The sequence below is a fragment of the Acetobacter musti genome (assembly GCF_011516835.1).
GTDB lineage: Bacteria > Pseudomonadota > Alphaproteobacteria > Acetobacterales > Acetobacteraceae > Acetobacter > Acetobacter musti.
On the sequence record NZ_WOTB01000017.1, the window covers coordinates 1 to 57,671 of the forward strand.

38 protein-coding genes and 1 pseudogene (1 of these 39 running past the window's edge) are annotated in these 57,671 nt (G+C 56.9%); 21 read left to right on the top strand and 18 right to left on the bottom strand.

Translation table 11 applies throughout. The annotated features are described in order from the left end of the window. Positions 1-467: 467 nt before the first annotated feature. The 8 genes from lpdA to GOB93_RS12835 all read right to left on the bottom strand — a co-directional run bounded on the left by lpdA (position 468) and on the right by GOB93_RS12835 (position 9,005). Complete coding sequence (lpdA, locus tag GOB93_RS12800) at positions 468-1,877, bottom strand: dihydrolipoyl dehydrogenase (RefSeq protein WP_173583900.1); 1,410 nt, start codon at positions 1,875-1,877, stop codon at positions 468-470. A gap of 44 nt (positions 1,878-1,921) precedes the next feature. Next, complete coding sequence (locus GOB93_RS12805) at positions 1,922-3,187, bottom strand: pyruvate dehydrogenase complex dihydrolipoamide acetyltransferase (RefSeq protein WP_173583901.1); 1,266 nt, start codon at positions 3,185-3,187, stop codon at positions 1,922-1,924. A 10-nt stretch (positions 3,188-3,197) separates the two neighbouring features. Further along, the gene (locus GOB93_RS12810; protein WP_173583902.1) at positions 3,198-4,553 is read right to left on the bottom strand and encodes a pyruvate dehydrogenase complex E1 component subunit beta; all 1,356 of its coding nucleotides are present in this window, start codon (positions 4,551-4,553) and stop codon (positions 3,198-3,200) included. Between the two features lie 2 nt (positions 4,554-4,555). Next, on the bottom strand, positions 4,556-5,575 hold the full coding sequence (gene pdhA, locus GOB93_RS12815; RefSeq protein ID WP_173583903.1) for a pyruvate dehydrogenase (acetyl-transferring) E1 component subunit alpha: 1,020 nt from the start codon (positions 5,573-5,575) through the stop codon (positions 4,556-4,558). An 83-nt stretch (positions 5,576-5,658) separates the two neighbouring features. After that, positions 5,659-6,210, bottom strand: a complete 552-nt coding sequence (gene moaC / locus GOB93_RS12820) for a cyclic pyranopterin monophosphate synthase MoaC (RefSeq protein WP_173583904.1) — start codon at positions 6,208-6,210, stop codon at positions 5,659-5,661. A gap of 13 nt (positions 6,211-6,223) precedes the next feature. Continuing rightward, entirely contained in the window at positions 6,224-7,078 is an 855-nt protein-coding gene (trpC, locus tag GOB93_RS12825; protein ID WP_173583964.1) for an indole-3-glycerol phosphate synthase TrpC, read from the bottom strand. Positions 7,079-7,217: 139 nt separating this feature from the next. After that, positions 7,218-8,333 (bottom strand): anthranilate phosphoribosyltransferase, encoded by a 1,116-nt coding sequence (trpD, locus tag GOB93_RS12830; RefSeq protein ID WP_242010761.1) that lies wholly within the window; start codon positions 8,331-8,333, stop codon positions 7,218-7,220. A gap of 75 nt (positions 8,334-8,408) precedes the next feature. Continuing rightward, positions 8,409-9,005 carry an anthranilate synthase component II gene (locus GOB93_RS12835; protein ID WP_173583906.1) on the bottom strand — a complete coding sequence of 199 codons (597 nt, stop codon included), beginning with the start codon at positions 9,003-9,005 and terminating at the stop codon, positions 8,409-8,411. A gap of 146 nt (positions 9,006-9,151) precedes the next feature. On the opposite strand from GOB93_RS12835, the gene GOB93_RS12840 reads away from it, so the two are divergent. Beyond that, entirely contained in the window at positions 9,152-9,781 is a 630-nt protein-coding gene (locus tag GOB93_RS12840) for a nucleoside 2-deoxyribosyltransferase (protein WP_338422375.1), read from the top strand. On the opposite strand, the gene GOB93_RS12845 is transcribed toward GOB93_RS12840, so the two are convergent. Continuing rightward, positions 9,744-11,087: an RsmB/NOP family class I SAM-dependent RNA methyltransferase gene (locus GOB93_RS12845; protein ID WP_173583908.1), complete on the bottom strand. Its 1,344-nt coding sequence runs from the start codon at positions 11,085-11,087 to the stop codon at positions 9,744-9,746. The two genes, GOB93_RS12840 and GOB93_RS12845, sit on opposite strands and share 38 nt — an antisense overlap. 72 nt (positions 11,088-11,159) lie before the next feature. Further along, entirely contained in the window at positions 11,160-12,644 is a 1,485-nt protein-coding gene (gene guaB / locus GOB93_RS12850) for an IMP dehydrogenase (protein WP_173583909.1), read from the bottom strand. A 431-nt stretch (positions 12,645-13,075) separates the two neighbouring features. Between guaB and GOB93_RS12855 the strand changes: the two genes are divergently transcribed. From GOB93_RS12855 to GOB93_RS12880, 6 genes are all read left to right on the top strand, one after another. Further along, positions 13,076-13,606, top strand: coding sequence for a UPF0262 family protein (locus GOB93_RS12855; RefSeq protein WP_173583910.1), 531 nt, complete (start codon positions 13,076-13,078; stop codon positions 13,604-13,606). Positions 13,607-13,658: 52 nt separating this feature from the next. Continuing rightward, on the top strand, positions 13,659-15,110 hold the full coding sequence (gene cysG, locus GOB93_RS12860; RefSeq protein ID WP_173583911.1) for a siroheme synthase CysG: 1,452 nt from the start codon (positions 13,659-13,661) through the stop codon (positions 15,108-15,110). A 204-nt stretch (positions 15,111-15,314) separates the two neighbouring features. Continuing rightward, entirely contained in the window at positions 15,315-15,905 is a 591-nt protein-coding gene (locus GOB93_RS12865) for a YjbE family putative metal transport protein (protein WP_173583912.1), read from the top strand. Then, positions 15,902-17,884: a lytic transglycosylase domain-containing protein gene (locus GOB93_RS12870; protein WP_173583913.1), complete on the top strand. Its 1,983-nt coding sequence runs from the start codon at positions 15,902-15,904 to the stop codon at positions 17,882-17,884. The genes GOB93_RS12865 and GOB93_RS12870 overlap by 4 nt, the downstream gene beginning before the upstream one ends. Before the next feature lie 180 nt (positions 17,885-18,064). Further along, complete coding sequence (gene mutS / locus GOB93_RS12875; protein WP_173583965.1) at positions 18,065-20,707, top strand: DNA mismatch repair protein MutS; 2,643 nt, start codon at positions 18,065-18,067, stop codon at positions 20,705-20,707. A 40-nt stretch (positions 20,708-20,747) separates the two neighbouring features. Next, complete coding sequence (locus GOB93_RS12880; RefSeq protein ID WP_173583914.1) at positions 20,748-23,678, top strand: [protein-PII] uridylyltransferase; 2,931 nt, start codon at positions 20,748-20,750, stop codon at positions 23,676-23,678. Positions 23,679-23,722: 44 nt separating this feature from the next. Here GOB93_RS12880 and GOB93_RS12885 read toward each other — a convergent pair whose 3' ends face one another. Together GOB93_RS12885 and lipA are read right to left on the bottom strand one after the other, a co-directional pair. Then, a complete protein-coding gene (locus tag GOB93_RS12885; RefSeq protein WP_173583915.1) occupies positions 23,723-24,205 on the bottom strand; it encodes a type II toxin-antitoxin system RatA family toxin in 483 nt (160 codons plus the stop codon). Continuing rightward, positions 24,205-25,209, bottom strand: coding sequence for a lipoyl synthase (gene lipA / locus GOB93_RS12890; protein WP_173583916.1), 1,005 nt, complete (start codon positions 25,207-25,209; stop codon positions 24,205-24,207). Before lipA ends, GOB93_RS12885 begins: the two co-directional genes overlap by 1 nt. Positions 25,210-25,463: 254 nt before the next feature. On the opposite strand from lipA, the gene GOB93_RS12895 reads away from it, so the two are divergent. The 3 genes from GOB93_RS12895 (at position 25,464) to GOB93_RS12905 (ending at position 29,266) form a co-directional block, all read left to right on the top strand. Further along, a complete protein-coding gene (locus tag GOB93_RS12895; protein ID WP_173583917.1) occupies positions 25,464-27,689 on the top strand; it encodes a UvrD-helicase domain-containing protein in 2,226 nt (741 codons plus the stop codon). Between the two features lie 135 nt (positions 27,690-27,824). Further along, positions 27,825-28,724, top strand: coding sequence for a 50S ribosomal protein L11 methyltransferase (locus GOB93_RS12900; RefSeq protein WP_173583918.1), 900 nt, complete (start codon positions 27,825-27,827; stop codon positions 28,722-28,724). Between the two features lie 44 nt (positions 28,725-28,768). Next, positions 28,769-29,266: a GNAT family N-acetyltransferase gene (locus GOB93_RS12905; RefSeq protein ID WP_173583919.1), complete on the top strand. Its 498-nt coding sequence runs from the start codon at positions 28,769-28,771 to the stop codon at positions 29,264-29,266. Between the two features lie 452 nt (positions 29,267-29,718). On the opposite strand, the gene GOB93_RS12910 is transcribed toward GOB93_RS12905, so the two are convergent. The 3 genes from GOB93_RS12910 to GOB93_RS12920 form a co-directional block, all read right to left on the bottom strand. After that, on the bottom strand, positions 29,719-31,509 hold the full coding sequence (locus GOB93_RS12910) for an ABC transporter ATP-binding protein (protein WP_173583920.1): 1,791 nt from the start codon (positions 31,507-31,509) through the stop codon (positions 29,719-29,721). A 181-nt stretch (positions 31,510-31,690) separates the two neighbouring features. Beyond that, entirely contained in the window at positions 31,691-32,950 is a 1,260-nt protein-coding gene (locus GOB93_RS12915; RefSeq protein WP_173583921.1) for a CCA tRNA nucleotidyltransferase, read from the bottom strand. After that, the gene (locus GOB93_RS12920) at positions 32,947-33,543 is read right to left on the bottom strand and encodes a DUF1285 domain-containing protein (protein WP_173583922.1); all 597 of its coding nucleotides are present in this window, start codon (positions 33,541-33,543) and stop codon (positions 32,947-32,949) included. Before GOB93_RS12920 ends, GOB93_RS12915 begins: the two co-directional genes overlap by 4 nt. Positions 33,544-33,676: 133 nt before the next feature. Here GOB93_RS12920 and GOB93_RS12925 point away from each other — a divergent pair, with 133 nt between their 5' ends. Genes GOB93_RS12925 through GOB93_RS12940 form a run of 4 tightly spaced genes read left to right on the top strand, consistent with a single transcriptional unit; the run spans position 33,677 to position 40,953 of the window. Continuing rightward, complete coding sequence (locus GOB93_RS12925) at positions 33,677-34,735, top strand: AAA family ATPase (RefSeq protein WP_173583923.1); 1,059 nt, start codon at positions 33,677-33,679, stop codon at positions 34,733-34,735. Positions 34,736-34,737: 2 nt separating this feature from the next. Beyond that, positions 34,738-35,769, top strand: coding sequence for a DUF58 domain-containing protein (locus GOB93_RS12930; RefSeq protein WP_173583924.1), 1,032 nt, complete (start codon positions 34,738-34,740; stop codon positions 35,767-35,769). A gap of 8 nt (positions 35,770-35,777) precedes the next feature. Next, the gene (locus tag GOB93_RS12935; protein ID WP_173583925.1) at positions 35,778-38,744 is read left to right on the top strand and encodes a DUF4159 domain-containing protein; all 2,967 of its coding nucleotides are present in this window, start codon (positions 35,778-35,780) and stop codon (positions 38,742-38,744) included. A gap of 7 nt (positions 38,745-38,751) precedes the next feature. Then, positions 38,752-40,953 carry a VWA domain-containing protein gene (locus tag GOB93_RS12940; protein ID WP_173583926.1) on the top strand — a complete coding sequence of 734 codons (2,202 nt, stop codon included), beginning with the start codon at positions 38,752-38,754 and terminating at the stop codon, positions 40,951-40,953. 49 nt (positions 40,954-41,002) lie between these two features. Here GOB93_RS12940 and GOB93_RS12945 read toward each other — a convergent pair. After that, positions 41,003-42,432, bottom strand: a pseudogene (locus GOB93_RS12945) (MFS transporter). Positions 42,433-42,710: 278 nt separating this feature from the next. Here GOB93_RS12945 and GOB93_RS12950 point away from each other — a divergent pair. The 3 genes from GOB93_RS12950 (at position 42,711) to GOB93_RS12960 (ending at position 45,099) form a co-directional block, all read left to right on the top strand. Continuing rightward, the gene (locus GOB93_RS12950) at positions 42,711-43,016 is read left to right on the top strand and encodes a CsbD family protein (RefSeq protein WP_173583927.1); all 306 of its coding nucleotides are present in this window, start codon (positions 42,711-42,713) and stop codon (positions 43,014-43,016) included. 314 nt (positions 43,017-43,330) lie between these two features. Further along, positions 43,331-43,963: a ribonuclease HII gene (locus tag GOB93_RS12955; RefSeq protein ID WP_173583928.1), complete on the top strand. Its 633-nt coding sequence runs from the start codon at positions 43,331-43,333 to the stop codon at positions 43,961-43,963. Next, entirely contained in the window at positions 43,960-45,099 is a 1,140-nt protein-coding gene (locus GOB93_RS12960) for a site-specific DNA-methyltransferase (RefSeq protein ID WP_277877270.1), read from the top strand. Before GOB93_RS12955 ends, GOB93_RS12960 begins: the two co-directional genes overlap by 4 nt. Positions 45,100-45,261: 162 nt before the next feature. Here the strand turns inward: GOB93_RS12960 and GOB93_RS12965 are convergent, their stop codons facing one another. Continuing rightward, a complete protein-coding gene (locus tag GOB93_RS12965; RefSeq protein ID WP_242010763.1) occupies positions 45,262-45,894 on the bottom strand; it encodes an ankyrin repeat domain-containing protein in 633 nt (210 codons plus the stop codon). Between the two features lie 534 nt (positions 45,895-46,428). Here GOB93_RS12965 and GOB93_RS12970 point away from each other — a divergent pair. From GOB93_RS12970 to GOB93_RS12985, 4 genes are read left to right on the top strand one after another with little or no spacing between them, the layout of a single operon-like run. Further along, positions 46,429-47,685, top strand: a complete 1,257-nt coding sequence (locus GOB93_RS12970) for an MdtA/MuxA family multidrug efflux RND transporter periplasmic adaptor subunit (protein WP_173583929.1) — start codon at positions 46,429-46,431, stop codon at positions 47,683-47,685. 9 nt (positions 47,686-47,694) lie between these two features. Continuing rightward, positions 47,695-50,877 (top strand): efflux RND transporter permease subunit, encoded by a 3,183-nt coding sequence (locus GOB93_RS12975; RefSeq protein WP_173583930.1) that lies wholly within the window; start codon positions 47,695-47,697, stop codon positions 50,875-50,877. A gap of 39 nt (positions 50,878-50,916) precedes the next feature. After that, a complete protein-coding gene (locus tag GOB93_RS12980) occupies positions 50,917-54,234 on the top strand; it encodes an efflux RND transporter permease subunit (protein ID WP_173583931.1) in 3,318 nt (1,105 codons plus the stop codon). 8 nt (positions 54,235-54,242) lie between these two features. Then, complete coding sequence (locus GOB93_RS12985) at positions 54,243-55,799, top strand: efflux transporter outer membrane subunit (RefSeq protein WP_242010767.1); 1,557 nt, start codon at positions 54,243-54,245, stop codon at positions 55,797-55,799. Between the two features lie 723 nt (positions 55,800-56,522). Here GOB93_RS12985 and GOB93_RS12990 read toward each other — a convergent pair. Continuing rightward, positions 56,523-57,671, bottom strand: partial view of a GntT/GntP/DsdX family permease gene (locus tag GOB93_RS12990; RefSeq protein WP_173583933.1) — the 3' portion only. It continues 195 nt past the right edge of the window; only the last 1,149 of its 1,344 coding nucleotides appear in the window; the start codon falls outside the window, past its right edge; the stop codon is at positions 56,523-56,525.

Genomic DNA, 57,671 nt, shown 5'->3' on the forward strand with positions numbered 1-57,671 from the left:
CAAGGCATTGGGGTTCAATCAGCGCCCATTGGGCGTCCGTCAGCACAAAGCGTTCCATCAGAAGCTTGAATCATAACCCAAGCCTCATGTGAATCCCCACACGCCGTAGTCTGACAGAGTTGGCGGCACTGTACTCCGATGGGTTCAGGCAAAGATATATTTGCCTTCTTAGTTGACTACTTTCCGGGCATGGAAATCGCCTTTCGGGACCTGTCCCAGGTCCGTTAAGAAATTGATGCTAATTCGTTAAACAAAATGAGGATACGGGCAGATTACTGGGAACTTTCCCGATGGATCGGAGGCCGAAACCATCGGGTATCGCATCGTCCAAGATGAACAGTGACGATTCCGCCAAGACGAGGAACAACATGTCACAATCGGTTTTACGAGTAGAATACCTCTTTTTAAGTAATGAGGCCGGTTGCGTGAATACTGCATGACTGTTGTGAAAATCTGTCCTGCCATCCTCAGAAGTGCAGAGCGCCATCATAGGCGGCGAGGACCGCTTCGTGCATGGACTCCGAAATTGTTGGATGCGGAAAGATCGTCTCTTTCAGTTCAGCTTCGGTAAGCTCACCCGTTCTGGCGATAACGTAGCCTTGGATCATTTCCGTGACTTCAGCGCCGATCATATGGGCCCCGAGGAGTTCACCTGTTCTGGCATCGAAGACAGTTTTCACCAGACCTTCGGGTTCACCCATAGCGATGGCCTTGCCATTGCCAATGAAAGGAAAGCGTCCGACCCGAACCTGGTACCCTGCTGCTTTTGCTTTCGCTTCAGTATAGCCGACCGAAGCGACCTGTGGACGGCAGTAGGTGCAGCCAGGAATTTTTGTGATGTCGATCGGGTGAACAGGAAGGCCGGCAATGGCTTCCACGCACATGACAGCCTCGTGGCTGGCTTTGTGGGCGAGCCAGGGAGCACCGGCGACATCGCCTATTGCGTAGACGCCGGGTTCGCCGGTTTTGCACAGATGGTCAGTTTTGATATGAGTACGGTCCACCTTGATCTTTGTATTATCCAGACCGAGTTTTTCGACATTGCCGACGATGCCGACGGCAGAAATGACACGATCGAAAGTCAGCTTTTCTGTCCCTCTGGCGGTTGTGACCTCGACAGTCACGTCTTCTTTGCCTTTTGAAAGCGGACCGAGCTTTGCGCTGGTAAGGATCTTCATCCCCTGTTTCTCAAAAGCGGTATGTGCCAGCTTGCTGATTTCTTCATCCTCGACCGGCAGAATGCGGTCGGCCACTTCGATAAGTGTGACTTCAGATCCCATGTTTCGGTAGAAAGAAGCAAATTCGGTTCCGATGGCGCCGGAGCCGATTACGAGCAGACGACGGGGCAGAATATCGGGGACAAGTGCTTCGCGATAGGACCAGACGAATTTACCGTCCGGTTCCAGACCCGGCAGCACACGGGCGCGTGCACCGGTCGCCAGGATAACATGCGCCGCTTTCAGTTCAGTGGTGCCGCCATCGTTCAGAGTGACAGCAATCTTTCGCTTTTTACCATCATTGCCGCTGAGTTTTCCAAATCCATTGAAAACCGGAACTCTGGCTTTTTTCAGCAGGTGAGCAACGCCACCAGACAGTTGCCCAGAGACAGCACGTGATCGGGCAACGACTTTTTCGAAATCGAAGCGTGGGTTGTCTACAGCGAAACCGAACTGTTCGAGGTCATGGAGGAGATGATTGATCTCAGAGGCCCGAAGAAGTGCCTTTGTGGGGATGCAGCCCCAGTTCAGGCAGATACCACCGAGGTGATTACCTTCGACAACAGCAACGGAAAGTTTGAGCTGGGCTGCGCGCAGGGCGGCGACGTAACCGCCGGGGCCGCCGCCGATGACAACCAGATCGAAGTCGGTTGTGCTCATATGTATGCTCCTGAAGTCATCTCTGGCCTGACGGCGATTATGTCTCAGACCACCAGACTGATGGGGCTTTCGACGACAGAACGGAAGACCGACATCCACTGGGCAGCCAAAGCACCGTCAATGACGCGGTGATCTACAGAGATAGTCGCGGTCATCACGGTACCTATGGCGAGGCTGTCACCCTTGACGACCGGACGCTTTTCTCCAGCCGCGACAGCGAGAATGCCAGCCTGTGGCGGATTGATGATCGCCGAGAAGGCGCTGATTCCGTACATGCCCAGATTGGAGATCGAGAACGATCCGCCCTGGAATTCTTCTGGTTTCAGCTTGCCGACGCGGGCACGGGCGACGAGGTCTTTCATCTCGTTGCTGATTTCGCGGAGGCTTTTCTTATCGACGTTGCGGATGATTGGAGTGATCAGGCCGTCCGGAATTGACACGGCAATGGAAATGTCGACGGACGGATAATGAACGACGGCATCCGGTGCGTAAGATACGTTCAGGCCGGGGACGCGCCGCAGAGTGATGGCAGCGGCTTTGATGAGCATATCGTTGACGGACAGCTTAAACGCGTCGTCACCTTCGGCCGGCGAGGCCGTATTAAGCTGGTGGCGAAGGCTGAGCAAAGCATCGAGCTGCACGTCGACGGAGACATAGAAGTGCGGAATGGTGGTCTTCGCTTCCGTCAGACGGCGAGCGATGACTTTCCGCATCGAGGACATCGGGACGATTTCGGCTTCGGCCGGAACGGTGGTGGTGGCTGTCGCAGTGACCGGTTTCGCAGGGCCTCTGGTTTTTGCGGCCTCGACATCACGTTTGACAATGCGGCCATTCGGGCCGGAACCTTTCAGGTCAGTAAGATCAATACTGGCTTCTTTCGCGATACGCTTTGCAAGCGGAGAAGCGATGATCCGACCTGTTGGTGTTCCGGCGGACTGTGCTGCGGGTACCGGAGCTGCCTTCTGAGAAGACGGCGCGGCGGCAGCTTTCGGAGCAGCGGGCGCTGCTTCCGCCGGTTTCTGAGGAGTAGTTGCTTTAGGGGTCGCGGCCTGATCGGGAACGGCTTCACCCTCTTCGATCAGAACAGCGATTGGGGTATTGACGGCAACACCCTCGGTACCCTCAGGAACAAAGATTTTACCGAGGATGCCTTCATCGACGGCCTCGACTTCCATCGTGGCCTTATCGGTCTCGATTTCTGCAATGACCTGACCAGCGCTGATGGTATCGCCTTCTTTCTTCAGCCAGCGGAGCAGTTTGCCTTCCGTCATAGTCGGCGAGAGCGCCGGCATCAGGATATCAAAAGCCATGACGTTCTCCTCAGACCAGCTTGCGGACAGCGTCCACGACCCAGTCGGGCTGTGGCAAGGCAAGTTTTTCAAGGTTGGCGGCGAACGGCATCGGTACGTCCACGCCGGCAACACGGACAGGCGGGGCATCCAGCCAGTCGAAGGCGTGTTCGATGACCTGCATGACAATTTCCGCGCCGATGCCGGCGAAAGGCCAGCCTTCCTCAACCGTGACCAGACGGCTGGTCTTTTTCACGCTTTCAACGATCGTTTCCGTATCGAACGGACGCAGAGACCGGAGATTAATGACTTCGGCGTCAATACCCTGTTCAGCCAGAAGATCGGCTGCGACGAGCGCTGTGCCAACACTGATCGAGAAACCGACCAGAGTGACATCCTTACCGGCGCGTTCGACCTTCGCTTTTCCGATCGGAAGAATGAAATCTTCATCAACAGGACAAGGGAATTTTTGTCCGTAGAGAATTTCGTTCTCAAGGAAGACGACCGGATTGGGGTCGCGGATGGCGGCTCGGAGCAATCCCTTAGCGTCAGCAGCCGACCAGGGCGCAACAACCTTCAGACCAGGAACATGGGCGTACCAGCTCCCGTAGCACTGCGAATGCTGGGCGCCAACACGGGCAGCGGCGCCATTGGGGCCACGGAAGACGATGGGACAGCCCATCTGACCACCGGACATATAGAGAGTCTTGGCGGCGGAATTGATGATGTGGTCGATAGCCTGCATCGAAAAATTCATGGTCATGAATTCAACGATGGGTTTCAGACCGGTCAGAGCCGCACCAACGGCCATACCGGTGAAGCCATGTTCGGTGATCGGCATGTCGAGCACGCGATTCTCGCCGAATTCATCCAGCAGGCCCTGCGAGACTTTATAGGCCCCCTGATACTGAGCGACCTCCTCTCCAAGCAGGAAAACATCAGGATCATGCCGCATTTCGAGTGCCATTGCGTCGCGCAGGGCTTCACGGACGGTGATTTCCTTTGTCTCACCCCAGTCTTTTTCGGGTTCAGGTGCAGATTTCACCGGAGCGGCGGGAGCATTTGCGGACGTGCTGCCGGTGGATTCCGTGGTCGGCGTGGTTTTCGGGGCAGCACTGGTCGTCGCCTGATCGGGGACAGTCTCGCCTTCTTCGATCAGGACAGCGATCGGGGTGTTGACAGCAACGCCTTCGGTACCTTCGGGAACAAAGATTTTGCCGAGAATACCTTCATCAACGGCCTCGACCTCCATTGTGGCCTTATCGGTTTCGATTTCCGCGATGACCTGCCCGGCGCTGATGGTATCGCCTTCTTTTTTCAGCCAGCGGGCGAGTTTGCCTTCCGTCATGGTGGGCGAAAGGGCCGGCATAAGAATCTGGACAGCCATCGTTATTTAGCCTCTACGAGCACGTCTGTGTACAGTTCGGACGGATCGGGTTCAGGACTCGTTTCGGCGAACTCTGTCGCCTCAGCAACGATGGCCTTCACATCCGTTTCTATCTTCTTCAGTTTTTCTTCTTCAACCCCGGCCGCCAGCAATTCATTACGGACATGATCGATCGGATCATGCTTCTGACGGATTTCGTCGACTTCACTGCGGGCACGGTATTTCGCCGGATCGGACATGGAGTGGCCGCGATAACGGTAGGTAGACATCTCCAGCAGATACGGACCTTTGCCGGCGCGACAATGAGCAACGGCTTCCTGAGTGGCGGCGTTGACGGCATTAACATCCATGCCATCGACCTGTTTACCCGGGATGCCCCACGGCTCACCGTTGCGCCACAGTTCCTTCGACGCCGAGGCACGTTCGACGCTGGTGCCCATGCCGTAGCGGTTGTTTTCAATAACGAAGATACAGGGCAGTTTATGGAGCGCGGCGAGATTGAAGCTTTCGTAAACCTGTCCCTGATTAGAGGCACCTTCACCGAAATAGGCGACAGAGACTTCATCCGTGCCACGATATTTGTTGGCGAAGGCAAGTCCGATGCCCAGGGCGACCTGTGCGCCAACGATGCCATGCCCGCCGTAGAAATTCTTTTCCCGCGAGAACATGTGCATCGAGCCACCCTTGCCATGCGAGTAGCCGGTGGCGCGGCCGGTCAGTTCGGCCATGACTCCTTTTGGGTCCATGCCGGCGGCGAGCATCTGGCCATGATCGCGATAGGAAGTGATGATCTTGTCGCCGTCTTTCAGAGCGAGCTGGACACCGACAACGACGGCTTCCTGGCCGATGTAAAGGTGACAGAAGCCGCCGATGAGACCCATACCGTAAAGCTGGCCGGCTTTCTCTTCGAAGCGCCTGATCAGCAGCATTTCATAGAAAGCCTGCTGCAGCTGGTCTGTTGAAAGGGCCGGATCGTTCCGACCATTACCGGTCGCACTGGCCACACTGGCACCGTCGTTCATAAACCGCGCTCCATTTAATCACCACATGAGAGATCGTCAGACACACCTTTACCGGGCGTGTTCTGTCTGGTCTCCGTCAGAAATCAGCCCGACTCGCCGGGCGCCACGAAAGATCCGGATCGACCTCCGGATTTTTGCACAACACGTATATCTCCGATACGCATTGTTCGATCCAAAGCCTTGCACATGTCGTAAACAGTTAGTGCGCAGACACTCACCGCTGTCAGCGCTTCCATCTCAACGCCTGTCGGGCCGGTGGTTTTCGCAATGGCCTCAATTTCGATTCCGCTCCCCTCCGGTCTGAGAGAAACCCTGAGCGAAGAGAGAAAAATTGGGTGACACAGCGGGATGAGATCGGACGTTTTCTTACCGGCCATCAGGCCGGCTACGCGGGCGACAGCCAGCACATCGCCTTTCGGCGTGTCGCCATTCACAATCATGTCAAGAACGTCAGGACGCATGTCGATACGCCCGCGGGCCGTGGCAACGCGCTCTGTATCCGGTTTTGCAGAGACATCGACCATGACCGCGTTTCCGGCGGCATCAAGATGCGTCAGTCTGCTTCTTGTCTCGCCCGGAATTTTTCTGGTGGAAATATCTTCTTCGCTGTCTGATACAGGTATGTGTTCAGTCATGCCCCGGCCGACCTCAGCCGTTACCCAGTAGCGCGCGGAGCCCTTCTCCTGGATCCGCGTTGCGCAGGAGGGCTTCACCGACAAGGAAGCCACTCGCACCGACGGCGCTCAGGCGCTTGATATCATCATGAGTTTTGATGCCACTTTCCGAGACAATGATTTTGTCCGGCGGGACCAGAGGCGCAAGATCGATAGTGGTCTGCAGATCAGTCGTCAGGGTTTTGAGGTTACGATTGTTGATACCAACGAGCGAAGTATCGAGGACGAGCGCGCGGTTGAGTTCGTCTTCCGAGTGGACTTCGACGAGGACATCCATATCGAGCCCTTTAGCGTGATCGACGAGTTCGGCAGCTTCCTCATCGGTCAGAATGGCCATGATGAGCAGGATGCAGTCGGCGCCAATGAGGCGGCTTTCGTAGATCTGCCAGGGATCAATCACGAAATCCTTCCGTAGCACCGGGAGCTGGCAGGCGGCACGAACGGCCACGAGGTCTTCATTGGAACCGTGGAAACATGAGTTTTCTGTCAGTACCGAGAGGCAGGCGGCCCCCGCACCCGCATAGGATTTCGCGATGGCGACGGGATCGTACGGGTCGCGTAGCAGACCGGCCGAGGGCGAGGCTTTTTTGATCTCGGCAATCAGACCGGGGGTAAGATCGGCAGTTTTTTCTTTGAGAGCCCGCCCAAAACCGCGCGGGTGGAAATCGACCTCACGCGCTTTTGCGGAAATGTCTTTCAAACTCGTCAGGGTGGAACGATGGGCGATTTCAATCCGTGTGCGTGCCACGATGCGATCGAGAACGGCCGGAGCGGTATCGGCAATTTCCTCAAGGGACTTCGCCGAAGCTGAATCTGGGGTCTCGTTCATCATGTTTCTATCTCGCAACTGGACGTGAATAACAATGCGCGACGTCTGGTGCGCAGTCTGAAGCAAAAAAATGTCTCGTGGCCATGTATATGGAACACAGTTTCAGGAAACGGGCCGGACCCGGTTCCGGACGACTGCATTACGACGCCCGGCCTTCAAGTGCCGCCTTACCTGCTGCATGACGAGCGCGGCTCGCATTCAGGACAGCAAGAGCGGCGCCATTATCGAGTACATGGGCCGCTAAAGAAACGAGCCGGACCAGTGCGGCAGGGTCCGGTTGTTGGTCTTTCAGCAGAACCCCTTGTCCTGCCACATGCAAGGCACAGGCGGCGTTCAGCAGGACGGTATCACGGTAAGGACCTTTACTGCCGTGCAGCAGAGCTTCGAGTGCAACGGCGTTCTCAACCGGACCTCCACCGGCAATAGCGGAAACAGGAGCCGTCTGAAAGCCCGCCATATCCGGAGTGAGGCTGAAACTGAGGCGCTTACCGTTCTCGAGCGCTTCAACGCGCGTGGGGCCGGCAAGTGTCACTTCATCGATATAAGCGCCGATACCATCAGGATGATCACCGGGAATCTCGCCGCAGACGCACCAGATGCGCTCCGACCCGAGTTTTTCAAGGGTATCGACAATCGGTTTCATCCATTGCTTGGCAGATACACCAATAAGCTGACGTTTCACCTGTGCGGGATTGGCGAGCGGGCCAACAAAGTTGAGAAGGGTCCGGACACCCAGCGCCTTCCGAGCACCGGCGGCATGACGCATGGCCGGATGGTGGTTCGGCGCGGAGAGGAATGCGAGACGACGCGTATGCAGGTCGGCACCGAGAACGGCGGGATCGGTATCCAGCGACACGCCAAGAGCTTCAAGCACGTCGGAAGCTCCGGCGCGGGAAGACAGGGCACGATTGCCGTGTTTGGCGACGGGAACGCCGAGAGCGGCCATCACGAAGGAGACGGCGGTGGAGACGTTAAGAGTACCGTGGCCGTCGCCACCAGTTCCGCAGACGTCGATGGTGTCGGAGGGCACATGGTCGACCACTGTCATTCTCACCCGCAGAGCGCGGACTGCACCGAGCAGTTCGGAGGGCTGCTCGCCGCGTACGCGCATGGCCATAAGAAAGGCGGCAATCTGAGATTCGGTCGCGGCACCGTCCATGATGAGGCCGAAGATGGTTTCCGCCTCTTCTTCAGAAAAAATTTTCCCGGTTGAGGCAGCGACGAGAAACGCGCGGAAGCACTCATCTGGCGCCATGACTGGCATCCGCACGGACGTCGGGGCTGAGGTTCCGGACATTATGCGCTGACCTGTGAAAGACTCATCATCGTTTCAGGCCGCCCGTGAAACATTATGCCACTGACGGACGATGGACAGGAAATTACGCAGCAAATCGTGCCCATATTCCGAGGCGATGCTTTCCGGATGAAACTGCACGCCGTGAAGTGGGAGATGCCTGTGCTTCAGACCCATAATGATACCGTCTTCTGTCCAGGCAGTGCGCTCCAGCACATCCGGGCAGGTTTCGGGGTCGATGACGAGACTGTGGTAGCGGGTGGCCATGAAAGGATTCGGCAGACCGGCAAACACGCTGGTATCTTCATGAAACACGGGACTCAGTTTGCCGTGAACGGGCTTCGGGGCGCGGACGACGTGGCCACCATAGACCTGACCGATAGCCTGATGACCGAGGCAGACACCCAGGATCGGGATATGCGGTCCGGCAGCCCGAATGAGATCGCAGCAGATACCAGCCTCGGCAGGGGTGCAGGGGCCTGGGGAGATGACGATGGCTTCCGGCCGGAGAACAACGGCCTCCTCAACAGTCAGGGCATCGTTGCGGCGTACATCACATTCAGCCCCGAGTTCACCGAAATAGTGAACGAGATTGAAGGTGAAGCTGTCATAATTGTCGATCAGCAGGATCATGACATTATGATGGCCTTCACACCGCCCGCGGTCAAATCCTCCTCATGTCGCGCAGTGGTGTTCAACCTGATCATGATGAGTATCCCTGTATGCCCAGTGCTGAAAATCAACGTCCGCTTTCCATCCAGAACATTAACGAAACAGATATTTCTGGTGATGTTCATTTTCGGGAACAGTCTCGCGCGGGTCGTCCGCGAGTCTATCTTGCCGGGGACCTCGTATTCCGGCCGGATGCAGAGATGATCTTTGCGGATCTTAAACGTCTCTGTGCCGAAGCCGGTCTTGAAGGAGTGGCGCCGCTTGACGGGCAGATGGATCTAGCGGGACTGGCGCCGGGTTATGAGACGACGCTGGCCATCATTTCGGCGGACAGGGATCTGATGGACGGGTGCGACGCGGGGCTGTTCTGTCTTGATCCGTTTCGACGGGCAGCGGATATGGACCCCGGCACGGCAGTGGAGATCGGGTATATGATGGCACAAGGCAAGCCGCTCTGTGGTTATACAGCAGACGGGCGGTTTTACCCCGAAAAGGTCCGGGATTACTGGCGCAAGGCCTGGGGCTCAGAACTACGTCCGCGGACGGAGACCGGCGGCAGCGGCGGTCTGGAGGATACGGACGGAATCATCGTTCATTCCGAGGGAATGCTGCAGAATGGAATGACAGAAGGGTTTATCCGGCTGTCCGGCGGTAATGTGGGAGTCGGTACGACTCTGCAGGAGGCCGCTCTTCCTGCAATCAGAGTGCTGGCGGATCGTCTGCTTCAGGCTGCCTGACGGCAGGTTCCATGACGAGCGCGGCTTTTCGTTCAAGAACGGCAGCGAAGAATCCATCGGTCTCATCCCGGGCCGGGGTGAGCGAGAGCATCGGGGAATTACGGAACCGTTTGGGCACGTCATCTGAATCGGGGTTTACCGGCAAAAACTCGCTGTTGCGGGCCAGGAAGGCGTCAATCTGGTTACGGTTCTCGGCATCGAGGATCGAGCAGGTGGCATACACCATCCGGCCGCCCGGGCGGACCAGGGCAGCAGCGCGGTCAAGGATTTCGGCCTGTTTGACGATGAGTTCTTTCAGATCCTGTTCTTCGAGGCGGACGCGTGCATCGGGGTTACGGCGCCAGGTGCCGGTTCCGGTGCAGGGGGCATCTACGAGAACGCGGTCAAAGGATTTCGCACGGCGCTTGGCCCATTTGTCGCCGGAAATCAGCAGGTGGCGTTCGACATTGTGGGCGCCAGCGCGACGGAGACGGCGGACGGCGCCATCCAGACGCGGCACGGAGACATCGCACGCGATGATATGGCCGCGATTCTGCATAGTCATGGCAATGGCGAGTGTCTTGCCCCCTGCCCCGGCGCAGTAGTCGAGGACGCGCATTTCGGGCGTGGCACCAAGCATGGCGACGACGAGCTGGCTACCTTCGTCCTGGATTTCGACGAGACCGTCTTTGAAAGCGGTGCTGGAAGTAACGGGCACGCGCCCCGAAAGGCGAAGGCCCCAGGGTGAAAGCGTGGTGAGCTGAGCGTTCAGTCCGTCGCGCATCAGTTTTTTGCAGGCAGTCGCACGATCGCCTCGCAGAGTATTCACACGGAGGTCGAGCGTGGCCTCCTGGCCGAGGGCTTCCAGTTCTTTTTCCAGATCGGCACCAAATCGCGCCTGGAGATGGGGGAACAGCCAATCTGGGATCTCGAGCCGAACGGCGTCAGGCAATTGCTCTGACAAGTCAGCTTTCGCGATACAGTCGAGCGTATAGCGTTCGTTCTGGGTGAACGCCCCGGGCGCGAAACGGCCTTCGACGAAGGCCTGCGAGAGGGCTCCCAGGGTAGAGCCAGTCTGAATTCGTCTTGCGGCAATGCGCAGGCGTGGCGTGGCTTCGCCACCCGTTCGTTCGATGACCCATGCGGTCCGGCGCCAGTGGCGCAGCGCATCCCAGACCAGGGCAGAAATGGCGCGACGGTCGCCGCCGCCGATGAAGCGACGCTCGCGAAAAAAACTATTGGCGACGGCATCGGCGGGACGACGAGGCGCGGCGTCCATCTCTGCCAGCAGGTCAATGGCGGCAGCGAGCCGGGCGGAGGGAGTCATACTGCGTCCTGATATCCGGGAGAGATGAGCGGTTGCCGGACAGTGCCATGACGGATCGTCCGGGGTTTGTGGTCAGTCGCGCCGGTAGTTCGGTGCTTCACGAGTGATGGACACGTCATGGACGTGACTTTCGCGAAGGCCGGCGTTGGTGATGCGGCGGAAGCGGGTTTTCGTCTGAAGCTCGGCAACTGTGTTGCAGCCGGTATAACCCATGCCTGCCTTCAGGCCACCGACAAGCTGATGAACGACCGGCCCCATGGCGCCTTTATAAGGCACCTGACCTTCGATACCCTCCGGCACCATTTTGCGGGTGTCTTTGACTTCGTCCTGGAAATAGCGGTCGGCAGAGCCGCGCGCCATGGCGCCAAGACTGCCCATGCCGCGATAGGATTTGTAGGAGCGGCCTTCGTACAGAAAGACTTCACCGGGAGATTCATCGGTCCCAGCGAGCAGGGAACCGACCATGACAGCGTCGGCGCCGGCACCCACAGCCTTGACCAGATCTCCGGAGGTGCGGACACCACCATCCGCAATAGCCGGGACGCCGAGTTCATGGCAGGCCGCGGCTGTTTCCAGAACGGCGGAGAACTGCGGCACACCGACGCCTGCGACGACACGGGTCGTGCAGATAGATCCCGGGCCGATGCCGATTTTCACGCCGTCGGCACCGACTTCGATGAGCGCGCGGGCGGCTTCCGGTGTCGCGACGTTGCCAGCGACGACCTGAACTTCGCTGCTGGTACTTTTGATGCGCTCGACGGCACGGAGAACGCCCGAGGAGTGACCATGGGCCGTATCAACCACGAGAACATCGACCCCGGCTTCGATCAAGAGTGTGGCACGTTTGAAGCCATCTTCACCGACGCCGGTCGCAGCGGCGCAGCGGAGACGACCAAGACCATCTTTCACAGCGAGCGGATGAGTGACCGCTTTGTCCATGTCCTTGACGGTAATGATACCGATGCAGCGGTGGGCGTCGTCCACCACGAGCAGTTTTTCGATCCGGTGCTTATGCAGAAGCTGGCGGGCAGTATTAGCGTCGGCGCCATTGCGGACGGTGACGAGATTTTCGCGGGTCATCAGTTCGCTGACGCGCTGGTCAGGGTCATTCGCGAAACGGACGTCGCGGTTGGTAAGCACGCCTACGAGTTTCTGAGAGGATGGCTCGATGACTGGCAGGCCACTGATGCCGTGATGGCTCATAATGGCGCGGACCTCGGCCAGAGTCTGGTCGGGTCCGACAGTAACGGGGTTAACCACCATGCCGGATTCGAAGCGTTTGACGCGGCGGACCTGTTCGGCCTGCTCGGCGGGTTCGAGGTTTTTATGGATGACGCCAAGACCGCCCTGCTGGGCCATGGCGATGGCCATGGCGTCTTCGGTGACGGTATCCATGGCAGCGGAGACAAGCGGGATATTGAGGTCGATGGTACGTGTCAGACGCGTGCGTGTGTCAGCGTGGGCCGGAAGGACATCGGAGGCCGCGGGGACAACGAGGACGTCATCGAAAGCGAGAGCCTCGGTAATACGATCGTAAAGTGAACCTTTAGAAGCCATGGCGCGGGGACCCCTGATTGCGTGATGCGGGTGTCCCGATTCGCCTTCAGGACACTGCCCTGTGCCGGCATTGCCTTGTCTCATCAATGACCCGTGACAGATGATTCCTGACAAGGAAATCTCTGCGACGACAGTATGACGCAGATTTGCGTCTCAGACAGCCATAATGAAAAAACGAGCCTCGGGCTCCCGACCGTTGGCGCTTCCTCATAAGAGCAAGAAACATTGCTGACAAGAAAAACACGCGACCTGAAGCATATTTATTTCTGTTTTTCTGCAGGTCCGGAAAAGCAGACCATAGCGGGAGCGCTTTCAGTTTCCAGAAGATTTAGCAATCGGTCTGTGGCAAATTACAAAATTACTCTTGCACGCCCCGGGCAGGCAAAAAAACAGAAACAGGGTGAAAAACCCGAACAGCGCCGGAGGTTGGTATGGACGCACTTCATCATAGCAGAAACCGCCGGAACGAGCCGACCCTGCCGTCCGAGCGTCCTGACGCTCTGATCGGTGTTGTACTGGACACGGCTCTTGATCCCGCGACGGATGCGCATCCTGAACGCAGAAAAGATCGGGAGCAGGCAATACTTGATCTCTGTCAGACGGCGCATTTCCGGCCTGATGGACTGACGGGCCCGTTTATTCTCCATCTTTCAGTCAGTGGTCATTCCGGACTTGTCTTCGATGTCCATAATGAAGAGGACACAGCTCTTTATGCACATATGATCTCTCTCTCGCCGTTCAGCCGCCTGATCAAAGATTATGCGCTGATGATAGAAAGTTTCGAGCTGGCAATGGAGGAGGGAAACCGCACCAAAGTCCAGGCGATCGACATGGGCAGGCGCGGTGTTCACGATGAGGCTGCTGATCTGCTCATGGAACGGCTCGCAGGCAAGATCGCGATGGACAAGCCTACGGCACGCAGACTGTTCACATTGATGTGCCTGCTGGGCCAGAGGCGGTAATCGGAGATACGAAAATCAGAAAATTTTATCATCAGAGGACAATGCGGCACCGATGGATAAGGATGACCCCGATACAGAGCTGCGATTGCCCTGGTTCCCTGTAACGCTTCGACTGGATTCGACATCGAAGGCGCTTGTTATCGGTGGCGGTACTATCGCGGCGAATAAGATCGCGCTGCTCATGATGACTGAAGCGCACGTTACAATCTTATCGCTATCTCTGAATGGCGAACTTTCCCGTCTGGCTGCGGCCGGCCGTGTACAGCATTTTGCTGTTGCGGTATCAGACGACATCCTCAGACAATACATACCGGGCTGCCGGCTGGTCTTTGCAGCGACGGACGATCGGGCGCTGAACCGACTGGTTGCTGAAGTTGCCCGGGAAATGAATATTCCGGTCTGCGCCGTTGATGATCCGGAACCATCTACCTTTATTACGCCGGCTATTGTTCGTCGTCCGCCTGTTCTGGTCGCCATTTCATCATCCGGGGCAGCACCTGTTCTGGCCCGGCGGCTTCGGGAGCAGATCGAGACTCTTCTGCCCGCGCAGATCGGACGGCTGGCGCGGTTCATGCAGAAAATGCGGCCGGCGGTTGCAACACTTCATCCTTTCGCTGAAACACGGCGGCGGGTGTGGGAGCGTTTTCTCGACGGCAGCGGTAGCGAGCAGGCACTTTCGGGAGATGAGGACAGCGCGCGAGCGATGCTGGAAGCGGAAGCCAGCCGGGAGGCGAAAGCACTGGCAACAGGGAGCCAGAGTGAATTGTACGCGGGCGAGGTCTGGCTGGTCGGGGCGGGTCCGGGCGATCCGGATCTGCTGACGTTAAAGGCGCTGCGCTTCATGCAAAACGCGGACAGCGTGCTGTACGATCACCTGCTGCCACCGGAAATTCTCGACCGTGTAAGGCGCGATGCCGAGCGCATTTTTGTCGGCAAACAGCGCAGTGATCATGCTCTGCCGCAATCGGCGATCAATGACGAACTGATCCGCAGGGCGCGGGCAGGACAGCGGGTTCTCCGCCTGAAAGGTGGCGATCCGTTTATTTTCGGGCGGGGTGGCGAAGAGATAGAGGCACTGATGGAAGCCGGGATTCCGTTCCAGGTCGTTCCGGGTATTTCAGCAGCGAATGGTTGTGCGGCCTCGGCGGGGATTCCACTGACTCATCGGGACTGCGCACAGTCCTGCCTGTTCCTGACCGGACATGCGCGTGCAGACGGAACGCTCGACCTGCCGTGGGACACAATCGCGCGGCGCGGGCAGACGGTTGTGATTTACATGGGACTTGGTGGGATCAGCATGTTGTGCGAGAGGCTGATACAACATGGCCTGCCGGCGGACTGGCCAGCCGCCGTAGTGGAAAAGGGTACGCAACCGGATCAGCGGGTAATCGCAGCTGACCTCCGGTCATTGCCAGAGCTCACGATAGCCGGGAAATTCCGTAGTCCGGCACTGATCATCGTGGGCGAAGTTGTGCGGCATCGGGTGATCTCGCGGAAGCCTTGAGAGCTGCCACGTTGAGACGTGATCTGACCCGACACATATGATTGCTTCCAATCAGCCGGTGGTCGTCACAATCAGAGAAGCCGAAACCGCCGACGACACATTTGCGCATACCGGATTGCTAGTTACGAGAGAGGTTCCCTTCGTATCTGGCGCAAACTTATCTGGCGCTGGTCGCAATCCACCCAAGGTTGTATAGCCGAGATTATGCTCTCGCTTTCCTCGCTGACCGCTCTCCTGCAGGTTATCCTGATCGATATCACCCTGGCCGGGGACAATGCTGTCGTCGTTGGTCTTGCCGTAAGACGACTGGAGGCGGCCCAGCGCAGAACGGCGGTCTTCATCGGCGTTGGCGCCGCTGCAGTGATCAGACTGGCTCTGGCAGTGGTCGCAACGAAAATGCTGGCCATTATCGGCCTGCGCCTTGCCGGCGGCCTTCTTCTGCTCTGGGTATGCTGGAAGATGTATCGCGAGCTGCGGAGACCCGAAGCTCATCACGAGAAAGACGTGCAGGCACCCGGCGCTCTCCGGAGCGCTATCACAAAGATCATTATCGCTGATCTGTCTATGAGTCTGGATAATGTGCTTGCTGTCGCCGGGGCTGCGGGGAAGCATATATGGGTTCTGATCTCAGGACTTGCGATTTCGGTAATGCTGATGGCGGTCGCTGCGACTCTCATAGCCCGGCTTCTCGACCGGTTTCGGTGGATCGCCTGGATTGGCCTGCTGGTTGTTCTTGGTGTCGCTCTCGAACTGATCTGGGGTGGAGGCCATGAGGTTTTGGATCACGTCGGATGAACCGGCATCGTTTTCATCTGCTGGCTGCGGCAGTTCTCAGTCTCTCTGCATGCGCAGCAGCCCCGCAGACGGCTTCCCCTCCCTCTTCTTACGGCGCAGCGGCCTGGCCGACGGAGCAGCAGGCGGTTAATTCCGGACCTGTAGACGATGTTGCCGGCCGGCTGACGATCTGGCTTCAGATTATCGGGAAGACGGACGCCACCATTTCGGCAAAAACTTACGCGGATTTTCTGGCGACCCGCCCTGTCTGGCCGCGCTGGCATCTTATTGAGAATCGCTATCAGCAGGCGCTGGCCAGTGAACCCGATGACACGATCGCCGCTACCTTGTGCAGAGAACACCAGCCGACCAACAACGCGAGGGCTCTGAGCCGATGTGCCAGGGTGGCCGGAGTGACGACAGAACTGCAGGCTGCAGTGCGGGCTGCCTGGCGGGAGGGAGCGGATAATGCGGACGATGCGGCAATTCTTCAGTCGCTCGCCGGATCAAACATAACACCGGAAGACAGCTGGATACGGTTTGAAAGGGAAGAACGCACAGGACAGCTAACAGCGGCGACACGGACGACTGGATCGTTTTCTCCGGATCAGACACATCTTGCCGCAGCGCGGCTGGCATTCCGCAGAAATGATGCAGATGCGGAGACGCTCCTTAACGCACTGTCTGCTTCTTTCGCCCATGATCCCATACTGGTTCTCGATCATGCTCGCTGGATGCGGAAAGCTCAGCGTGTCGATGACGCACTGGCCCTGTGGAAGAATCAGGGTTTCACGGCGGAACGTGACGATCCTGCGGCAGGCGCCGCGTTCTGGACGGAACGCGATGCGCTGGCCCGTGCCCTGCTCGCCGGAGGACGTCCTCAGGAAGCGTTCACGATCGCTCGCGACATGGAGCAGGGCAACGCGACACACATGCAGGACGCAGCCTTCCTGGCGGGCTGGATAGCGTTGCGGCAGTTACATGATCCGCATCAGGCGGAATCGCTGTTCCGCAGACTTGTGGACAGTCCATCACTTCTGACGCGGAGCAGTGGCTGGTACTGGCTCGGACGGACGCACATGCAGACAGGCAATACAGCTTCAGCGACTGCGGACTGGCAGCGTGCGGCTGAATTTCCGCAGACATTTTACGGCCAGATGGCAACTGCAGCTCTGTCTCATGCCGGGGTGACGCTGCTCGCACCGACGCAGCCACCGGCAGCCCTTATGGAGGCGTTACAGCAATGGTGGCGCTCTTCGCAACAGACCGGAGCCGACACGACAGCAACGGAAGTTCATGTGGATGGCAGTAATCTGGCTCAGGCAGCTCAGATTCTCGTATCGTGGAACGACCGGACTCATGCGCGGGATTTTCTCACTCTGCTGGTTATTCAGGACACCGACCCGGCCGATCAGCGAGCGCTTGGCAAGCTGGCGCAGCGGCTGGGACTCCCTGATGTCGGTGTGACTGTCGCCAGGCGCGCCAGCCTGAAGGGGAATTCCATGCCGGATCTGGGATGGCCCGAGCCTTTCGCCGAGCCGAAATCCGACCTGCCTTCAGGTCTGCCGCTTGGACTCATGCGCCAGGAAAGCAATTTCAATCCGGACGCGGTCAGCGTCTCAGGTGCTGTTGGTCTGATGCAGCTCCTGCTGGGAACTGCGCGGGATATGGCCCGGACAGCGAGAATAGAAAATGTGACCGTCACTGCGCTTCATACACCAGCCGTGAATATTCAGCTTGGTACGGCTTATCTGGATCAGGTGTACCGGAGGTTTGGCGGTGTAGTGCCCTATACAGCGGCCGCCTATAATGCCGGACCGCATCGTGTCAGCCAGTGGCTGCAGTCCGGAGGTGATCCGGCGCCAACAAATATGGATCAGGATGCACTGATCGACTGGATTGAACAGATTCCGTATTCTGAAACAAGGCGTTACGTAAAACGCGTCTGGGAAAGTATGGCAGTTTATGGTGCGCTGAAGGATGTTCAGAAGCGAGGATGAAGCAACGGAAACGACCCCGGATCGGGACACCGGACCAGACCGCCGGCACGAATATCGGGTTTATAATCCTTTCCTTCATGATCTGCCCGGATCGGAGAATGAATTTTGAAAGCAGAGACTGAGCAGGGCGATCCGGTAAAGCTATCCGGTAGGCTTTCTCCGGCCGGTGCGTCCCCGGCTATGGCGCAGTGGTTCACTCTGAAAGCGGAAAATCCGGAATTTCTTCTGTTTTTCCGAATGGGTGATTTTTACGAACTGTTTTTCGATGATGCGGTTACGGCGGCTTCGGCGCTTGATATCGCGCTGACGGCTCGCGGGACTCATGCGGGTGAACCAATCTCAATGTGCGGTGTGCCTGTAGCGGCGGCTGCAGCCTATCTCTCCCGACTGATCCGGCGCGGATTTCGTGTGGCTGTCGCGGAGCAGATCGCAACCGCACCTTCTCAAAAAACATGCAAAGGGAAGACGGGACCAGCGCAGAAAGGCCCCCTACCCCGCGCGGTCGTGCGTCTTGTTACGCCTGGAACGCTGACAGAAGATGAGTTACTCGAACCAGGACGGTCCAATCTGCTAACAGCGCTTGCCCGTAAAAGTGGCGGACGCGGTGGCGCTGATAGCTGGGGCGTTGCATGGATCGACATTTCCACCGGACAGTTCGAAACGGCATCCTGTGCGACAGGCGAGCTGGGACATTTACTGGCACGCCTTGACCCGGCGGAGGTTCTGGCGCCACCCGACATCGATCTCGGCGAATATGAACTGCGACGCCATCCGGGCGCACCGCCACCGGCTGCTCATGCCGCACAGGCGCGGCTGGCGGAGACATTTGGCGTAGCTAGTCTGGATGCATTCGGTACGTTTACGGATGCCGAGGCTGCAGCAGGTCTGATGGCTGTGGACTATATCCGGCGGTCGCAGGCGGGGACGATGCCCCGTCTCTGCCATCCTCAGCCTCAGGCCGACCAGGGTATTCTGGGACTTGATCCGGCTACGCGCGCCAGCCTTGATCTGTTGCGCGCCCGGGATGGCGGGGTCGAGCATACGCTGTTCTCCGCAGTAAACCAGACTGTGACAGCGGCAGGAGCGCGGCTCTTGTCTGCCTGGATTGCATCGCCGCTGACAAATCCGGAACGCATTACGGCGCGGCAGGCCTGCTGGGACTGGCTACGTCACGACACGGCCACCCTTGACGCGTTGCGTCAGATTCTGCGTGGCGTGCCGGATGTCGACCGTGCTCTGGCCCGGCTTTCGGTTGGACGTGGGCAGCCACGTGATCTGGCGACGTTGCGGGATGCAATAAGCGCAGCTCAGCGTGTGGCAGCCGTGATTGAGGCCGCGCAGCACGGGAAGCGACCGTCGCTGCTTGAACAGGCGCTATCGGCATTGCTTGGCGCGACGGAACTGGAGCGCGAACTCGACCGGGCGCTGGCGGATGAATTGCCGGCGCGAATGGAAGACGGCGGCGTTATTGCGTCCGGATATGACGGTGAACTGGATGCCCAGCGCGGGTTACGGGACAATTCACGCCGCATGATCGCGACACTGCAGAATACCTACGCTCAGCGTTTCGGTGTGGCGAGTCTGAAGATTCGACACCATGCCCAGCTTGGCTACGTGATGGAAGTACCATCCGCCACCGGAGCGAAACTGCGAACGCGAGATGATCTCAGTTTTCGTCAGGGCACGGCGAGTGCGGCACGATTTTCCACGGATGAACTTATTGACCTCGACGCCCGGATATCTGCGGCCAGCGACTGCGCGGCCGTGCGTGAGCGACAGATTTTCGGAACCCTGGTTACGAAAGCACTGCAAGAAAAAGAGCTTCCGCCACTGGCTCAGGCGCTGGCCCTCCTGGATGTGGTGCAGTCAGCAGCGATGCTGGCGACTGGCGGGACATGGTGCCGGAGCCGGATTGATGACAGTCTGGCGTTTGAACTGACCGCCTGCCGGCATCCGGTTGTCGAGGCGGCACTTGGGACGGGCGGTCGTTTTACGGCGAACAGCTGTTCACTGGCGCCGGGTCATCGGGTGATGCTGTTGACCGGCCCTAATATGGCGGGCAAATCCACCTTTCTGCGTCAGAACGCGCTTGCAGTGATTCTCGCACAGGCGGGTCTGCCTGTTCCCGCAAAATCGGCTCATATCGGGATAGTCGACCGTCTGTTCTCCCGTGTTGGCGCGTCGGACGATCTGGCGCGGGGACGCTCGACCTTCATGGTAGAAATGACTGAGACAGCAGGCATTCTGAATCAGGCGGGTCCGCGTTCGCTGGTCGTGGTTGACGAAATTGGCCGGGGTACGTCCACGCTGGACGGACTTTCCATTGCCTGGGCTGTGCTGGAGGCAATGCATTCGACATTACGCTGTCGCACGATTTTCGCCACGCATTTTCATGAACTGGCACAGCTTTCGGACATGCTGCCACGCTTGTCGCCGCATACGATGGCGGTGCGAGACTGGAAAGGTCAGGTCGTTTTTCTTCACGAAGTTGTACCCGGTTCTGCACGGCGTAGCTGGGGCGTGCATGTCGCAAAACTTGCGGGTGTGCCGCTTCCTGTAGTGAACCGGGCGGGACGACTGCTGAAGGAGCTTGAGCAGGAACATTCAGCCGGACAGCGTCCGCTGCCTCTTTTTGAGGATCATCCACCGGCGGCAGAACAGACGCGGGAACCTGTTGATGTGAGCACAAATGTCACGTTCGATGTTTTCGAGCGTGTCCTGAGGACTGATCCGGATTCTTTGTCTCCACGTGAGGCTCTTGCCAGGCTATATGAACTGAAGAATGCGGCACTTGAAGCCGAAGGCCTTTTGACCCGAACATAGTCTTCCCGTCATCCAAATTTCCGAGCCAGATCTGAACGCAATGCCCAGTCTTCAAACTGCTGCCTTTCCTGTTGTTTCAGACATCCCGCCTGCTGGCGGAGATGATCCGCTATCGCCGGAATGCCTGGCTCTGAGCCTGACTGTCGCATTACGGGAAGCGGCGGGAGAGACAGGTGCGGCACCCGCCCGCGATGTAGCTCTGACGATATTCCGGCGGCATCTTGGCCGATATCAGATGGAGATTCGAACCCGCTTCGAAAACCGGGAGCTCAAGGGTGTTCAGGCCGCGAAGGCACTGGCGGCCTTTGCCGACGAAATGGTGAAAGCGCTCGCCCAGTTCGCCGGTGAGGCGCTTGGAATTGGGCAGGAACCACTTGATCAGGTTGTAGTGGCGGCAACAGGTGGTTATGGGAAGCGCATGCTCGCGCCATTCAGCGACATTGATCTTCTGTTTCTCACACCAGAGAATCCTTCGGCGGAAATTCTCAGTCTTGTCGAATATATCCTTTATTTTCTGTGGGATATGGGTCTTAAGGTCGGGCATGCGACACGATCGATCAGTGAATGCGTATCGCAGGCTGAACAGGATACAACCATCCGGACGGCTCTGCTGGATGCGCGGATGCTCATCGGAAGTTTCACTCTGTTCGCGATGTTTGAGGCGCGGTTTATCGTGGCCTGTGTTGAAGCTGGGTCAGCGCGGTTTATCGCAGATAAGCGGGCAGAACGAACAGAACGTCATCGCCGGTTCGGAGATAGTCCATATCTTGTTGAGCCAAATATTAAGGAAGGCCGTGGCGGTCTGCGGGACATGCAGACCCTCTACTGGATGTGCCGGTATATTTTCGGCACGAGGCACGTCTCGGATCTGCTGGCACCTGAATTTACCCGTCTGGGCTTTCTGACCGAGCAGGAGGCAGCACGTGCACGCCGGTCATGGGATTTTCTGTGGACAGTGCGTCTTCATCTTCATTACGTGGCCGGACGTGGTGAAGACAGGCTGACATTCGATATGCAACCGGTAGTCGGCGGTCGCATGGGTTATACCCGGCATGGACGCCAGAACGGCGTTGAACGCTTCATGCGACATTATTTTCTTACCGTTCGTGAGGTAATGCGCCTCACCCATGTGCTGGAACCGACGATCATGCGTGTGGCGCTGGGACCGGCGGCACACGTCATGAAAGCCGATGACGCAATGCGCGATGCCGGCTTCACACTGATCGATGGGCAGATTTTACCGGACAGGGGTGTATCATTCGAAGCACAGCCTCTGAAGATGTTCGAGATTCTGGAATGGGCGCGATCCCGACATGTGGCGCTTCATCCCTTGGCCCGGCAGCAGCTTATCCGCTGGGAACGGCGCTCTTCGGCTCTACGATCAAACCCGCGGGCGGCTGAAATTTTTCTATCCCTGCTATGCGATGATCGTCCGGCACGACACAGGCGACCGCATGCAAGGGAGATCAGGGATGATCTCACGATCCAGGAAACAGAGCAGAACCGTCATCTCGACCATGTGCACTGGCTCCGTGTTCTCAATGAGACTGGCCTCTGGGGAGGGCTGATTCCGGAATGGTCACGTATCGTCGGGCAGATGCAGTTCGATACCTATCATATTTTCACGGTTGACGAACACACGATCGAGGCCATTCGCATTCTTCGCTGCGTCGAAAACGGATTGATGGCGGACGAGATTCCGGTTGCCTATGAGCTTGCCCGCGATCTGCAGTCACGACGTGCGCTTTACATGGCGGTCATGCTCCATGATATTGCGAAGGGACGCGGCGGTGATCATTCGGAAATCGGTTCAGAAATTGCGCTGGAGCTATGCCCGACGCTGGGTCTGTCCGGCGAGGAGACGGAAACTGTTTCCTGGCTTGTTCTCCAGCATCTGCTGCTCAGTCACACAGCGTTTCAGCGCGACATTGATGATCCGAAGACCATTCTGGATGTAGCGGACGTAGTGCAGTCTCCGGAACGGCTGAGGCTGCTGCTTCTGCTCACCATTGTAGACATGCGGGCAGTCAGTCCCCGGGTGTGGAATGCGTGGAAGGCGACGCTGCTGCGTGAACTTTATACGCGTGTGGCTGAGGTTCTTGAAGGCGGTCTGGCGACACCGGAGCGTGATGTGCGTGTTGCACATAGTAAAGCGATGCTGGCGGAACTGCTCTCGGAGGAAGGCGCGTCAAAGGAGGAAATCGACCACTTTCTGGAGCTTGGCTATGCGGGTTACTGGCTGTCATTCGATCAGGAAACGCAGCTCCGGCATGCGCGCCTGATCAGCGAGGCTGAGTCGCGCTCGGCGCCGTTTGTGATCGAGACGCAGCCTCTGCCGGCGCGCGGCGTGACCGAAGTTACCATTCACACACAGGATCATCCTGGTCTGTTTGCTGAAATCGCCGGAGCAATGGCACTGGCCGGTGCGTCTATCGTGGATGCACGGATTCATACGCTGACCAACGGGATGGCGCTGGATACGCTCTGGATTCAGGATGCATCCGGAGAAGCATTTGACGAACCGCATCGCCTGGCGAAACTCTCCGCACTGGCGGAGCAGGCACTTCGTGGCGGCCTGGATGTCGCCGCAGAGATCAGAAAAAACAATCCTGCCCAGACTTTGTCCCGCACGCGTGCAATTCATGTTCCACCTCGCGTTGTAATCGACAATCGGGCTTCGAATTCCCATACGGTGGTAGAGATCAACGGGCGGGACCGCTCCGGGCTTCTCCATGATGTGGCAAGCGCGCTCAGTGATCTCAGGCTGCAGATCGGTTCCGCGCATATTACGACTTATGGCGTGCGGGCAATTGACGTGTTTTATGTCAAGGATCTGTCAGGGATGAAAGTAACGGATGAGCGACGCCTCACCGACATACGAGACAGACTTCTTGCCGGTCTGCGGAAGGTTGAGGCAAAAATCAATCCGGGTCACAAGGAGGCTGAACTTACGGCGGCTGAGCCGGAGTAGGAAGCGGCGCGAAGTCTGGCGCGTGCACGCTTTGTTTCAGAATATCAGCGCTGAAGCGCTGAACGTGCCCCACCGGGTGATGACGGAGCAAAGACCGGTGGGCCGTAAATCTCCCTGGCGCGTTTGATGAATGCTGAAACCATCAGGCGTACGGCTTCATTGAACACGACACCAATGGCGGCCTGAAGCAGGCGCGAGCGAAATTCGAAATCCACAAAAAAATCGACCAGACATCCCTGAGGGTCGGCTGTGAAAGTCCAGACGTTATTAAGGTAGCGAAACGGACCTTTTTCGTAGGTCACGCGAATGACACGCGGCCTGTCGAGCGATACCCGCGAAGTAAATGTTTCGCGAAACGGCCCGAATCCTACAGTGAGATCCGCCACAAGTTCCCGCGAATTTTTTGACCTGACTCGCACATTTGCGCACCATGGCAGAAATTTCGGATAATTCGCAACATCGGCGACGAGATCGAAAATCTGCTCTGGCGTATAACTGAGGACACGACGTTCTGAGTGCGTAGGCATCAGAGCGTGCCTGTCTGGACGGACTGCGCGGAGATCGGCTCTTGGCGCAAACGGGCTTCTCTGGCCACGCGAAGGGCAGCAAAATCGGCATCGGCGTGATAGGAAGAGCGGGTCAGCGGTGTTGCGCTCACCTGGAGAAACCCTTTTACGCGGGCCATGGCGGCATAGTCTTCGAATTCTTCCGGAGTGACGAAACGGGCGACGGCGGCATGTTTGACCGTTGGCTGAAGATATTGTCCCATGGTTATGAAATCGATATCGGCGATACGGAAATCGTCCATGACCTGCGCGAGTTCGGCTTTCTCTTCGCCAAGGCCAAGCATGAGGCCTGATTTGGTGAAAATCGAGGGATCGAGCTGTTTGACACGATCCAGCAGCCGGACGGACTGATAGTAACGCGCACCGGGACGGATAGTCGTATAAAGACGCGGCACGGTTTCAATATTGTGGTTGAAAACATCCGGCCGGGCAGCCACGACGACTTCCAGAGCACCGGGTTTGCGCAGGAAATCCGGCGTCAGAACTTCAATGGTCGTTTCCGGCGACGCAACACGGATTGCGGCAATGACGCGTGCGAAATGTCCGCTGCCACCATCGGGAAGATCATCACGATCGACCGAAGTGATAACAACGTGACGAAGACCAAGCTTTGCCACAGCGTCCGCGACGCGACCTGGTTCATCGACATCCAAGGCATGCGGAAGACCGGTCGTCACATTGCAGAAGGCACAGGCACGGGTGCAGATCTCACCCATAATCATCATCGTGGCGTGACGCTGGGACCAGCATTCGCCAATATTCGGGCAGGAAGCTTCTTCGCAGACTGTAACGAGCTTGTTATCGCGCATCAGTTTGCGGGTATCGTGATATACTGGGTGATTTGGTGCTTTAACCCGAATCCAGTCCGGCTTGCGCGCAATTGGATTGTCGGGCCGATGCGCCTTCTCGGGATGGCGCACGGCCTGTACGGTTTTCCGATGATCAATCAGAACGCGAACGCTCATAGGTTCCTGTCCGGGCGCGAGATAAGGTTCTCAACAAGTGAGACGAGCAGGCCCGATCGTCAAGCGCTGTCTCGGCAGGGCGAGGGCAAGGTTTCGCGAGCAGACAGGCTGACAGCTCCATGATAAAGATCGTGGTTATCAATTTACCTTGGAACGACCTCCCTTGAATATATATCCGTAGGTCGTCTTTATTTTGTAACACTCCTGACAGACCGCTATTGCAGATCGCAAACCCAGTCAGCCTGAAGAGTAACGTGACCACGCCATCTCATCTTGAACGTCTTAACCCGGAACAACGGGCAGCCATTGAGACCACAGAAGGTCCGTTGCTTGTCCTTGCCGGAGCGGGTACAGGCAAGACACGGGTTCTGACCACACGGTTCGCACATATTTTGCTTTCCGGTCACGCGAAGCCCTGGCAAATTCTGGCTGTAACCTTCACCAATAAAGCCGCCCGGGAGATGCGTGAGCGGATTTCCGGCCTGACCGGCGAGACCACTGACGGGCTCTGGCTCGGAACATTCCATGCACTTTGTGCGCGAATGTTGCGACGCCATGCGGAATATGTTGGGCTGACCAGCAGCTTTCTGATCCTTGATACGGATGATCAGCTACGGCTGCTAAAACAGGTCGCCGAACCGTGGCGGATCGATATAAAACGCTGGCCATTGCCAGGTCTGCTTGGGGTGATTCAGCGCTGGAAGGATCGCGGGCTGACACCGGACGGTGTGACGCCAGCAGAAGACAGTAGCTATGCTGATGGACATGCTCGGGCCATTTATGGCACCTATCAGGCCCGGCTACGTGAACTGAACGCCTGCGATTTTGGCGATCTGATGCTCCATGTTGTTGATATCCTGCGCACACGTCCGGATGTTCTGGAGCAGTATCACCGCCTGTTTCGCTACATTCTCGTGGACGAATATCAGGACACAAATACGGTACAGTATCTCTGGCTACGATTGCTGGCGCGACGCGAAGGCATGCCATCCAATATCTGCTGCGTTGGCGACGATGATCAGTCAATCTATTCGTGGCGCGGCGCTGAAGTTGAGAACATTCTGCGGTTCGAAAAAGATTTTCCAGGAGCCAGAATTGTTCGGCTTGAGCGGAATTATCGTTCGACGGCGCAGATTCTGGGAACTGCTGCAGGTCTGATCGCGCATAATGACGGACGCCTCGGCAAAACGCTGCGTCCCGGGCGGGAGGATGCTCAGGGCGAACCTGTGCTGATTGTCAGCATCTGGGATTCGGACGCCGAGGCGCGGGAGGTCTGCAGACGGATCGAGACGATGCGACGCGACGGCCATGCTCTGGGTGAAATTGCCATCCTGGTCCGGGCCGGTTTTCAGACGCGAGCGTTCGAGGAGCGGCTTGTCCAGTTCGGAATTCCCTATCGTATTATCGGTGGGCTTCGTTTCTACGAGCGTGCTGAAATTCGTGATGCTCTGGCCTACATGCGGGTGCTGGTTAATCCGGCCGATGACCTGGCGTTTGAGCGCATTATCAATGTGCCGAAACGGGGCGTGGGAACAGCGGCGCTCCAGAAACTGCATGCACAGGCACGCACGGAGCGAAACGGACTTTCAAGCGCGGTTGAGACTCTGCTGACAACGGCTGCGTTCCGCGGAAAATCCCAGGAAAAGCTGGCATCTCTGATGCAGACCTTCGTAAAGCAACGTTCGGTTCTTGGGCGTGAAGGCCATGTGGTCGCCGTAAGCGGTCTGCTTGAAGACAGCGGTTATCTGGAAATGTGGCGCAACGATAATGCGCCCGATGCGCCAGGACGGCTGGAAAATCTGAAGGAGCTGGTGCGGGCACTGGCGGATTTCGGAACCCTCGGTGAATTTCTGGAGCATGTTTCTCTTGTGATGGAGGCCGAAGGAGCAGCGGAGGAAGACCGTGTCTCGGTCATGACGCTTCATGGCGCCAAGGGACTGGAGTTCGACTCTGTTTTTCTGCCTGGCTGGGAGGAAGGGGTCTTCCCGTCCCAGAGAACGCTGGATGAAGGCGGCGACAAGGGACTCGAAGAAGAGAGGCGGCTTGCCTACGTAGGCATCACCAGGGCACGGCATCGGGCGGTAATTCTGCATGCGGCGAGCAGGCGTATTTATGCGAACTGGCAGGAGTCGATGCCGAGCCGGTTCCTGGATGAACTGCCGGACGAATATGTTGAACGTGAGGGCGATACGCCGACGCGACGCGAACGACAGGATTATTCGGGCTATTTTACCGACAGCATATTTTCTGACAGCCAGAACAGCACGATGGCACCCTTGGTAGCAAAAAAGCGGCGGACAGCAGTGCACGATGAACTGGTGAGCAGCGCGCCACAAATCGAGGTCGGGGCACGAGTGTTTCATCAGAAGTTCGGCTATGGCGTGGTGATCAATGCGGATCGCGGTGCAACCGAAGTGGTGTTTGAGGAAGCCGGAACGCGACGGGTGATGTCATCCTATCTGCAGACAGTGACCAGCTGACAACATGTCATGAGCACTTTTCTTGAGAGTTCTCTTTCGGGCCTGTTCTCTGGCGTCTGGTCCGCAAACCCTGATATTCAGTGAGAATTCGCGGCCGGCTCCCGGCCGTGCCAGCCCGCCGGGAAGACCAGCCTGATGAGTGTTATACGCCGCAGACATGCGACCGAGCTTGAAACAATTTCGGTAACTGTGCCGGAGTCCGGGGTCGAGGCATACGAAACAGCGATCGGGATCGTCTGCACGACAGTCGGCATTTTCGAGTTCGACGAGGCTGAAAAACTCTGGCGCGTGGAAGGCGTGAAAGACGTTGGTCATGCTGAGATGGAACTGGCGGCGGCGCTGGCGATTGCGGCGTTGACCAGCGGGATCGAGACGGAACTGGAACGCAACCGGACGGAGGCAGAGGGCTGGCTGGCCCGGACCTATGAGTCTTTTCCGGAACAGAATGTCGGACAGCGGTTTACTGTGCGTGGCTCACATCTGGAAGAGCCCGGAGTTACAAACCGGATCACCATTACGCTTGATGCCGGTATGGCTTTTGGTTCCGGCGAGCATGGATCGACGCGTGGCTGTCTCAGAGCTCTGGAACTTATTGCCCATAGGAATCCTCAACGAATTCTCGATCTGGGCTGTGGCTCCGGGATTCTGGCAATGGCGGCGGCGGCCCTGTTTCATCGGCATGTGCTTGCGACGGACATTGACCCTTGGTCGGTGCGGATTACCGAGATGAATGCGGCCCGAAACGGGTTGTCGCAATTCATTGAGGTACGGATGGGCAACGGGTGGTCGACGCCACAGATCCGGAGGGAAGCGCCTTTCGATCTTGTGTTTGCCAATATTCTCGCGCGCCCGCTTTGCCTGATGGCCACTGATCTGGCGGCGAATCTTACTCCGGGAGGGACAGCCATCCTAGCCGGTCTTTTAAACACGCAGATGCGGATGGTGCTTACAGCCCATCGCCGCTGCGGGCTTGTGCTGGAACGACATTTGCGTGAAGGCGATTGGGGTACGCTGATCCTTCGCAGGCCGTTCTGAGATAAACCGTTTCAGAGAATTAAGTCGTTTCAGGAACAGAAAACATGGGTTTCGTGATTAAGCCGGCTGAAGAATGGGACGTTCCGGCGATTGTCGACATTACCAATGCAGCTGTCCGCAGCACGACGGCGCTCTGGGTTTCGACGCCCTATTCGTATGAAGAGCGCCTGCGGTGGTTCCGTCAACGGAAGGATGAGGGCTGGCCGGTGCTGGTCGCACATGAGAGCGGACAGGTACTGGGTTTCGGGTCCTATGGTCCTTTTCGAGCTTATGAGGGCTATGCGAGGACCGTGGAACATTCGGTTTACGTAGATGCGGGTGCCCGGAAGCGAGGTATCGGACGCGCATTGCTTGAAGCATTGACTGAAGAGGCGTCCAGACAGGCGATGCATGTGATGGTGGGGGCAATCACAGCGAACAATATTGCGTCTGTCGCGTTGCACGAGCAGTGCGGTTTTGTGAAGGGCGGCGTCCTGCCTCAGGTGGGGTTGAAATTTGGAAACTGGCTTGATCTTCTGTTTATGTACAGAGTGTTAACTTAGAATACTGATGTGTCATCTGAAGATATCATTTGAGCTGAGCATGAAACCCATATTGTCGCGAACACGCTGTTCAATCTGTCGGCTTCCTTTGTGTGAAGATGACAGATTGAGCAGATGTGAATCGGGATTTTAAAGCGCTTCTTTAACGCATATGGAATGCAGCATACTATCAGACGCCGATCCGGTGATTTTCATAGTCTGGCAAACGGATTATGAAAACAAGGAACATACTTACGATTATGCACAGATGAACGAAGGCAATCCGGATTGCGACGTTATACATGCCTGAGTGTATCGACGGGGGAACGATATCGGTAATTTGCGCTACTGGTATCGACGGGCAGGACGGTTGTTGCTGAGGAAATCAGCAGACGCAGAAGACGCAGATGGAAAAAGAAATTACCCCGTTTTTGCTAAATCGAGCATCCCAGTAACCAGATGGTTAGTTGAATTCATCCTTCCAGACCTTGGCTGCGGACAAGACGGGCGTAAAGACCGCCTCTGGCGATGAGTTCGGAATGGGTACCGCACTCAACGGCCTGTCCCTCCTCCATGGCAACGACAATGTCCGCCGAGCGCACAGTGGACAAACGGTGTGCAACAACAATAGTTGTTCGCCCGGTACGAATTTCTGCAAGAGCGGCCTGCACCAGAGATTCGTTTTCGCTGTCGAGCGCACTGGTAGCTTCGTCGAGCAGAAGCAGGCGCGGATCACGCAGAAGGGCCCGGGCCAGAGCGATGCGCTGGCGCTGGCCACCGGAGAGGCGTCCCCCTCCGGGACCGACGCGGGTATCAAAGCCGTCAGGAAGAGTAAGAATGAAGGGCTCAGCGGCGGCAAGACGCGCAGCTTCTCTGACTTCGGCCTCTGAGGCTGCCGGACGGCCCATCAGGATGTTGTCGCGCACCGATACGTCGAAGAGCAGCGTATCCTGGCTGACATATGCGATCGCATCCCGCAGCGCGTCCAGGCGCACATCTCTCAGATCGGCACCGTCGAGAGTGATGATGCCACCAGAGACGTCATGAAGCCTTGGAATCAGAGACAGAGCGGTGGATTTGCCTGCTCCGGACGGACCAACAAGAGCGACAGTCATTCCCGGCTTTGCATCGAAGGAAAGCCCCCGCAGGCCCATGCGCCCGTCGGGATAACGGAAGGATACATTCAGGAAGCACAGATGACCGTGTCCCTGCGGGAGAGCTGTGGCGCCGGAACATTCTTTTACCGCTGGCTGTTCGTCGATAACGGAGAAGATCCGACCTAGGCCAGCAAGACCTTCCTGGAGGGCAGCGTTCAGAGCTCCGAGTGCGCGCAACGGACGGGATGCAAGGAGGAGCGCTGCAACGAAGCCGGAGAAGTCACCGAGAGTAGCGCCACCCATGGCAGCACGCCAGCCGGCGAAGCCAAGAACGGCGGCTACAGCTGTACCGCCGAGAGCTTCGAGAAGAGGATCAACACGGGCGCGACCGCGCGTGATTTTTACAAAGGCGTCGTGCAGAAGATCGAAAGACCTGTCGGCACGGGTCTGCTCGCGGTTTTCAAGACGATAGACTCGGACGGTACGGGCCTGAGAGAAGGTTTCGGTCAGGAGCGCGGCCGTCTCGCCAATCTGTTCCTGCACATTGCCAGACGCCCTGCGGACGCGTTTGCCGAGTTTCTGGATAGGGACCGCAGCAACGGGATAAAGCAATGCTGCGATCAGGCTCAGTTCCCAGTCCATGTAGACCATTGCAGCAATCAGACCAACAACGGTGACGACGTCACCCAGTGAGTTGACTGCCCGAACCATCGCCTCCCGGATGGAGACGGCGTCAGTAGTGAAACGGGCGGCGATAGAAGCCGGAGCCTCGCGTTCAATACGGGCCACATCCGTGACCATGAGGTGCCGGAACATCGAGCCCTGGAGACCCCGGATAACCACGAGAACGAGACCCTGGGTAGCAAGAGTCTGGCCGTATTGTGCGGCGGATTTGGCCAGCGTTATGGCAACAACGAGCAGCGGGACCTGGTAGAGAATGCGCTCGTCATGGGTAGAAAACATGTCGAGAGCACGTTGAATAACCAGTGGATAGAGCGCGGTAAGACCGGCCGTTAGCACGGTCAGGCCGATCACCGAGACGATACGGCTTCTGTGGCATTTCACCTCCTCTCGCCAGAGTCTGGCGAGGAGAGTTCTGCTGTCATCGGGAAGTCGTTTAGTCGCGGAACGGGAAACCGAAGGCGGTGCAGGCAGAACAGCGTTCATCCGCATCCTCTACCAGCGACACTGATCGGCGCAAAGACGGCCTAGGTGGCGGAAATGCAGATTACGGGGTTCGGAATTATTACATATCGCGTTACCAGAGGAGTGATCGCAACGAAATCTATATAATTATATTTTATAATCATACAATTATATCATTTTCCTTATAGACAACATCAGGGCATCACAGGGGCCGTACGAGCCTCTGTTTCGCAAAAACGAGGCAGGCTTCTTTGCCTGCGTGGCAGCCCCCTTGCCACCACCAGCGTCGCACTTCGGCGAGGATTTCTCCAATACGCGGCCCAGCGATCATCCCTGAGGCGATGAGGTCACGACCAGCCAGAGGGAACACGGGCGTTGTTTCCGTCATGAGCCGGTGACGCAGGATAGTCCAGTCTTCTTCCGGGACTTCCGTCTGATCATGCAATCGTGCTGCGGCCTGGGCCAGCCATGTCCGACCAGTGAGTGTGCGGACAGGGGTATCGGCCAGCAGACGCGCCAAGTCGTCTTCCCCGGTTACTGTATCCGGAGTGGGAACTGGCGTGCCGGACAGACTGATGACTTCATTCGCATCGAGGCGGGATAGGTGGAGTCTCAGGACGCAGCGGGCAACATCGTCGGGTATGACTGCTGCGCCCTGAAGCAGTGCGGCAAACCTCAGTCTCTCATCTGGTGGTGCAGCACAAACAATCAGGGATTCAAGAAAATTACAGGCGGAATCGCTGCGACCTTTGAGTTCGGGAATACACTGATCGAGGACGCCAGTCTGGGTCATAAGACGAAACATGGACGCAGCGTTGGGACCAGTGAGAATTCGACGCAGTTCGGACCAGATTCGTTCGGCCGACAGATTTCGTATCAAAGGAGCGCAGTCGGTTATCGCACTCAAAGTTTTCCGATCAGGATTGGGATCTCCGAAGCGTCCCTGAAAGCGAAAGAAGCGAAGAATTCTCAGAGCGTCTTCTCCGATTCTCTCCCGGGGTTCACCGACGAATCTGACGCGTGAAACGGCAAGGTCATTCAGACCGCCAAAATAATCGTGGATATATCCATCGCTTCCACAGGACATTGCGTTGATCGTGAAGTCCCGACGAGCGGCGTCTTCTCTCCAGTTCCGTGTCCAAGCGACCTGAGCGTGTCTGCCGTCAGTTCGCTCGTCCTTTCGTAACGTAGTGATCTCGAAGCCAATGCTGTCGATCAAGGCCGTTACTGTGCCATGCGACACTCCTGTCGGAATAGCTCTGACTCCTCTGGCTTCGAGTCTCTCGGTGACCTTGTCCGGCGGTTCGGGCGTAGCGAAATCGAAGTCCATAACATCCTGACCGAGCAGCATGTCACGGACAGCGCCGCCAACGAGGCGGGAATCTGGCAATATCGTCCAGATTTTTTGCAGGGCCGGAAAGAGAGACAGCCCGTCGAACGAGATCCGACGCTGCTCTGTCACAGTTTTTTTTCCTCGTAGTCAGGCATATCCGCATCAGGACAACCACGCGGAACGCGAGCAAGCGGGAAAAATACGCTGTTGCTCCAAACCCCGAGACAGGGTTGCCCGCAATGACAACCAGGCTCCGCGAGAGCAGCCAGTTCATACCAGACCGAACGGGAAATTCGTGCTTCGACCGGGAAGCAACCGTCCCCGGCACGGACAGTGAGATAAGGAGGCGAAGCACTGTCGCAGGCGTCAAGAGGCAGGTCCCACTGAGTCCGCAGCGGATGTTCGGGACCGGCGACAATAACTGCATCAACGTTTGTTCTGAAGCATAGAATCTGCTGGCGACCAGAACCGCGCCAGTCCAGTGCGACCGCAACGAACGGGGCATCTTCGACGTCAATTACGCCTTCTTCGAGCGGCGTGCGGAGCCAGAACACACCGTCTGCCGCGCGACGAAGGGCGGAGGCGAACAGGCAGATCATGGGTTTGCGACGGATCAGGCTGCCTCTGTAGAGCCACGAACCATCCCGCCGGATCAGGAACGGAAGTTTCCGGAACTGATGCGACTGCTCGTCCCCGCCTTCGGGCTGACATTTTTCGCCCATGCCGGAACGGGAGTCTCCAGGAAAACTGTCTCGCGTCACGATCGGTTAACTCACATCTGTTTGCCTTGGCGCCATACGGATATAGGGTTGCTCCCCGGCTTGATGTAAGCCCCGGACATGTCAGACTGGACTCATGACGTCAGATATAATGCCGATTCAGACGAACTTTTTCTCTCCAGATACCAGTGCTGGTTCCACCGGCCTTTCGCCAGAGGCGGCAGCAGTCGCCGGGCGTGCCGACCTCATTACGGATCAGCTTCAGGCTGTTCGGCAGGAAATCGGCCGGGTGGTGTTCGGGCAGGCCAGCGTGGTTGAGCAGGCGCTGGTGAGCATTCTGGCTGGCGGTCATGCTCTGCTGGTCGGCGCGCCCGGTCTGGGCAAAACACTGCTGGTCACGACACTGGGCTCAGTTCTCGGGCTTGATGCGCGACGGGTGCAGTTTACCCCGGATCTGATGCCCTCCGATATCACCGGTAGTGAGATTCTGGATGAAGATGCGGGCGGACATCGAAGCTTCCGCTTCATTCCAGGACCTGTTTTCTGTCAGTTGCTGATGGCTGATGAGATCAACCGCGCCAGCCCTCGCACGCAGTCTGCTCTACTGCAGGCAATGCAGGAACATCGGGTGACCATTGCCGGCACGGAGTATGCACTGCCGCGCCCGTTCCATGTGCTGGCGACTCAGAACCCGATTGATCAGGAAGGCACTTATCCTCTCCCAGAAGCTCAGCTTGACCGGTTCATGCTGCAGATTCAGCTGACCTTTCCGGAGGCAACTGACGAGCGGGCGATGTTACTGGCGACAACGGGCGCCGAACTGGCTGCAGCGAGACAGATTCTGACTGTTGAGGAACTGCTCGCGGCTCAGACGATGGTACGACAGCTGCCAGTCGGGGATCGGATTGTAGATGCCATCCTGCAGCTTGTGCGATCGGCGCGACCTGAGACGACGGATATTCCTGCGGTGCGGGACGCTATTGCATGGGGTCCTGGTCCACGTGCCGCACAGACTCTGATGCTGGCGACGCGGGCACGGGCGCTGCTTGATGGCCGGCTATCACCTGGCCTTGATGACGTGGCGGCGCTTGCTCGTCCCGTACTGGCACATCGTATGGCGCTGAGTTTCGCTGCGCGGGCCGATGCGACGCGCATCGAGGATGTGATCGATAGTCTCGTCGAACGTCTGGGCTGATTTTGGCACCTGAAACACAGTTTGCGGGAAACCGGGCCGGTATATTTTCCCGCGTTCTTCCGGGTCTGCGAAGCGGCACCACATCGGTGGGGAGCAGAGACGCGCCTGCCGACCGCAGAGAGGACTCAGGGACCGTCACCTCGCTGGCCAGCGATGCGGCGCAACTTGCGGCTCGCCTGCCAGCGCTCGTTGTTCATGCGGAGCGAATTGCCGCGACGATTGCTGCCGGTCAGCATGGGCGACGACGGGCCGGACCGGGCGAGACATTCTGGCAGTATCGTCCGGCGCAACCTGGGGAGCCGGTGACGCGGATCGACTGGCGACAATCGGCGCGCAGTCATCGCGCCTATGTTCGGGAAACCGAGGCTGAAGTTGCGCAGACAGTTTATCTGTGGTGCGATCTGAGCCCATCCATGGCATGGTCGTCACAGGAGAGACCCGGTCTGCCTCAGAAGCGCGATCAGGCAATTCTTCTGCTGCTCGCGCTGGCGACATTGCTGGAAAACGGAGGAGAGCGAGTCCGTCTGCTGACGGCAGAAGGACCGGCGACGCTGCCGTCAGGAGCCGGACGGATTGCAATGCGGCTGGCTCTGTCGCTGAACACCCTGGCGGAGCAGATTCCGACCCAGACACTTCCTTCGGCGGCAATGCTGCCACGTTATGCGAAGCTTGTTATCGCAGGCGACTTTCTCGGGCCGGAAGATGAGCTTGCCTGGTTTCTGCGGCACCTGACGGCACGGCCGGTTCCAGCACAGATGTTGCAGATCGTCGATCCCGCCGAACGGGATCTTCCCTATGCCGGGCGCATCCGTTTCACGGGTACCGAGGAAGGCGAGCCGGCTGTCATCCTGCCTCGTGTCGAAGATTTGCGACGGGACTACGGATCAATTTTCACCGAGCGGCAGAGGCGTCTGCGAACGCTTGCGGATGCAGGCGGCCATACGCTTCTGACCCATTTCACGGATCAGCCTCCGGCGGCAGCGATGCTGGCTCTAAGCAGTGCCGTCACTGGACAGCCTGACGGACGCAGATGAGGGCTGGCATGATGTTTCATTCCCCTGCCCTTCTCGCGGCTTTTGTTCTGCTTCCGGCCATATGGTTACTGTTGCGGGCACGGCCCCCAATGCCACGGACGCAGATTTTCCCGCCTGTTAGCCTGCTTGCCCTTCTGAAGCCTGAGAAGAACGATGCCGCGACGCCGCCCCTATGGCTCCTGTTGCTGCGTATTCTGGCAGCAGGACTTCTGATCGCTGGTCTGGCGGGGCCAGTTCTGACGGGACGTCCCGTGACGCTTCCCGGAACCGGAACACTGCTGCTTGTCATTGATGACGGTCTGATGTCAGCAGCAGACTGGAGCGAGCGTAATGCAGCGGCACAGACAATCCTCGATGCGGCAGCGCATAATGGACGTCAGGTGATCCTGCTACGTACGGCTCATGATAACGGGTCCGGTCCCGCAGCAGACGGTACAACGGGGGGTAACACATCAAGACTTGTACCCATGTCTGCCAAACGTGCGATCATGATGCTTGATGCGACACGGCCATGCCCCTGGGATTCGCGCCGGGGACACATTGCAGAGGATCTGCAAGCACTTGCTAAAGCCGGGACGCAGATTGGCGCAGTGCTGTATCTGAGTGATGGCATCGCGTCACCGGGCACTCAGGGCAAGCTGGCGGATGAGGCCTTTGCTCGGGCACTTCGCGCACTGGGCTCGGTGCAGGAGATTCGCTTTCACGGCAGTGAGCCGGTTGTTCTGATTTCGGCACATAGCGACACTGCAGCAGCAGAGCGGGCTCCAGGGCCTGATGCACCGGGGATTATGGCGCGTCTCGTGACGGTTCCGGCTGCAACACCGCGAAAGGTACGAGTGCGGGCACACAGTCAGGATGGTGGCACGCTGGCGCTGACAGATGTGACGATTCCGGCTAACGCGGAGAATGTGGCCGTGCCGGTGACTTTGCCGACTGCAATGCGGAACCGGGTCGATATGTTGTCTGTCGACGGCTACTCTTCCGCAGCTGCCACCCTATTGCTGGATGAGGGAGACCGGCTTCGTCCTGTAGGGCTGATCTCGACAGGTACAAGCGATACGCCACTGGTGGGGTCGCTGTTCTATTTACGGCGGGCCCTTGGCCCGACGGCCGATCTCCGGGAGGGTGCAGCGGCGGCATTGATCGGTCAGCCTCTTTCTGTGCTGATTGCGCCGGACGGAGCGCTGGCGGATGCGGATAGCCGTCATAAGATTGCTGAGTGGGTCCATAATGGTGGCACCTTGATTCGTTTTGCCGGACGGACGCTGGCGGGTCATGAGGATGGAGGAAACGGTCCGGATCAGCCTGAAGGCGAGGCATCAGACAGAGAAACGCCGGAAGAGACGTCCGTGGAGGATACACTTCTGCCTGTTCCGCTGATGCCAACAGCACGTCAACTCGGGGGCACCATGTCCTGGGGCAGGCCTCAGACGCTTGCGGCGTTTTCATCTGACTCCCCGTTTCATGGACTGATCGTACCTGATGACGTGACCGTATCACGGCAGATTCTGGCGCAGCCTGCGGCAGATCTTTTCTCGCATAGCTGGGCAAAACTTGCTGATGGCACACCGCTGGTTACTCACACCAGTCTGGGAAAAGGCGAGATTGTGCTGTTTCATGTAACGCCTACAGCTGACTGGTCATCACTGCCACTTTCGGGTCTGTTTGTGGAAATGCTCGACCGGCTGGTCGAGCATGCGGCGGGTGTGGATGCTCCTGCCGACGACGCGGTTCTGACGCCGGTTCTGACGCTTGACGGGGACGGTTCGCTCGGGCCACCCCCGTCCTTCGCACGGGGACTTCCCGCGAGCCGCTTCGGAACTGAACCGCCATCCCCGGAACATCCACCTGGTCTGTACGGATCGCAGGCCAGTCGCCGGGCGCTGAATGTGGGAGATACGGTTACCCGCGTGGCTGTTGCTGCTCCAGCCGGAACGGTTACAAATCCGGCAGGACGTCGCCCGGACCGATCCCTCGGTCCTGCCTTTCTGGCGGCAGCACTGCTTCTCCTAGCTCTTGACGCATGTCTGACCTTGCTGATGCGAGGTATGACTTTTCTCTGGCGCCCCAAACCTGGCAGCAATCGAAAGGTGCTTCAGATGACGCTGAGTAGCGGCATCGTTTTTGCCACTCTCGGCAACGTCACGACGTATGCTCAGGAAGTCGGCACCGCACCGGGGACTCAGCCTTCTGATATTACGTCTCCGGCTGTTGGCATGATCGGAGAAGGCCAGAACAGTGACATACCCGGAGCAGCACTGGAAACCCGGCTGGCTTATGTTCTGACCGGTAATGACGAGGTTGATACAGTTTCGAGGGAAGGACTTCAGGGATTGTCTGGCTATGTGAACAGCCGGACATCAGCGATTCTGGGTCATCCAGACGGGGTGACACCGGGGGTAGATGACTTATCCTATTATCCCTTGCTCTACTGGCCGATCATTCCAGGAGCAAAAGCCTCTCCGCGGATGACCAGCGCACTGACGTCTTTCATGGCGCATGGTGGCATGATCATAATCGATACGCAGGGCGTGGATAACGAAGCGGGTAATAGCGACAACGATGCGGCAGTTACCGAAGGTGGCGGCGGCAGTGCTGCAGCGCTGCGACGGGCTATGGCGGGACTCCCCATTCCGCCACTGACAAAGCTGAATGATCATCATGTTCTGACTCACACATTCTATCTTCTGCACGAATTTCCAGGGCGTTACGCCGGGTCGCCCGTATGGGTGGCACGTGAAGGTGAGGCGGAAAATGACGATGTCAGTCCGGTGATTATCGGGTCATCGGACTGGGCGCATGCCTGGGCGGTCGATGAGAACGGAGATACGCGTTTCGCCGTCATTCCGGGGGGCGACGATCAGCGACGTATGGCATACCGGTTCGGCGTTAATGCTGTGATTTACGCTCTGACCGGCAATTACAAGGCTGATCAGGTCCATGTTCCGGCCATTCTCAGGCGTCTTGGACAGTAAGGGCGGCATGATCGATACCTTCACCCATAATCTTGGATTCGCGCCACTTTTACCGCGCTGGCTGCTGATTACCATTTGCGCATTATATCTTCTCATGGTTCTGGCTGGGCTTGTAGCGCGCATGCGCGGGACGATTTTCCGCGGAGTTACAGGAGCTGTTGTGCTGCTCTGGCTGTCAGGACCGGAAACGCTGCACGAGACGCATCGGGACCTGCCAGAGACGGCTCTCATTATCGTCGATCAGACGAATTCAATGTCAATCGGAAACCGCGCTGCAATTGCGCGGGCGGCGGAACGGGCTCTTAGCGAGCAAACGAAAAAAGGGCTTTCTTTTCGGACCGTGACGGTTCATGGCGAACGCAGTGGGGGCACCCATCTGTTCAATGCATTGTCACAGGCTGCGGCGGATATTCCGCCGGAGCAGTTTGCCGGCGCGGTTATGATCACGGACGGGCAGACGCAGGATGTGCCAAAGATTATTCCTGATCGTCTCGCACCGCGCGATGAGCACAATTCGGTCACTACATTGCCACTGCATGTTCTGCTTGCCGGCCACGGTGAAGAGACTGACAGGCGGCTTCGGATTTTGCAGGCACCACCTTACGCAATTGTCGGTCAGTCGGCATCTCTGCATATCCAGGTCGATGATCTGGGGCCCGGCGCACGTCCCGGTACGCCTGCAACCGTTACACTGACCCGGGATGGCGGCGACAGACTGGAGGTGCCGGTTCAGACCGGGACACCACAGGATATCTCAATACCTGTTTCTCATCCGGGGGAGACACTGATTAGTCTGGCCGTCTCCGCACTGCCGGGCGAGGTATCAACAATCAATAATCAGGGCGTTGTCAGTATCAATGGCGTGCGGGACCGGTTGCGTGTACTCCTTGTCTCCGGGACACCCAATCAGGGTGAGCGCGTATGGCGGCGTCTGCTGAAGGCCGATCCTTCGGTCGACCTTGTTCACTTCACTATTTTGCGTCCGCCGGATAAAGATGATGGCACACCAATGTCGGATCTCGCGCTGATTGCATTTCCTGTACAGGAACTGTTCCAGAACAAGATCGGTCAGTTTGACCTCATTATTCTCGACGGCTTTGAGAACCGGCATATTTTGCCGCCGGTCTATCTGAGAAATATTGCGCGCTATGTGCGCCGCGGTGGTGGTCTTTTTCTTATTGCGGGACCGGAATTTACGGGCCCCAACTCACTTCAGGACACGATTGTAGGCGATGTCCTGCCGGCACATGTTCCTTCTTCCCAGCCGGGCGGATCAGCAGAAAGTTCAGGCGGCATTGTCGTGCGACGTTTCCGGCCGCGGCTCACAGATGAAGGACGCCGTCATCCGGTAACCGCTGCTCTGCCTGGAGCACCGCCGCAAATGGCGGCCGATGCATCAGATCTGTCGACGCCAGCACGGGAAATTTCCGGAGAGTGGGGACCATGGTACCGGGCGTTGCGGCCGGACTCGTCGCACGGAGAGACACTGATGAGCGGGCCGGACAAATCGCCACTCCTGGTTCTGGATCATGTTGATCAGGGCCGGGTAGCGCTCCTGCTCTCCGATCAGATCTGGCTATGGTCCCGTGGAGAATATGGTGGTGGACCCCAGGCGGAATTGCTGCGTCGTATCTCGCATTGGCTGATGAAAGAGCCTGATCTCGAGGAGGAGCGTCTTGACGCGCGGATCAGTGACAGCACGCTGACTGTGACCCGGCACAGCGAGACTGCCACACAGCCATCAGCGCTGACCGTAATGGCGCCGGACGGCACGAAGACTACACTGCAGCTTCGGCAGACTTCGGCTGGCGTGTCGGAAGCGCAGATGCCCGCGATACAGCCAGGCGTCTGGCAAGCTGACGACGGGACACATCGGGCCTTCGCGGCGCCAAAGCTGGCAGATCCTCAGGAGTTTGCGGATCTGCGACTCACGGCCAGTCATATTGCTCCGGTTGTCGCGATGACGGGGGGAAAAATCGGATGGCTGGGGACTGATCCAGGGAAACCCGCGATTCCGCCGGTGCGGATTGGACCTGTTACTCCGCATGCAGGCGAAACCAGTTCCGAAACGGGTGACACGCTGACATTCCCTCCCCGGCATGCACATGTGCTGACCGGAACCAGCACAACACCGCTGCTGCCGGCCTGGCTGGTACTGATACTTGCAATTCTGGCGCTTGGCATCGGATGGTATCGTGAGGGAAATTGAGCCGGCAGGGGTCGGAACAGATTATTCTGCCCTGGCGCCGGGTGATTTTTCAGATATTGCGCATCGACGACTCGTCCGGCTTCTCAAACGATACATGTCCGCTCACGGCGGAACCTGCGTTCGGTGCCAGCATTGCCGCAGTGGGAACCGCCAGCAGGGAAATTGCACCTGTAACGAGAAATCCCGCGTCGAAATCAAACGATGTGACTTCAGCATGACGGAAAACAATACGCGAAACAGTAACCGTGAGCGCCGCGATGCAGATTCCTGCGGATAGCATGATCTGCTGGAAAGTCGAATAAAAGCTGGTGGCCGCACTCATGCGAGTTTCGGGCAGATCAGCATATGCAATAGAGTTATAGGCCGAGAACTGGATGGCCTGAACTGCGCCAGAGCAGATCAGAACGAATGTGAGAGGCCAGACAGGCCATCCTGGCCGGATCATGGCTATGATCGCGCAGGTGATAGCTGCACCGAATCCACTCAGCATCATCATGTTGCGAAAGCCGTAGCGACGGAACAGCCGCGTCACATACAGACGCGAACAGAGAGCACCGACAGGCGCGGCGAAAGTCACGAGGCCACTCTGTGCCGGATTGAGGCCGAAGCCGATCTGCAAAAGTGAAGGAAGCAGAAATGGCAATGCACCGACAGCGACACGACTGGCAGCTCCGCCCGTGACGGAAAGCCGGAACGTAGGCACAGCCATGAGGGTGAAATCCAGCAGCGGCGCAGAATAATGCCGCATATGACGGAAATAGGCCGCGAAAAGAGCCGCTCCGGTCACCAAAAGGCCAGCTGAAAGCCAGTAAGGCCGTGTGTTGTGACTGATCATTTCCGCACCAAAGGACATCAGGGCAAGCCCTCCCCCGGCCTGCAACATGCCAATACAGTCAAAAGGCTTTACAATGGGCTCTCTGATCTGAGGAATGTGTCGCCAGGTCATGAACAGCCCCAGCACGCCAACGGGCACGTTGATGTAGAACGTCCAGCGCCATGACAGTGCTGACGTGATCAGGCCGCCGAGTACCGGGCCGAGCATTGGACCGAGCGTTGCGGCAACATCATCCACATCATTGTACCGAGAAGTTCGGATTTTGCGACGCTGCGAAGCAGCACGAGTCGACCAACGGGTACCATCAGGGCACCGCCGATACCCTGCAGCATTCTTCCGATGGCAAGCACTGACAGAGTCGTAGCCTGGCCGCAAAGAACCGAGCAGGATACGAACAGGATTATGGCAGTGAGAAGTGTGGTTCGACTGCCGAATCTGTCGGCGACCGCTCCTGATGCCGGAATGAAAATTGCAAGGCCAACAATATAAGACGTAAGCGCCACAGAGGCGGAGACAGGGTCGACATGAAGGGACTGTGCAATTGATGGGAGTGCGGTTGCCAGGATTGTTCCATCGAGTTGCTCCATCAGCAGAAGGCTGGAGATAGTCAGCGCAATGATCTGCGGGCGTCGGAACAGCGGCATAACCGCTCAGAAACTCCGTTTTCAGATGAAACGCAACGGAATGCGAACCATTTTGATACCCGGGTCTCTGAAATTTGCTTTTCTGTCTCTCAGTGCGAGGCGGAAACGACACCGGTATTTCCGCGTTACAGGTCTGGCTGTGCAGGGCCAACACGTGCCGACGCGGCACTGCCGGGAAAAACTTGCATCCTGGCGGATGTGCTGTTCCAGATAGTTTTGTTGAATCCGTGCGGCGGAACCTGTCTTCCCGCTGCGTCAGAAAAGAAGAGGATAACCTGATGGCTGACGATAAAATCAACACCACCAAAGAGAAGCTGGAAGGCGCTGTCGATCAGGCGAAGGGTCATGTGAAAGATGCAGTTGGCGGCCTGACAGGTGACGCGGGTCTTCAGGCAGACGGCAAAGTGGACCAGCTTGCGGGGATGGCACGCGAGGAGTTTGCCGATCTTTATGAGGAAGGCGAGGGGCTGATTGAGAAAGGTGTGACTTTCGTGCGTGACAAGCCGCTTCTCTCACTTGGCATTGCGTGGTTTGCCGGTACCCTGTTTGGCTGGTGCCTGATGCCGCGTCGTCGCAAGGTCTGATTTTTCACTACAATAAAAACGCAGAACGGTCTCCGGCGATCCTGTGAAACGAGGGCCAGAGCCGTTCTGAGTCTACAATGCTATATTTTTGTCTGTTCTCACATTTCGTCCGAAGATCGCATTTTTCGCGTTTTCCAGTAACAGGACTCATGATTTTTCTGCTTCAGAGCAGCAGACCTGTAGCTGGCAGCTATAAATTTCATCCCTGACTCTTGCGCGCTTACCCCATATGATGGTTTTCCTTTCCTGCGAGTCGCGTATTGAACGACTCGATGATTCGCAGCGAGTCGTTCAAAGACCGGGGAAGGAATTACATGCCTGATTTCTTGCTGGAGACGGAGCATGGTGGCCGCGTGGCGGGTGTCGATGAAGTCGGTTGCGGCCCTCTCGCCGGCCCGGTCGTTGCGGCGGCTGTAGTCTTTAGCGGCGGCGTCCCTGACGATCTTGCTACGATCATTGATGATTCCAAGAAACTGAAAGCCACCCGACGCGAGGACATTGCACGCCGCCTGAAAGCTGTCCCCGGCATTGAAATCGGGATTGGCGCGGCGTCTGTCGCTGAAATTCTTCGCCTCAACATTCTTCGCGCGGCCCATCTCGCAATGCGGCGCGCGATCGATCGCCTCCCTGCCCTGCCAGTTCTTGCTCTTGTTGATGGCAACAGAAAACCGCCGCTGGGGATTCCTGTCAGAACTCTGGTTGGCGGGGACGCGATCAGTCTTTCTATTGCGGCGGCATCCATCCTGGCGAAAGTTACGCGTGACCGGATCATGGTCCGGCTCGATCAGCGATGGCCCGGTTATGACTGGGCCCGCAATGCCGGATACGGCACCAGCGCGCACAGGACTGCTATCACCACGCGGGGCTGCACGCCCCATCACCGTCGCGGTTTCGGTACAGTCCGGCGACAACTCGCTCTCACTTTTACCCACGGAGATTTAGCATGAGCGGTGCGACCACCCCCATGGAACTGCCGCTTGATCAGATTCTGCGAGGCGAGTGTGTCGATGTCATGCGAATGCTGCCATCGGCGAGTGTGGACTGCGTGTTTGCTGACCCTCCGTATAATCTTCAGCTGCGGGGCGAGTTGCGGCGGCCTGACGACACCATTGTCGACGGAGTGAACGATGACTGGGACAAGTTTTCCGATCTTGCGACCTATGATCGGTTTACCCGTGACTGGCTAAGCGAGGCGCGTCGGCTTCTGCGCAAGGACGGAACAATCTGGGTGATCGGATCATATCATAATATTTTCCGTATCGGCGCGATTTTACAGGATCTTGGATTCTGGATTCTGAATGATATTGTCTGGCGCAAGTCGAATCCCATGCCGAATTTTCGTGGCAGGCGTTTCACGAATGCGCATGAGACGCTGATCTGGGCAGCGCGTAGCGAGGACAGTCGCTACCGGTTCAATTATCAGGCGATGAAAGCACTGAATGATGACGTGCAGATGCGTTCAGACTGGTATCTGCCACTCTGCACTGGTGGTGAGCGTCTCCGCAATGATCATGGCCTGAAGTTGCACCCAACGCAGAAACCGGAGAGCCTGCTGCACCGTGTTCTGATTTCATCGACGGCGGTGGATGATGTAGTGCTCGATCCGTTCACCGGCACCGGCACGACAGCGGCGATGGCAAAGCGACTGCGCCGGCGGTTTATCGGCATTGAGCGTCATCCTGATTATGCCGAAGCAGCGATCGGACGCATCCGTCGTGAAAAGGCGCTGCCGCTGGATGCAATCACTACGACTCCAATGAAGCGCGAGGCACCGCGTGTACCGTTTGGCAGCCTTGTGGAGCGGAATTTCATTACGGCGGGCACGATTGTCTGCGATAAGAACCGACGCATATATGCAACAGTGTCTTCGGATGGAACGCTGGTCAGCGGTAGCAGACGTGGCTCGATTCACAAGCTGGGCGCGATGATGACCAATGCGCCATCGTGCAATGGCTGGACGTTCTGGTATCTGGAACGCGACGGAGAACTGATACAACTCGATGTGCTGCGCAGCGAGAGCCTGATGGCGGAGGCAGCGGAACTGGCCGCTCCTTTCTCAGAAATTCCGATCGCCGCGCAGTAAATTCTCCAGCGAGCATACCGTGCCGTCGTTATTAACCAGGACCTGGCGATCCCGCTTCCAGCGACATGGCTCCTGTCAGATAACTACATCCGATCTGATAAAATTCTCAGCAATCAGACAGATGGACCGATGATAAAAACTGCGACACGCGAATAGCAGTAATCAGGTTCCACCGAAACCGAGGAAGCCTACGGATGGCTGTGGCCGCCCTCCGGAGGCATCGTAACGGGAATCGACAATTTTGCCGCCCCGTGAGGCTCTTCCGCCGACACTCAGATGACCTGAACCACCTTCCATGCTCACACCGGAGCTTGCGACCGATGTTGTCGTCTCGTCCGGAGCTTCAAGGCTGCGCATCGAGAGGAGGAAGAACATGATATCATTACGGTTGAGATCAATTGCCATATCGAGCGGAGTCTGGCTCAGCACATTATGGCCGTTCAGATCAGCCCCGCGATTAACCGCTTCACGCGCAGCGCTGAGACTGCCGCGATTAATGGCGTCGAAGAGTGCGGAAGTGGGTTCGAGATCCATATTGGAATGTCCTCCTTCTTCCTCATTCGACTGAGCGCCAGGAAGGGCGGCCGGCGGAGCGGCACGTTTTGCGGCACGACGCTCCTCGGCCTTTTTAGCAGCCTCTTCGGCTTCAGCCTCAGCTTCAGCCTGGTCCGCATCCTGTTCCTGAGCATGAGCATGGCGCAAGGGCGCTGAGCCTGCGGCTATTCCCAGCAGGAGAGCGGACAGAGACAGATGGATACCGAACCGGCGCTTCAGGACAGATCTGCGGTGAGACATGGTGCAACAATACTCCGTGGCAGATCATTTAATAAAATTTACGGCATTTCACCAGATGCTGTATCCGAATCTCTTTTAAGCCTGCCCGAATTCGGGAGACCAGGAGCTGCTCTGCGGTTTCGTTAATGTTACGAAACAGGAAACTGGCGAAGAATATTACTGATTCGTTTCGGTTTGTATGGAATATCCCCCCGTCGGACATGTCACCGTAACTTAAATATTGGTTCATTGAACGGCTTTTCCCTGACAGGAAATGAAGAGTCTCTGAAAATTTTTCTCTTTTATATCAATAACAAAAGCAGAAATTATCTCCCCATGACCGAACATCCTGGTGCTTCCGGAATTGCACTCCCGGCCTGTGTCGGAGATCAGATTTTACTGCTATCAGGCATAGGTCAGAAAGCTCGTCCGGTTCTCGCGCCAGCTCAGGTGCAACTGGCTGAAGCATGATGGGATATGACCAGCGGCCATCCACAGGCCAAAAAATGTGGAACAGGGCCAGGCAGAAATCAGGTGGACGGAAACCGGCAGAATATGGACGAAAAGAATACAGGCATCTCTCCGGTTCCGGATCAGAAATTCCGCCCGCCTCGTCGTCGCCTCTGGATCCTGGTTGCCGTGATTCTGTTGGCAGCTCTGATTCTGGCTGTCGCCTTTTTCGGGCATAGCGGCCACAAATCCGGAACTCGGCGACAAGGGACGGCCGGAACCGATGCGCCTCAACCGGTAGCCGTCGAGACAGTTACGACGGGTGATATGCCTGTGGTTCTGACCGAACTCGGAACTGTCGTGCCGATCACTAACGTGACCGTTCAGTCGCGTGTGGAAGGCTACCTAATGGACGTAAAGTTTACAGAAGGTCAGCATGTAAAAAAGGGAGATTTGCTCGCCATTATTGATCCTCGTCCTTATGAGGTTCTTCTGCATCAGTATGAGGGGCAGCTGGCTCAGGATATGGCACAGCTTGAAAAAGCACGCGTTGATAATGCGCGCTATCAGAAGCTCATCAAACAGGACAGCGTCGCTGCAATGACCGCACGCGATCAGGAATTTACCGTTGAGCAGCTTGAAGGCACGGTAAAAGTCGATCAGGCCCTTGTCGACAATGAGAAGCTTCAGCTTATCTATTGCCACGTGATCGCGCCAGTGGATGGGCGCGTCGGTATCCGCGCTGTTGACCGCGGTAACTACATTGCTTCCGGCACAGGGCAGTCGGGCGGTCTGGTCATTCTGACCCAGATGCAGCCGATCTCTGTTATCTTCACGCTTCCACAGGATCAATTGGCGCAGGTGGCTGATCGCCTTCGCGCAGTCGGCAGTTTGCCTGTAGATGCATGGAACAGCTCGAATACCCAAAAAATCGCGTCAGGCACTGTCAGCACGCTGGACAGCCAGATTGATACTTCTACAGGTACAGTACGTCTCCGTGCCATTTTTACCAACGAAGATGAGCATCTCTTTCCAAACCAGTTCGTCAACGCCCGGCTTCTGGTGGATACACTGCATAATGCCATCATTGTGCCCAGCAATGCTTTGCAGACCGGTCCGAACGGGCAATTCGTCTATGTGGTGAAGAGCGATAACACCGTTGATGTCCGTAATGTGAAACCTGGCATCACGGACGGGACACGCACCGTCGTTGCAAGCGGTCTCGCTGCCGGCGACCGCGTGGTTACGGATGGCACGGACCATCTTCGTGCAGGCGCGAAGATAACGATCCCGGCTGATAATCCCGCTCCGGCGCCGGATACTGCGCAGCCGGCGCAGAATCATCACCGCCATGCGAACTGACGCCCGCCCGTGAATCCGTCACGCATCTTTATCGAACGGCCGGTCGCAACGACGCTGCTGATGTTTGCCATCCTGATGGCAGGCCTGCTTGGCTATCATTTTCTGCCTGTGTCGGCTCTGCCGCAGGTCGAATACCCAACGATTACGGTCCAGACATTCTATCCGGGAGCAGGGCCGGATGTGATGGCAACGTCGGTCACTGCGCCGCTGGAGACGCAATTCGGGCAGATGCCTGGTCTGGACCAGATGACATCGCGCTCGTCGGGTGGCGCTTCGGTAATCACGCTACGGTTCAATCTGTCCATGTCGATGGATATCGCCGAGCAGGAAGTGCAGGCAGCTATCAATCAGGCCAATTCGCTGTTGCCTACGGATCTGCCAGCACCACCAATCTACGCGAAGGTGAATCCAGCTGACACGCCTGTTCTGACCCTTGGAATTACATCAAAAACCATCCCCTTGCCTGAGGTCGAGGATTATGTCGATACACGGCTGGAGCAGAAAATCAGTCAGATTCCGGGTGTCGGGCTTGTGACTCTTTCCGGTGGAAACCGGAAGGCAATCCGTGTTCGTGTCAATATTCCGAAACTGACATCCTACGGTGTCGATCTCGATACGCTCCGCACGACGATCGGCAACGTGAATGTCAATTCGCCGACGGGAACATTTGACGGTGCACAGCGGGCGGCGACCTTGCGGGTTGATGGCCAGATCACTGGCATTGATCAGCTTCTGAACCAGGTGATTGCCTATCAGAACAATGGGCCAATCCGTATCCGCGATGTCGCGACAGTAGTCGTCGGAGCCGAAAACGAACAGCTCGCAGCCTGGGCGAACATGACACCGGGGCTCGTCCTGAATGTGCAGCGCCAGCCAGGCGCGAACGTTATTGCTGTTGTCGACAATATCAAGGCAGCCTTGCCACGGCTCAAGGAGTCGCTTCCGCCGGGTATCGACATTGTCCCGCTGACCGATCGCACCACAACCATTCGTGCCTCTGTGGCGGACGTCGAGTTCGAACTTTTTCTGGCACTCGTCCTGGTCGTTGCCGTCATATTCGTGTTTCTCCGCAATATTCCGGCAACGATTATTCCAAGCCTGTCTGTGCCTTTGTCGATCATTGGCACATTTGCAGTGATGGATCTGCTTGGCTTTTCGCTGGACAATCTGTCTCTGATGTCGCTGACGATCGCCACCGGCTTCGTGGTCGATGATGCCATCGTCATGATCGAGAATATCGCCCGCTACATAGAGATGGGCGAAGACCGGATGACAGCGGCGACGAAGGGTGCGGGGGAGATCGGGTTCACGATCATTTCTCTGACTGTATCGCTCATTGCTGTGCTGATCCCACTACTTTTCATGGGAGACGTGGTCGGTCGTCTGTTTCATGAATTTGCGCTTACTCTTGCGATCACCATTGTGCTTTCAGCCGTCGTTTCACTGACACTCGTGCCGATGATGTGCGCACGGATGCTTTCCGAGCGTCCGCATACTGAAGCTGACGCGCATACGGCGTTTCAGCGCTGGTCCGCGCGTGTCGAGATAGCGACTGAACGTCTGATTGCTGCCTACGACCGCGGGCTCGACGTCGTTCTGGCACATCAGCGGACAACGTTGCTTGTCTTCGGGGCGACACTTCTCCTGACAGGCTTTCTGGCGTGGGAGATTCCGAAAGGGTTTTTCCCGGTGCAGGATACCGGGGTCATTCAGGGTATTTCAGTTGCGGCGCAGTCGACCTCATTTGAGTCAATGAAAGCACATCAGCAGGAGCTTGCCCGGGTCATTCTGAAGGACAAAGACGTTGTTTCGCTGTCTTCTTTCATTGGTGTTGATGGTCAGAACTCGACCCTGAATCAGGGACGGTTTCTGATCAATCTCCGGGATCATGACGATCGCGGCTCAACAGCGCAGGAAGTTGCGACCCGTCTTTCCAATGAGACGGCGGGGATTGCCGGTATTCGTCTGTACCTGCAACCGGTACAGGATCTTTCGCTCGATACGACGGTCGCAGCTACGCAATATCAGTTCATGCTGGAGAACCCGGATTATAACGAGTTCAAGACCTGGGTTCCGAAGCTAATAACTGCCCTGCAGCAGGAGCCGTCACTCTCCGATGTGACATCGGATCTGCAGGCTGAAGGCCTGGTGGCCAAAGTAACGCTCGATCGTGCTACCGGAGCACGGTATTCGATCACGCCGCAGACGGTGGATAACGCTCTTTATGACTCCTTCGGCCAGCGACAGATATCCACGATCTACACACAGTCCAATCAGTATCGCATTATCCTTGAGGCCGATCCAAAGTTTCAGACTCGTCTAGGGTCCCTGAATGAGATCTATCTGCCTGGTATTTCCGGGAATTCCGGGCAGAGCAGTTCCGGTCCGACCCGCACGCCGACTTCCGGGCTGGTTCCCCTCGCAGCAGTCACAACTGTCACTCATGAGACGGCTCCTCTGTTAATCACACATTTCGGGCAGTTTCCGGCCTCGACGATCTCGTTCAACGTATCGCCCGGATACACGCTTGGGCAGGCGGCGGAAGCGATCGAGCGAGTTGAGAAGGCGGTGGGGCTGCCAGTCTCATTCCAGACATCATTTCAGGGAACCGCAGCAGCTTTTCAGGGATCGCTTGGCAATGAGCTCTTCCTTGTCGCTGCCGCTCTGATGGCGGTCTATATCGTGTTGGGCATCCTCTACGAGAGTTTCGTTCATCCGGTCACGATTTTGTCCACCCTGCCCTCCGCCGGGATTGGTGCTCTGCTAACACTTCGTCTGGCGGGAGCCGGACTTGATGTCATGGGCATTATTGGTCTGGTCCTTCTGATCGGCATTGTGAAAAAGAATGCGATCATGATGATCGACTTTGCGCTGGAGGCTGAGCGCGAGCATGGCATGACGTCCCTGCAGTCGATCAGGCAGGCAGCGACGCTGCGTTTCCGTCCAATTCTGATGACGACTCTTGCCGCCATGCTCGGCGCTTTGCCGATGGTGATCTCGCATGGCACGGGTTCAGAGTTACGTCGTCCACTGGGTCTTGCCATTATCGGAGGACTGGCACTTTCGCAATTTCTGACGCTCTTTACGACACCAGTGATTTACCTGGCTCTGGATACAATGGCCCAGAAATGGCGTGGTCGTATGGCGGGTGGTCTCATCGGCACACCTGAGCCTGATCCTGGTCAGAGCTGATTCTTTCATGATGAGCCCTGCGCGGATAACCGGATTGTCATGAACCCTTGCCGCATCTTTATCGAGCGGCCTGTTGCGACCACCTTGCTGACGGTCGCCCTGCTGATCGCCGGGATCATCGGATATGTGGGACTTCCGGTCTCAGACCTGCCAAATGTCGATTTTCCGGTTATTCAGGTCCAGGCACAGCAGGCTGGAGGCTCGCCCGAGGAAATTTCAAGTTCTGTTGCAGAGCCACTGGAGCGTCATCTGGGTCAGATTGCTGATCTGACCGAAATGACGTCCCAGTCGACACAAAATCAGGTTCGTATCACTCTGCAGTTTTCGCTTTCCCGGGATATCAATGGCGCCGCCCGGGATGTCGAAGCAGCGCTCCAGGCGTCTCACGCGGATCTGCCATCTTCGCTGCGGCAAAACCCGAATTACTTTAAGGCAAATCCCAACGGCGCACCGATTCTGATTCTCGCCCTCACCTCTCCGACACGGACACCGGCGGTTCTCTACGATCTGGCGAGCAACGTGCTGCAGCAGCATCTTTCGCAGATACGTGGGGTCGGTATGGTTGACATCGCGGGAAGCGCCCTTCCCGCGGTAAGAGTCGATATGAATCCGTTGCTGCTGTTTCATTATGGCATCGGTTTTGAAGATGTTCGCGCGGCGCTTGCTTCGGCGAACGCGCACGGTCCAAAGGGAATCATCGATCAGAACGGAATGCGATTCACGCTTGATACCAACGATCAGGCTCGCTCAGCTCAGGCGTATCGGGATCTTGTGATCGCCTACCGGAGCAATCGTCCGGTCCGGCTCTCCGATATTGCCGAAGTTCATGACGGCGTCGAAGATGTACGTAACGCCGGTTTTTTTAATCGTCAGCGGGCTGTGATTGCCGTTGTCTTTCCCCAGGCGGGCGCAAACGTCATTCATACAATCGATCAGATTAAAGCCGTGATGCCGATGCTACAGACGGCATTACCTGCGGATGTCTCACTTCACACGGCGCTCGACCGGTCACTGACGATCCGGGCTTCTCTGGAAGATACGCAGACTACGCTCATTATCGGTGTGATTCTTGTCGTCCTTGTGACCCTTGTTTTCCTTCGTTCGATCCGTATGACGATCATTCCGGCTATTGTCGTGCCGACATCGATTATTGCGACTTTCGGCGTGATGAGACTGCTGGATTTCTCGCTGGATAATATGTCGCTGATGGCGCTGACGGTTTCTACCGGATTTGTAGTGGACGATGCGATCGTCGTACTGGAAAACATCGCACGCTATATAGAAGAAGGAGTGGCACCACGTGAGGCAGCTCTGCGCGGAGCACAGGAAGTTGCTTTTACTGTCTTCTCGATTTCAATTTCTCTGATCGCTGTTTTTCTGCCGATCCTGCTCCTTGGTGGCCTGGCCGGACGCCTGTTTCATGAACTTGCAATGACGGTCTCCATCACCATCATGATCTCGATGGCGCTGTCGCTCTCTCTTACTCCTATGCTGGCTTCCCGAATTCTGAAACCGGCAACATCTGATGCCACAGCCGCCCAGTCTGGCCGGACATGGTTTTCGCGAATGGCAGCGGTGCTCGGTCATTTTTCGGGTCACATGGTTGACTACATGGCAAAAGGATATGAAACCACTCTGGATGTCGCACTACGCCATAACAGGCTGGTTCTTCTGACGCTGCCGCTGACAATCATCCTGATGGGCGCCTTGTTTATTGCCATGCCCAAGGGTTTTTTCCCGACAGAAGACACCGGGATGCTCATGGGACATCTTCAGGGCGACCAGTCGATCTCCTTTTCCGCAATGACGCAAAAAGCCGACGTCGTACAGGCAGCTGTTCTGAAGGATCGGGAGGTTGAAAGTATTGCCGGATCTGTAGGCGGTGGTCGTGGTTCGTCCAATCAGGCGAATTTATTTTTGCAGCTCAAAGACAAAAACTCACGCGGGCCGGCCGAAAATCTGATGGTCCGGATTACAAAGCGTCTGAGTAATCTTGTTGGAGCACGCTTTTATCTTATGCAGCCTGGCGCGGTTCGCGTTGGAGCACGGCAGAGTAATGCCGGCTATCAGTATACGCTCGAAGGAGATACTGCGTCTGAGCTTTATGCCTGGACGCCGAAGCTTGTCTCAGCTCTGGCCCGTCATCCGGAAATTCTCGACGTTTCTTCGGATGTTCAGCAGGGAGGATCGGCTGTTGTTGCCGGGATTGATCGTGATACCGCGTCGCGCATGCAGATTACGCCGCAGCTGATTTCCAATACGGTGTATGACGCCTTCGGCCAGCGTGCGGCATCAATCATTTATAACCGACTGAATCAGTATCGCGTCGTTATGGAGGCGGCACCTCCTTTCCTGGTCAATCCGGACACGATCAATCAGGTATGGGTCAGCGCTTCGGGCGGCAGCGCTTCGGGTGGAACCGTTTCAAACACGATTCGGGTGGTCGCGTCGGATTCATCCGGCAGCAGCAGCGATACAGCGAGCGTCAGCAGCCAGAATTTCCGTAATCAGATTGCGAACCAACTCGCGGGTGGTTCTTCGACCTCCACTGGTTCCGCTGTGTCGACCAATAGTGAATCAATGATACCCATCACTTTTATCACTGACATTTATCCAGCCCGTACACCGCTGTCGGTTAATCATCAGGGGCAGTCCGTCGCTGCAACTATCTCATTTAATCTTGCTCGGGGTGTGGCACTGAGCCGGGCGGTAGAAATTATCCAAGGCGCGACGATTTCACTGCATATGCCCTCCACGATTCATGGCAGTTTCGCTGGAAATGCCGCTCAGTTTCAGAAATCAGTTAATGACGAGCCACTTCTGATTCTGGCGGCGCTGGCAGCTATCTACGTTGTGCTGGGCATCTTGTACGAGAGCTATGTTCATCCTCTGACTATTCTGTCGACTCTGCCTTCCGCTGGCGTGGGTGCATTACTGGCACTTCAGATTTTTGGTGAGGATTTTTCCCTTATCGCCATGATCGGAGTGATTCTGCTGATCGGCATTGTGAAAAAAAACGCCATTATGCTTGTTGATTTTGCGATCAATGCAGAAAGAGAGACGCAGTGCTCGCCCTATGATGCAATCAGGACTGCCTGCCTGCTGCGCTTCCGTCCGATCATTATGACGTCTCTTGCCGCAGCACTTGGTGCTGCACCGCTCGTATTTGGCAATGGTTACGGCGCCGAAATGCGACGGCCGCTGGGCATTGCGATCGTCGGTGGTCTTCTGGTCAGCCAGGCGCTCACGCTTTATACCACGCCAGTTGTTTACCTGACGCTGGATCGTCTGGCTTTACGCTTCAGAAAACACTCGTGGAAATTACACCGTCGCCCTACCAATCCTCAGGAAGCCTGACGCGGATGATGATTCAGACTCCCAGCCGCCCCGCCTGGCGCACCATTCTTTTGCTAACACCTCTGGTGCTTTCCGCCTGTATGGTGGGACCGGACTATAAACGCCCGACAGCAATCATCTCGCCAAAATTCAAGGAGCTGCGTCCTGCGCCGGGGTGGCAATATGCTCAGCCTTCTCTCGCAGCGGCACAGAAGGGAAAATGGTGGACAGTCTATAATGATCCCCTCCTCAACAGCCTTGAGGAGCGTGTCGCCATCAGCAACCAGAATGTCGCCCAGTATGAAGCGCAGTACCGGGAAGCGCGAGCAGCTATCAACTCCATCCGGGCTGAACTCTACCCCACTCTGAGCGGGTCTCTGAGTTTCAACCGGAACAGCACGGGTCGTGGATCACGCAATGCTTCGTCTGGTGTTCTGGTCAATTATGGATCGGGCAGTACGGAGACAAGCTATACGCCGTCGAACACGACGGAGACGACTTATGGCATGGGGCCAACCGCAAGCTGGGATCTCGATTTGTGGGGGGCCATTCGCAGGCAGATTCAGGCTCAGGTCACTGAGGCTCAGGCGACGGCTGCCGATCTGGCAAATGCGACTCTTTCGTATCAGATCCAGCTTGCGACCGCTTACTTCAATCTGCGTTATCAGGACAGCCTGAAAGATCTGCTGCATCGCAATGTTCAGTTCTATGAACGGTCTTTGCAGATTACCGAAAACCAGTTCCAGGCCGGAGTGGCTGATCCAACGACTGTTTTGCAGGCCCGAACACAGCTTGAACAGACGCGTGCGCAGGAAATACAAACCGGGATCACACGCGCACAGTATGAGCATGCGATTGCAGTACTGGCAGGTGAAACGCCAGCTGATCTCAATATTGCGCCAGGGATGCTGCCACGAAGCATTCCTGCCATTCCGGTCTCTGTTCCGGCAACGCTTCTTCAACGCCGACCGGATATTGCGGCAGCCGAGCGGCGTATGGAGGAATATAATGCAAAAATCGGAGCAGCCATTGCCGCATTTTATCCAGATGTGAAACTGACGGCATCCTATTCCTACAGCGGTGATCCTGTTGGCGCTCTTGTTCAGGTTGCGAATCGAATCTGGTCTCTCGGAGCGGCAGCAACCGAGACAATTTTCGAGGGGGGAGCGCGCACGGCAGCGGTTCATGAAGCGAATGCCAGTTACAATGCGTATACTGCCGCGTACCGGCAGACAGTACTGACGGCATTGCAGAATACGGAAGATCAGTTGTCTAATCTGCGTATTCTAGCTGATCAGGCAGCGCAGCAGGAAATCGCGCTTGCTGCAGCTAATCGCGCGGTCAGTGTCTCGATGAATCAGTATCTGGCCGGCACGGAGATCTACACAACAGTAATTACTGCTGAAGTAACGGCACTTTCGAATGCTGAGACCGCATTGGCGATCCAGCAGAGCCGGATTGTCGACTCAGTCAGTCTCATCGGGGCGCTGGGTGGCGGCTGGGATGCGGCGGCTCTGCCGTCTAAAGACTCCATGCAGACGGATAATCCGTTTCTTCCATCTTTCATCCAGAAAGACAGGAACTGATCTTTTCATTTCGTGCTCTGTTCGTGTCTTCCTGAAACCGCCTGTTATGACATCATCAGGAATGGGCCTCCCTGTGTCGCGAGGCCGCAATTTGGGATGGTTGGGCTCACGTCACATGACGTGAGAGTGACCTAGACCAGACAGTCCGGACAAGGAAGAACCGGTCTCTGTTGCGCGTTCCAGAATCAGGAACCAGGTAGCCCAACAACCCTGCCTAAGCGGGGCTGCCGGAGGCCCAGCCTCAATGTCCGCTGTCGATCCTCTGTATGTGTATGGCCTGTCGTCAGTTAGTGGGAGATGTGCATGAGGCTTGTACTTCCGCTTAATCTGTGATGTTTTCTCGCTGTTTTCAGGGAGAATGCGGATGCGTCGGTATGGACTGAAGCAGTTCAAAGGTATCACAACACGCTATGACAAGCTGAAATCAACCTTTCTCGCAGTTGTCCAACTCGTCGCAACTATCATCGAAGTTAACTGACGCCACGCCCTAATATCGTGATGAATCATTCTTCAGGAAATGTTAAATGTAAGAACATAACGTAATCTGTCACTGAACATGACAATGCGCCTGACATCTAACTGGCAGAAAGAGTATGGTTGCCAAGAGTGATGAGCAGGTGCCAGGCGACGATCAGTTCACTTGTCTGAAAGATTGGCCAGAAGCATTGTTTTTGGACTCCCGGACAATATCTACTTTTGAGCTTTTTTCGTAGCACAGCGCTTTCAATGCACGAAAACAGATGCGATCAGACATAAAACAAGGCCAGACACGGCAATCAGGGTCTCGAGCACAGACCAGGTTTTCAGTGTTTGCGGCACAGTGAGCCCCAGATATTCCTTGACCTGCCAGAAACCAGCGTCGTTCATCGGACCGAGAGCTACCGACCCTGCGCCGGTTACCAGAACCATAAGTTCAGGTGAAACTCCCGTGGAATGTGTGAGAATAGGCCCGACGATCCCTGATGCTGTGGCCATTGAGACAGTTGCTGAGCCGCACGCGATACGCACGATGACAGCGAGAAGCCAGGCGAGGATAAGCAGCGGCATATGAGCGACGAGAGCTGCATCGGTGATGGCCTTTGATACACCGCTATCCACGAGGACGTGGCCGAAACCCCCTCCGGCACCGATCAGCAGCATGATCAGCGCTGTGGGTCCGAGACTTTCATTGGTGAAACGAAGAATTGTCTCGGCGGAAAATCCTCTGGTCTTACCAAGGGTATAAAAAGACATGATCGTAGCAAGGACAAGCGCGATGTCAGTGTTGCCGACGAAATGCAGGGCGTCATTCAATGCACTGTGCGGTATGGTCAGAAGATCGCCTGCTGATCCGAGGAGCATGAGGGCAACAGGCAACAGGATCGTGAATACAGTCAGCGAAAAGCTGGGAAGACTGGTCTGGACATCGCTATGCACGAATTGTTCGGCAAGAGGATTTGCCTCCGTAAGTGAAATATGAGCGGCGGCAAAACGTCCAAAAACAGGGCCGGCGATAATGGCGATCGGTATACCGATCAGAATTCCCAACAGGATCGTATGACCAACATTGGCATGATAAGCACTGACCGCGAGGAGCGCTGCGGGATGGGGCGGAATCAGCGCATGGGTGACTGACAGCGCAGCACCCATAGGAAGAGCGATGCGCAGCAGTGGAGTTTTCGTGCGCTCCGCCAGTACAAAGACCAATGGAATAAGCAGAACGAAGCCGACTTCAAAGAAGACCGGCAAACCAATAAGCAGGCCAATCACCAGCATGGCCCAGTCGACGCGGCCCCGGCCCGCAAAACCCGAGATCGTAAGTGCAATGCGGTCAGCACCACCTGACTCGGCGAGCATTTTTCCGAGCATGGTGCCGAGCGCTATAACCGTTCC

Coding starts and splice junctions, on each gene's coding strand:
- lpdA (WP_173583900.1), bottom strand. CDS start 1,877: ATGAGCACAACCGACTTCGATCTGGTTGTCATCGGCGGCGGCCCCGGC.
- GOB93_RS12805 (WP_173583901.1), bottom strand. CDS start 3,187: ATGGCTTTTGATATCCTGATGCCGGCGCTCTCGCCGACTATGACGGAA.
- GOB93_RS12810 (WP_173583902.1), bottom strand. CDS start 4,553: ATGGCTGTCCAGATTCTTATGCCGGCCCTTTCGCCCACCATGACGGAA.
- pdhA (WP_173583903.1), bottom strand. CDS start 5,575: ATGAACGACGGTGCCAGTGTGGCCAGTGCGACCGGTAATGGTCGGAAC.
- moaC (WP_173583904.1), bottom strand. CDS start 6,210: ATGACTGAACACATACCTGTATCAGACAGCGAAGAAGATATTTCCACC.
- trpC (WP_173583964.1), bottom strand. CDS start 7,078: ATGAACGAGACCCCAGATTCAGCTTCGGCGAAGTCCCTTGAGGAAATT.
- trpD (WP_242010761.1), bottom strand. CDS start 8,333: ATGGCGCCAGATGAGTGCTTCCGCGCGTTTCTCGTCGCTGCCTCAACC.
- GOB93_RS12835 (WP_173583906.1), bottom strand. CDS start 9,005: ATGATCCTGCTGATCGACAATTATGACAGCTTCACCTTCAATCTCGTT.
- GOB93_RS12845 (WP_173583908.1), bottom strand. CDS start 11,087: ATGACTCCCTCCGCCCGGCTCGCTGCCGCCATTGACCTGCTGGCAGAG.
- guaB (WP_173583909.1), bottom strand. CDS start 12,644: ATGGCTTCTAAAGGTTCACTTTACGATCGTATTACCGAGGCTCTCGCT.
- GOB93_RS12855 (WP_173583910.1), top strand. CDS start 13,076: ATGGACGCACTTCATCATAGCAGAAACCGCCGGAACGAGCCGACCCTG.
- cysG (WP_173583911.1), top strand. CDS start 13,659: ATGGATAAGGATGACCCCGATACAGAGCTGCGATTGCCCTGGTTCCCT.
- GOB93_RS12865 (WP_173583912.1), top strand. CDS start 15,315: ATGCTCTCGCTTTCCTCGCTGACCGCTCTCCTGCAGGTTATCCTGATC.
- GOB93_RS12870 (WP_173583913.1), top strand. CDS start 15,902: ATGAACCGGCATCGTTTTCATCTGCTGGCTGCGGCAGTTCTCAGTCTC.
- mutS (WP_173583965.1), top strand. CDS start 18,065: ATGGCGCAGTGGTTCACTCTGAAAGCGGAAAATCCGGAATTTCTTCTG.
- GOB93_RS12880 (WP_173583914.1), top strand. CDS start 20,748: ATGCCCAGTCTTCAAACTGCTGCCTTTCCTGTTGTTTCAGACATCCCG.
- GOB93_RS12885 (WP_173583915.1), bottom strand. CDS start 24,205: ATGCCTACGCACTCAGAACGTCGTGTCCTCAGTTATACGCCAGAGCAG.
- lipA (WP_173583916.1), bottom strand. CDS start 25,209: ATGAGCGTTCGCGTTCTGATTGATCATCGGAAAACCGTACAGGCCGTG.
- GOB93_RS12900 (WP_173583918.1), top strand. CDS start 27,825: ATGAGTGTTATACGCCGCAGACATGCGACCGAGCTTGAAACAATTTCG.
- GOB93_RS12905 (WP_173583919.1), top strand. CDS start 28,769: ATGGGTTTCGTGATTAAGCCGGCTGAAGAATGGGACGTTCCGGCGATT.
- GOB93_RS12910 (WP_173583920.1), bottom strand. CDS start 31,509: ATGAACGCTGTTCTGCCTGCACCGCCTTCGGTTTCCCGTTCCGCGACT.
- GOB93_RS12920 (WP_173583922.1), bottom strand. CDS start 33,543: ATGGGCGAAAAATGTCAGCCCGAAGGCGGGGACGAGCAGTCGCATCAG.
- GOB93_RS12925 (WP_173583923.1), top strand. CDS start 33,677: ATGACGTCAGATATAATGCCGATTCAGACGAACTTTTTCTCTCCAGAT.
- GOB93_RS12935 (WP_173583925.1), top strand. CDS start 35,778: ATGATGTTTCATTCCCCTGCCCTTCTCGCGGCTTTTGTTCTGCTTCCG.
- GOB93_RS12940 (WP_173583926.1), top strand. CDS start 38,752: ATGATCGATACCTTCACCCATAATCTTGGATTCGCGCCACTTTTACCG.
- GOB93_RS12950 (WP_173583927.1), top strand. CDS start 42,711: ATGGCTGACGATAAAATCAACACCACCAAAGAGAAGCTGGAAGGCGCT.
- GOB93_RS12955 (WP_173583928.1), top strand. CDS start 43,331: ATGCCTGATTTCTTGCTGGAGACGGAGCATGGTGGCCGCGTGGCGGGT.
- GOB93_RS12960 (WP_277877270.1), top strand. CDS start 43,960: ATGAGCGGTGCGACCACCCCCATGGAACTGCCGCTTGATCAGATTCTG.
- GOB93_RS12965 (WP_242010763.1), bottom strand. CDS start 45,894: ATGTCTCACCGCAGATCTGTCCTGAAGCGCCGGTTCGGTATCCATCTG.
- GOB93_RS12970 (WP_173583929.1), top strand. CDS start 46,429: ATGGACGAAAAGAATACAGGCATCTCTCCGGTTCCGGATCAGAAATTC.
- GOB93_RS12980 (WP_173583931.1), top strand. CDS start 50,917: ATGAACCCTTGCCGCATCTTTATCGAGCGGCCTGTTGCGACCACCTTG.
- GOB93_RS12985 (WP_242010767.1), top strand. CDS start 54,243: ATGATTCAGACTCCCAGCCGCCCCGCCTGGCGCACCATTCTTTTGCTA.